Source organism: Burkholderia sp. WP9 (assembly GCF_900104795.1).
Classification (GTDB): domain Bacteria; phylum Pseudomonadota; class Gammaproteobacteria; order Burkholderiales; family Burkholderiaceae; genus Paraburkholderia.
This window is the reverse complement of sequence record NZ_FNTG01000001.1, coordinates 806575-863314: the sequence shown is the minus strand read 5'-3', so window position 1 is coordinate 863314 and position 56740 is coordinate 806575. Positions and strand designations below refer to the sequence as shown.

At 62.9% G+C, this 56740-nt stretch carries 49 protein-coding genes, 6 tRNA genes and 1 pseudogene; 21 read left to right on the top strand and 35 right to left on the bottom strand.

Going from position 1 to position 56740, the window contains the following annotated elements; all coding sequences use genetic code 11:
- Positions 1-89 precede the first annotated feature (89 nt).
- Both BLW71_RS03860 and BLW71_RS03855 read left to right on the top strand, forming a co-directional pair.
- Positions 90-2045 (top strand): ATP-binding cassette domain-containing protein, encoded by a 1956-nt coding sequence (locus tag BLW71_RS03860; protein ID WP_091793309.1) that lies wholly within the window; start codon positions 90-92, stop codon positions 2043-2045.
- A gap of 169 nt (positions 2046-2214) precedes the next feature.
- On the top strand, positions 2215-3273 hold the full coding sequence (locus BLW71_RS03855) for a CaiB/BaiF CoA transferase family protein (protein ID WP_091800364.1): 1059 nt from the start codon (positions 2215-2217) through the stop codon (positions 3271-3273).
- A gap of 28 nt (positions 3274-3301) precedes the next feature.
- Here BLW71_RS03855 and BLW71_RS03850 read toward each other — a convergent pair whose 3' ends face one another.
- The 3 genes from BLW71_RS03850 to alr all read right to left on the bottom strand — a co-directional run bounded on the left by BLW71_RS03850 (position 3302) and on the right by alr (position 6293).
- On the bottom strand, positions 3302-3580 hold the full coding sequence (locus BLW71_RS03850) for a DUF2866 domain-containing protein (protein WP_091793307.1): 279 nt from the start codon (positions 3578-3580) through the stop codon (positions 3302-3304).
- 142 nt (positions 3581-3722) lie between these two features.
- Positions 3723-5099 carry a DNA repair protein RadA gene (radA, locus tag BLW71_RS03845; RefSeq protein WP_091800361.1) on the bottom strand — a complete coding sequence of 459 codons (1377 nt, stop codon included), beginning with the start codon at positions 5097-5099 and terminating at the stop codon, positions 3723-3725.
- 123 nt (positions 5100-5222) lie between these two features.
- Positions 5223-6293: an alanine racemase gene (alr, locus tag BLW71_RS03840; RefSeq protein ID WP_091793305.1), complete on the bottom strand. Its 1071-nt coding sequence runs from the start codon at positions 6291-6293 to the stop codon at positions 5223-5225.
- A gap of 218 nt (positions 6294-6511) precedes the next feature.
- On the opposite strand from alr, the gene lplT (BLW71_RS03835) reads away from it, so the two are divergent.
- The gene (gene lplT / locus BLW71_RS03835; protein WP_091793303.1) at positions 6512-7819 is read left to right on the top strand and encodes a lysophospholipid transporter LplT; all 1308 of its coding nucleotides are present in this window, start codon (positions 6512-6514) and stop codon (positions 7817-7819) included.
- A gap of 59 nt (positions 7820-7878) precedes the next feature.
- Entirely contained in the window at positions 7879-8685 is an 807-nt protein-coding gene (gene thiD / locus BLW71_RS03830) for a bifunctional hydroxymethylpyrimidine kinase/phosphomethylpyrimidine kinase (protein ID WP_091793301.1), read from the top strand.
- A gap of 68 nt (positions 8686-8753) precedes the next feature.
- Here the strand turns inward: thiD and BLW71_RS03825 are convergent, their stop codons facing one another.
- From BLW71_RS03825 to tsaB, 4 genes are read right to left on the bottom strand one after another with little or no spacing between them, the layout of a single operon-like run.
- On the bottom strand, positions 8754-9845 hold the full coding sequence (locus BLW71_RS03825) for a DUF1853 family protein (RefSeq protein ID WP_502686813.1): 1092 nt from the start codon (positions 9843-9845) through the stop codon (positions 8754-8756).
- Positions 9842-11050, bottom strand: a complete 1209-nt coding sequence (locus BLW71_RS03820; protein ID WP_177204969.1) for a uracil-DNA glycosylase family protein — start codon at positions 11048-11050, stop codon at positions 9842-9844. Before BLW71_RS03820 ends, BLW71_RS03825 begins: the two co-directional genes overlap by 4 nt.
- On the bottom strand, positions 11037-11531 hold the full coding sequence (rimI, locus tag BLW71_RS03815) for a ribosomal protein S18-alanine N-acetyltransferase (RefSeq protein WP_091793299.1): 495 nt from the start codon (positions 11529-11531) through the stop codon (positions 11037-11039). The genes BLW71_RS03820 and rimI overlap by 14 nt, the downstream gene beginning before the upstream one ends.
- Complete coding sequence (gene tsaB / locus BLW71_RS03810) at positions 11528-12331, bottom strand: tRNA (adenosine(37)-N6)-threonylcarbamoyltransferase complex dimerization subunit type 1 TsaB (protein WP_091793297.1); 804 nt, start codon at positions 12329-12331, stop codon at positions 11528-11530. The genes rimI and tsaB overlap by 4 nt, the downstream gene beginning before the upstream one ends.
- A gap of 205 nt (positions 12332-12536) precedes the next feature.
- Between tsaB and BLW71_RS03805 the strand changes: the two genes are divergently transcribed.
- The 3 genes from BLW71_RS03805 to aceA all read left to right on the top strand — a co-directional run bounded on the left by BLW71_RS03805 (position 12537) and on the right by aceA (position 16736).
- The gene (locus BLW71_RS03805) at positions 12537-12806 is read left to right on the top strand and encodes an acyl-CoA-binding protein (RefSeq protein ID WP_091793294.1); all 270 of its coding nucleotides are present in this window, start codon (positions 12537-12539) and stop codon (positions 12804-12806) included.
- Between the two features lie 454 nt (positions 12807-13260).
- Complete coding sequence (locus BLW71_RS03800) at positions 13261-14898, top strand: DEAD/DEAH box helicase (RefSeq protein ID WP_091793292.1); 1638 nt, start codon at positions 13261-13263, stop codon at positions 14896-14898.
- 533 nt (positions 14899-15431) lie between these two features.
- On the top strand, positions 15432-16736 hold the full coding sequence (gene aceA, locus BLW71_RS03795; protein ID WP_091793290.1) for an isocitrate lyase: 1305 nt from the start codon (positions 15432-15434) through the stop codon (positions 16734-16736).
- 241 nt (positions 16737-16977) lie between these two features.
- Here aceA and BLW71_RS03790 read toward each other — a convergent pair whose 3' ends face one another.
- The gene (locus BLW71_RS03790) at positions 16978-17412 is read right to left on the bottom strand and encodes a universal stress protein (protein WP_091793288.1); all 435 of its coding nucleotides are present in this window, start codon (positions 17410-17412) and stop codon (positions 16978-16980) included.
- Positions 17413-17602: 190 nt separating this feature from the next.
- Positions 17603-18505, bottom strand: coding sequence for a LysR family transcriptional regulator (locus tag BLW71_RS03785; protein ID WP_091793287.1), 903 nt, complete (start codon positions 18503-18505; stop codon positions 17603-17605).
- 180 nt (positions 18506-18685) lie between these two features.
- Here BLW71_RS03785 and BLW71_RS03780 point away from each other — a divergent pair, with 180 nt between their 5' ends.
- Positions 18686-19510 (top strand): haloacid dehalogenase type II, encoded by an 825-nt coding sequence (locus BLW71_RS03780; RefSeq protein WP_091793285.1) that lies wholly within the window; start codon positions 18686-18688, stop codon positions 19508-19510.
- Positions 19511-19592: 82 nt separating this feature from the next.
- A complete protein-coding gene (gene aceB / locus BLW71_RS03775) occupies positions 19593-21203 on the top strand; it encodes a malate synthase A (protein ID WP_091793283.1) in 1611 nt (536 codons plus the stop codon).
- 216 nt (positions 21204-21419) lie between these two features.
- Here aceB and BLW71_RS03770 read toward each other — a convergent pair whose 3' ends face one another.
- Entirely contained in the window at positions 21420-21821 is a 402-nt protein-coding gene (locus BLW71_RS03770) for a gamma-glutamylcyclotransferase family protein (protein WP_091793281.1), read from the bottom strand.
- Between the two features lie 72 nt (positions 21822-21893).
- Positions 21894-22388 carry a ribonuclease E activity regulator RraA gene (gene rraA, locus BLW71_RS03765; RefSeq protein ID WP_091793280.1) on the bottom strand — a complete coding sequence of 165 codons (495 nt, stop codon included), beginning with the start codon at positions 22386-22388 and terminating at the stop codon, positions 21894-21896.
- 173 nt (positions 22389-22561) lie between these two features.
- On the opposite strand from rraA, the gene BLW71_RS03760 reads away from it, so the two are divergent.
- Positions 22562-23464, top strand: coding sequence for an AraC family transcriptional regulator (locus BLW71_RS03760; protein WP_091793279.1), 903 nt, complete (start codon positions 22562-22564; stop codon positions 23462-23464).
- Positions 23465-23543: 79 nt separating this feature from the next.
- On the opposite strand, the gene BLW71_RS03755 is transcribed toward BLW71_RS03760, so the two are convergent.
- From BLW71_RS03755 to gltX, 7 genes are all read right to left on the bottom strand, one after another.
- A complete protein-coding gene (locus BLW71_RS03755; RefSeq protein WP_091793277.1) occupies positions 23544-24008 on the bottom strand; it encodes a GNAT family N-acetyltransferase in 465 nt (154 codons plus the stop codon).
- Positions 24009-24150: 142 nt separating this feature from the next.
- A tRNA-Asp gene (locus tag BLW71_RS03750) sits at positions 24151-24227 on the bottom strand.
- 80 nt (positions 24228-24307) lie between these two features.
- A tRNA-Glu gene (locus BLW71_RS03745) sits at positions 24308-24383 on the bottom strand.
- A gap of 61 nt (positions 24384-24444) precedes the next feature.
- A tRNA-Asp gene (locus BLW71_RS03740) sits at positions 24445-24521 on the bottom strand.
- Positions 24522-24624: 103 nt separating this feature from the next.
- A tRNA-Glu gene (locus tag BLW71_RS03735) sits at positions 24625-24700 on the bottom strand.
- A 155-nt stretch (positions 24701-24855) separates the two neighbouring features.
- A tRNA-Ala gene (locus tag BLW71_RS03730) sits at positions 24856-24931 on the bottom strand.
- A 122-nt stretch (positions 24932-25053) separates the two neighbouring features.
- Positions 25054-26463 carry a glutamate--tRNA ligase gene (gltX, locus tag BLW71_RS03725; RefSeq protein WP_091793275.1) on the bottom strand — a complete coding sequence of 470 codons (1410 nt, stop codon included), beginning with the start codon at positions 26461-26463 and terminating at the stop codon, positions 25054-25056.
- A gap of 402 nt (positions 26464-26865) precedes the next feature.
- Between gltX and BLW71_RS03720 the strand changes: the two genes are divergently transcribed.
- Positions 26866-27822: a patatin-like phospholipase family protein gene (locus BLW71_RS03720; protein WP_091800352.1), complete on the top strand. Its 957-nt coding sequence runs from the start codon at positions 26866-26868 to the stop codon at positions 27820-27822.
- Between the two features lie 151 nt (positions 27823-27973).
- Here the strand turns inward: BLW71_RS03720 and BLW71_RS03715 are convergent, their stop codons facing one another.
- The 5 genes and pseudogenes from BLW71_RS03715 to BLW71_RS03695 all read right to left on the bottom strand — a co-directional run bounded on the left by BLW71_RS03715 (position 27974) and on the right by BLW71_RS03695 (position 34427).
- Entirely contained in the window at positions 27974-28639 is a 666-nt protein-coding gene (locus tag BLW71_RS03715; RefSeq protein WP_091793274.1) for a C40 family peptidase, read from the bottom strand.
- 136 nt (positions 28640-28775) lie between these two features.
- Positions 28776-30408, bottom strand: a pseudogene (locus BLW71_RS03710) (ABC transporter ATP-binding protein).
- Positions 30405-31511, bottom strand: a complete 1107-nt coding sequence (locus tag BLW71_RS03705) for an ABC transporter permease (RefSeq protein ID WP_091793272.1) — start codon at positions 31509-31511, stop codon at positions 30405-30407. Before BLW71_RS03705 ends, BLW71_RS03710 begins: the two are co-directional and overlap by 4 nt.
- Positions 31511-32548 carry a microcin C ABC transporter permease YejB gene (locus BLW71_RS03700; RefSeq protein ID WP_091793269.1) on the bottom strand — a complete coding sequence of 346 codons (1038 nt, stop codon included), beginning with the start codon at positions 32546-32548 and terminating at the stop codon, positions 31511-31513. Before BLW71_RS03700 ends, BLW71_RS03705 begins: the two co-directional genes overlap by 1 nt.
- 40 nt (positions 32549-32588) lie before the next feature.
- Complete coding sequence (locus tag BLW71_RS03695) at positions 32589-34427, bottom strand: extracellular solute-binding protein (protein WP_502686824.1); 1839 nt, start codon at positions 34425-34427, stop codon at positions 32589-32591.
- Positions 34428-34674: 247 nt separating this feature from the next.
- Here BLW71_RS03695 and fabI point away from each other — a divergent pair, with 247 nt between their 5' ends.
- Positions 34675-35466, top strand: coding sequence for an enoyl-ACP reductase FabI (fabI, locus tag BLW71_RS03690; RefSeq protein ID WP_091793265.1), 792 nt, complete (start codon positions 34675-34677; stop codon positions 35464-35466).
- A gap of 153 nt (positions 35467-35619) precedes the next feature.
- Here fabI and BLW71_RS03685 read toward each other — a convergent pair whose 3' ends face one another.
- The 3 genes from BLW71_RS03685 to BLW71_RS03675 form a co-directional block, all read right to left on the bottom strand.
- A complete protein-coding gene (locus BLW71_RS03685) occupies positions 35620-35967 on the bottom strand; it encodes a hypothetical protein (RefSeq protein ID WP_091793263.1) in 348 nt (115 codons plus the stop codon).
- Between the two features lie 528 nt (positions 35968-36495).
- Positions 36496-36589, bottom strand: a tRNA-Ser gene (locus tag BLW71_RS03680).
- A 181-nt stretch (positions 36590-36770) separates the two neighbouring features.
- Positions 36771-38021, bottom strand: coding sequence for an aspartate kinase (locus BLW71_RS03675; RefSeq protein WP_091793261.1), 1251 nt, complete (start codon positions 38019-38021; stop codon positions 36771-36773).
- 77 nt (positions 38022-38098) lie between these two features.
- On the opposite strand from BLW71_RS03675, the gene BLW71_RS40725 reads away from it, so the two are divergent.
- Positions 38099-38371: a hypothetical protein gene (locus BLW71_RS40725; RefSeq protein ID WP_143048297.1), complete on the top strand. Its 273-nt coding sequence runs from the start codon at positions 38099-38101 to the stop codon at positions 38369-38371.
- 25 nt (positions 38372-38396) lie between these two features.
- Here BLW71_RS40725 and tilS read toward each other — a convergent pair whose 3' ends face one another.
- From tilS to cysS, 4 genes are all read right to left on the bottom strand, one after another.
- Positions 38397-39827: a tRNA lysidine(34) synthetase TilS gene (gene tilS, locus BLW71_RS03670; protein ID WP_091793259.1), complete on the bottom strand. Its 1431-nt coding sequence runs from the start codon at positions 39825-39827 to the stop codon at positions 38397-38399.
- A gap of 48 nt (positions 39828-39875) precedes the next feature.
- Positions 39876-40847 carry an acetyl-CoA carboxylase carboxyltransferase subunit alpha gene (locus tag BLW71_RS03665; protein WP_007181378.1) on the bottom strand — a complete coding sequence of 324 codons (972 nt, stop codon included), beginning with the start codon at positions 40845-40847 and terminating at the stop codon, positions 39876-39878.
- Between the two features lie 124 nt (positions 40848-40971).
- A complete protein-coding gene (locus BLW71_RS03660) occupies positions 40972-42021 on the bottom strand; it encodes a DNA-3-methyladenine glycosylase family protein (RefSeq protein ID WP_091793257.1) in 1050 nt (349 codons plus the stop codon).
- A gap of 47 nt (positions 42022-42068) precedes the next feature.
- Entirely contained in the window at positions 42069-43466 is a 1398-nt protein-coding gene (gene cysS, locus BLW71_RS03655; RefSeq protein WP_091793255.1) for a cysteine--tRNA ligase, read from the bottom strand.
- Positions 43467-43697: 231 nt separating this feature from the next.
- Here cysS and BLW71_RS03650 point away from each other — a divergent pair, with 231 nt between their 5' ends.
- The 4 genes from BLW71_RS03650 to BLW71_RS03635 all read left to right on the top strand — a co-directional run bounded on the left by BLW71_RS03650 (position 43698) and on the right by BLW71_RS03635 (position 46646).
- The gene (locus BLW71_RS03650; protein WP_091793253.1) at positions 43698-44516 is read left to right on the top strand and encodes a tetratricopeptide repeat protein; all 819 of its coding nucleotides are present in this window, start codon (positions 43698-43700) and stop codon (positions 44514-44516) included.
- 68 nt (positions 44517-44584) lie between these two features.
- Positions 44585-45166 (top strand): peptidylprolyl isomerase, encoded by a 582-nt coding sequence (locus tag BLW71_RS03645; RefSeq protein WP_091793251.1) that lies wholly within the window; start codon positions 44585-44587, stop codon positions 45164-45166.
- Positions 45167-45306: 140 nt separating this feature from the next.
- Entirely contained in the window at positions 45307-45801 is a 495-nt protein-coding gene (locus BLW71_RS03640) for a peptidylprolyl isomerase (protein ID WP_007181373.1), read from the top strand.
- A 47-nt stretch (positions 45802-45848) separates the two neighbouring features.
- On the top strand, positions 45849-46646 hold the full coding sequence (locus BLW71_RS03635) for a UDP-2,3-diacylglucosamine diphosphatase (RefSeq protein WP_091793249.1): 798 nt from the start codon (positions 45849-45851) through the stop codon (positions 46644-46646).
- Positions 46647-46723: 77 nt separating this feature from the next.
- Here BLW71_RS03635 and BLW71_RS03630 read toward each other — a convergent pair whose 3' ends face one another.
- The 3 genes from BLW71_RS03630 to BLW71_RS03620 all read right to left on the bottom strand — a co-directional run bounded on the left by BLW71_RS03630 (position 46724) and on the right by BLW71_RS03620 (position 48812).
- The gene (locus BLW71_RS03630; protein WP_091793247.1) at positions 46724-46939 is read right to left on the bottom strand and encodes a hypothetical protein; all 216 of its coding nucleotides are present in this window, start codon (positions 46937-46939) and stop codon (positions 46724-46726) included.
- Positions 46936-47787 carry a serine O-acetyltransferase gene (gene cysE, locus BLW71_RS03625; protein WP_091793245.1) on the bottom strand — a complete coding sequence of 284 codons (852 nt, stop codon included), beginning with the start codon at positions 47785-47787 and terminating at the stop codon, positions 46936-46938. The genes BLW71_RS03630 and cysE overlap by 4 nt, the downstream gene beginning before the upstream one ends.
- Before the next feature lie 188 nt (positions 47788-47975).
- Positions 47976-48812, bottom strand: coding sequence for an RNA methyltransferase (locus BLW71_RS03620; protein WP_091800349.1), 837 nt, complete (start codon positions 48810-48812; stop codon positions 47976-47978).
- Positions 48813-49233: 421 nt separating this feature from the next.
- Between BLW71_RS03620 and BLW71_RS03615 the strand changes: the two genes are divergently transcribed.
- From BLW71_RS03615 to BLW71_RS03605, 3 genes are all read left to right on the top strand, one after another.
- Entirely contained in the window at positions 49234-50037 is an 804-nt protein-coding gene (locus BLW71_RS03615) for an inositol monophosphatase family protein (protein ID WP_091793243.1), read from the top strand.
- Between the two features lie 211 nt (positions 50038-50248).
- The gene (gene lplT, locus BLW71_RS03610; RefSeq protein WP_091793241.1) at positions 50249-51547 is read left to right on the top strand and encodes a lysophospholipid transporter LplT; all 1299 of its coding nucleotides are present in this window, start codon (positions 50249-50251) and stop codon (positions 51545-51547) included.
- 1191 nt (positions 51548-52738) lie between these two features.
- Positions 52739-53206, top strand: a complete 468-nt coding sequence (locus BLW71_RS03605; protein ID WP_091793239.1) for a hypothetical protein — start codon at positions 52739-52741, stop codon at positions 53204-53206.
- 21 nt (positions 53207-53227) lie between these two features.
- On the opposite strand, the gene BLW71_RS03600 is transcribed toward BLW71_RS03605, so the two are convergent.
- Positions 53228-54411 (bottom strand): IS3 family transposase gene (locus BLW71_RS03600; protein WP_091793237.1). Its coding sequence is split into 2 segments (ribosomal slippage): positions 53228-54147 and positions 54147-54411, totalling 1185 coding nucleotides; the frame shifts between segments, so codons are not numbered across the junction.
- 151 nt (positions 54412-54562) lie between these two features.
- Between BLW71_RS03600 and BLW71_RS03595 the strand changes: the two genes are divergently transcribed.
- The gene (locus BLW71_RS03595; protein WP_091793235.1) at positions 54563-56284 is read left to right on the top strand and encodes a hypothetical protein; all 1722 of its coding nucleotides are present in this window, start codon (positions 54563-54565) and stop codon (positions 56282-56284) included.
- A 79-nt stretch (positions 56285-56363) separates the two neighbouring features.
- On the opposite strand, the gene BLW71_RS40720 is transcribed toward BLW71_RS03595, so the two are convergent.
- Positions 56364-56561, bottom strand: coding sequence for a hypothetical protein (locus tag BLW71_RS40720; protein ID WP_143048296.1), 198 nt, complete (start codon positions 56559-56561; stop codon positions 56364-56366).
- Between the last annotated feature and the right edge of the window lie 179 nt (positions 56562-56740).

Sequence of the window (56740 nt, the reverse complement as noted above, 5' to 3'; positions counted from 1 at the left end):
GTACAGTCGGCCGAATGGACGATCCCGGCTGAGCGCCCGGTGTCAGCCCCGGCAGTCTAAAATAGCGGTTTTCTCCAGCCGGCCTCTTCGTGATCCGCTTTAACCAGTTCAGCCTAGCGCGCGGCACCAAGCCGCTCTTCGACAACACCACGTTCACCCTCAATCCCGGCGAAAAGGCCAGCCTGGTGGGGGCGAACGGCGCGGGCAAGTCAACGCTGTTCGCCGTACTGCGCGGCGAGCTGCATGCGGACGGCGGCGATTTTTCGATCCCGCCGACCTGGCAGATCGCGCACGTCGCGCAGGAAACGCCGGCCGCGGACAAAACCGCCCTCGCCTACACGCTGGATGGCGACGCCGCCTTACGCACGATCGAAGCGCGCATTGCCGCCGCCTCCGCCGCCCATGACGGCGCGGCCGAAGGCGAAGCGCACGCCGCATTCGCCGACGCCGACGGCTACACTGCGCCCGCGCGCGCCGAAGCCCTGCTGCTAGGGCTCGGCTTCACGCTCGACCAGACACGCGAACCGGTCAGCAGCTTTTCGGGCGGCTGGCGCATGCGGCTGAATCTCGCGCAGGCGCTGATGTGCCGCTCCGACCTGCTGCTGCTCGACGAACCGACCAACCACCTGGACCTCGACGCGATCGTCTGGCTGGAAGACTGGCTGGCCCGTTATCCGGGCACGCTGATCGTGATCTCGCACGACCGCGAATTCCTCGATTCGGTCTGCAACGTCACGCTGCATCTGGAGCAACAGCAGATCAAGCGCTACGGCGGCAATTACTCGCAATTCGAAGTGCTGCGCGCGCAGCAGATCGCGTTGCAGCAAAGCGCATACGAGAAACAGCAGCGCACGGTCGAGCATTTGCAGAGTTACATCAACCGCTTCAAGGCGCAGGCCACCAAGGCGCGCCAGGCGCAAAGCCGCGTCAAGGCGTTGGAAAAGATGGAGCTGATCGCGCCGGCGCATGCGGCCTCGCCGTTCACGTTCGAGTTCCGCACGCCCGATTCCGCGCCGAATCCGATGATGGTGATGGAAGACGTGCGCTGCGGCTATCGCAGCGAAGACCAACCCAGCATCGAGATTCCGATCGTCGATCACGTCATGCTGTCGATCCAGAACGGGCAGCGCATTGGTCTGCTTGGCGCGAACGGCCAGGGCAAGTCCACGCTGATCAAGACGCTCGCCGGCACGCTCGAGGCGCTCGGCGGCCACGTGCGGGAAGGCAAGGGGCTGCGCATCGGCTATTTCGCGCAGCATCAGCTCGAAACCCTGCGCCCCGACGACACGCCGTTGCAGCACCTCGCGCGCCTCGCCCCGGACACGCGCGAGCAGGAATTGCGCGACTTCCTCGGCAGCTTCAACTTTTCCGGCGAGATGGCGACCTCGAAGATCGCGCCCTTCTCAGGCGGCGAAAAGGCCCGCCTCGCGCTCGCGCTGATCATCTGGCAAAAGCCGAACCTGCTGCTGCTCGACGAACCGACCAATCACCTGGATCTCGAAACGCGTCACGCGCTGACCATGGCGCTCGCCCAGTTCGAAGGCACGCTGATTCTGGTGTCGCACGACCGGCACCTGCTGCGCGCCACCACGGATCAGTTCATGCTGGTCGCGAAACATCGCCTGCAGGAGTTCGACGGCGACCTCGACGACTACCGCGACTGGCTGCTTCAGCACGCGGCCGAACAGCGCGCGGCGCTCAAGGCGGGCACGGCGTCGAACGGCGGCAATGGCGCTGACGGCGGTGCGGACAACGGCGTCAACCGCAAGGAACAGCGGCGCCTCGAAGCCGAAACGCGTCAGAAGCTCGCACATCTGAAAAAACCGTTGCAAAGCCGGATCACCAAGATCGAAAAGGAAATGGACACGCTCAACGCGGAGAAAGCGACGCTCGATGCGTTCGTCGCCGATCCGGCGAGTTACGAGCCCGCCCATAAAAGCAAACTGACGGAGGCGATCCGCCGTCAGGCAGACGTGAACGCGCGCCTCGAGGCGCTCGAAGCCGAATGGCTCGAGACTCACGAGGAACTCGAACAAATCGGTTAGCGGCACGCTGTTTTAGGTCCGCGCCGGCATCGACGAGAGGTTGGCTTTGTCTTCTGCGACATCATCCGTCTCAACGGCCGCAACGATGGCCGGGGCATCGGCCGGCTCATCGGCCAAGTCATCGACCAACTCATCGGCCAACTCATCGGCCAGTCCCGCGCCGCCCGCGCTGCAAGGTCTGCGAGTGCTCGACCTGACTCGCCTGCTGCCGGGGCCGGTGGCCGCCTTGCGGCTGGCCGAGCTGGGCGCCGATGTGCTGAAGATCGAAGCGCCAGGCGCCGGCGACCCCACCCGCACGATGATGCAATCGTCGAGCGATCGCGTGGCGGGACGGCCCGGCGCGTTCTACCGGCTGGTGAATCGCGGCAAGCGCGAAACGCGCCTCGACCTCAAATCCGAGGCGGGGCGCAACGTGCTGTGCGCGCTCGCGGCCGAAGCGGATGTGCTGATCGAGAGTTTCCGGCCCGGCGTGATGGAGCGGCTCGGCATCGGCTACGACACGTTGCGCGCGGTCAATCCCCGGCTGGTCTATTGCGCGATCAGCGGCTACGGCGCGAGCGGTCCATTCGTCGATCACGCCGGTCACGATCTGAACTACATCGGCTACGCGGGTGTGCTCGACCAACTGGCGGGCCGTGACGGCGCGCCGATCCTGCCCAATTTTCAGATTGCCGATCTGCTCGGCGGTGCCTTGAGCGCAGTCACGCAGATTCTCGCGGCGTTATGGCAGGTGTCGCGCGGCGGCACAGGCCGCTTCGTCGACGTATCCATGACGCACGTCACCTACGCGCACAACGTCGTGGCGCAGGTCGCGCTCGCCAATGAAGGCGCGGCGCCGGCCGCAGGCGCCGGTCTGCTGAATGGCGGCGTGCCCTGCTACAACCTCTACCGCACACTCGATAACCGCTGGCTCGCGGTCGGCGCGCTCGAATTGAAGTTCTGGGAAACGCTCTGCATGGCGCTCGACCGGCCTGAATGGGCCACGCGCCACTGGAGTCTCGGCCAGGCCATTGGTGGCCCGGACGCAGCCGCACTCACGCATGAACTCGCCGAGGTGATCGGCCAGCGCCCGCTGGAAGAATGGGTGGTGATGCTGGAGGCGCTCGACTGCTGTGTCTCGCCAGTGCTGACAGCGGCCGAAGCCGCGCGCCATCCGCTGTTCAATCCGCAGGCTTACGATGCGGCGAACGTACGCGGCGAAGACGAGGAAGACCGGTTGGTCCAGTAACGCGCGGGGGCAGCCGCGCCGACCGCCCTCAACGCCGCGCGGCAGTCTGCCGCGGCAAAGTCTGACGCGGCGTCTTTTCGTCGTCGTACAGCATGTGCTTACGGCCTTCCACATGACGGTCGATCGTCGCGCGGACTTCGGCGGCCGTGGCGTGTTCGGCCACCACCCGCCGCGAAATCTGCCCCGCCGTATCGATCCACTCGACGATCCGGCAGGCGCCGCCCCATGGCTGGCGAATGGGCGCGGAGACGCGGCAACCGCGCACCTGTATCGGCCGCTCGGCTACGGTTTCATATGACTGTTTCAAGGCGCGATCCTTTTTCGGGCATCGGAAGGGATGCAAACCCTTGCAGCTTAGGAAAAAGGAATGTCCGGCAGGTTACAGCCAATATGGAGATATTTACCGGCCATTACGGAGCGGCGGGCGCCTGGAGGCGCACGAGCCCCGTCTATTCGAGCGTTCGGACCCGGTCGATGGCCTGTTCGATCCGCTCGACCGCAACGACCTGTAAGCCTTCTATCGGCTGCTTCGGCGCATTGGCCTTCGGAATCACCGCGACTGAGAAGCCCAGTTTGGCGGCCTCCTTCAGACGCTCCTGACCGCGCGGCGATGGCCGGATTTCACCGGCAAGACCCACTTCCCCGAACACCACCAGCCCCTTGGGCAACGGCTTGTTGCGCATGGACGAGTGGATCGCGAGCAGCACGGCCAGGTCGGCGGCGGGCTCGGTGATCTTCACACCACCCACGGCGTTCAGGAACACATCCTGGTCGAAACACGCGATGCCCGCATGCCGGTGCAGCACCGCCAGCAGCATCGCGAGCCGGTTCTGCTCCAGGCCGACCGCCAGGCGCCGCGGGTTCGGCGCGTTGGCGGCGTCAACGAGCGCCTGCACTTCGACCAGCAGCGGCCGCGTGCCTTCCTGCGTCACCAGCACGCAGGAACCCGGCACCGACTGCTCATGCTGCGACAGAAACAGCGCCGACGGATTGGCCACGCCGCGCAAGCCGCGCTCGGTCATGGCGAACACGCCGAGCTCATTCACCGCGCCGAAACGGTTCTTGATCGCGCGCACGAGACGATACGACGAATGCGTGTCGCCTTCGAAGTACAACACCGTATCGACAATGTGTTCCAGCACGCGCGGCCCCGCCAGCGCGCCTTCCTTGGTCACGTGGCCGACCATGATGATGGTGGTGCCCGACTGCTTGGCGATGCGCGTGAGTTGCGCCGCGCACTCGCGCACCTGGGCCACCGAGCCCGGCGCGGAGGTCAGCGCGTCGGAATAGACCGTCTGGATCGAGTCGATCACCGCGACATCGGGTCGCTGCTCGGCGATCGTCGCCTGAATTTTTTCGAGCTGGATTTCGGCCAGCAGTTGCAGTTCGCTTGCCTTCGAGCCCGGCTCCAGCAAAGAAAGTCGTTGCGCGCGCAACGCAATCTGCGCGGCGGATTCTTCGCCGCTGATGTAAAGCGCGCGTTTGTCAGCGGCGATTTCCGCGAGCGATTGCAGCAACAGCGTCGATTTGCCGATGCCCGGATCGCCGCCGATCAGCACCACGCCGCCCGGTACCAGACCACCGCCGAGCACGCGGTCGAACTCGCTCACGCCGGTGGAAAAGCGCGGCACGTCGGACGCTTCGATATCGGCGAGACGGCGCACCGGCGCGCTCTTCGCGAGCGACTGGAAGCGGTGCGTGGAAGGCGCTTCCGCCACCGACTCGACCAGCGTGTTCCATGCATTGCATGAGGGGCACTGGCCGGCCCATTTCGGCGATTGCCCGCCGCATTCACTACAGATGTACACCGTCTTGGGTTTAGCCACGCGCTTGTTGCCTGTGTTGCTGTTCTTTGGATTGGAACTTCCGCTGGGCGCGAGGCACCAGCCCGCGCCCATGTTCGACCTTTACTTCGCGACCTTTACTTCGCGACCTTTACTTGGCGACCTTTACTCCGCGCGCACCGGCACGCGCGGCGCCACGGCGCACATCAGCTCGTAGCCGATGGTGCCGCATGCCTGGGCGACGTCGTCGATCGGCAGCGCGTTACCCCACAGCTCGACGCGCGAGCCGACGTTGGCGGTCGGAATCGGCGTCAGGTCGACGGTGAGCATGTCCATCGACACGCGGCCGACGACCCGCGTGCGCACGCCGTCGACGATCACCGGCGTGCCTTCCGGCGCGACGCGCGGATAGCCGTCCGCGTAGCCGCAGGCCACCACGCCGATGCGCATCGGGCCGCGCGCCTTGAACGACGAACCGTAGCCGACCGTATGGCCTTCGCTGAGCGTTTGCACGGCGATCAGTTCCGAGGCGAGCGTCATGGCCGGCTGCAAGCCGGTGCCCTGAATCGCGGCATGGACGCCGGAGGGCGACGCGCCGTACATGATGATGCCCGGACGCACCCAATCGAAGTGCGTGGCCGGATGCCACAGCGTGGCCGCCGAATTCGCCAGGCTGCGCGCGCCGGCAATGCCCTGCGCGCCGCGCTCGAACGCCTCCACCTGATAGTCGACGCCACGATCGCCGTCGGCGTCCGAGAAATGGGTCATCAGGGTGATCTGGCCGACGCCCTGACAGGCGCGCGCGCGTTCCCACGCGGCACGGAACTTCTCCGGCGTGTAACCGAGGCGGTTCATGCCAGTGTTCATCTTCAGCTGGATGTTGACCGGTTTGGACAGCCGCGCCATTTCGAGCATGCGCAACTGTTCGTCCGAATGAAGCGCGGTGGTCAGGCTGTAACGGTCGATCACGTCGATGTCAGTCGGGCGAAAGAAGCCTTCGAGCAGAAGAATTGGCCCGGCCCAGCCCAATTCACGCAACTTCACGGCTTCTTCGAGGTCCAGCAACCCAAAGCCGTCGGTTGCGCGCAGGCCCGGGAAGACGCGCGCAAGGCCATGCCCGTAAGCATTGGCCTTGACGACAGCCCAGATTTTGGATTTCGGCGCGTGGCGCCGGGCGACGGCCAGGTTATTGGCGAGAGCGGAGGTATGAATCGTGGCTGAAAGGGGGCGCGGCATGGGATATTTTCGTAAAGACGCTTGCGAATCAGCGGCTTACAGGGCGTTTTCAGCGCTCGGCAGCCCGCTGGGCGGTGCGATCAAGGATTTTGCTAGTCCGAATCCAGCTATTTTCATGATATAAAGCCGTGCGCACAACCCATTTCGAACGGCATAAGCCCGGACGCTCAACCAGCGGCCGGGGCGGACAGACCGCAGCGAGGACAGCATCGCATCAGATGAAAAAAGGTTTTTACACCATCATGGCCGCGCAGTTTTTTTCGTCGCTGGCCGACAATGCGCTTCTGATCGCCGCTATCGCACTGCTGAAAGATCTTCACGCCCCGAACTGGATGACGCCGCTGCTCAAGTTGTTCTTTGTGCTGTCGTACGTCGTTCTCGCCGCCTTCGTGGGCGCCTTCGCCGATTCCCGTCCGAAAGGACGCGTGATGTTCGTCACCAACACGATCAAGGTGGTCGGCTGCATCACGATGCTGGTCGGCGCGCATCCGTTGATTGCGTATGGCATCGTGGGTTTCGGCGCGGCGGCCTATTCGCCCGCCAAATACGGCATTCTCACCGAACTGCTGCCGCCTGACCGGCTGGTCGCCGCGAACGGCTGGATCGAAGGCACGACGGTCGGCTCGATCATTCTCGGCACCGTGCTCGGCGGAGCGCTCATCAGCCCGCATATTGCCGCGCCGATCCTGCGGCATCACATTCCCACCGTCAACACGCCCGCCGAGGCGGCGATGCTGGTGATCATGGTCATCTACGTGATCGCCGCGCTGTTCAATCTGCGCATTCCCGACACCGGCGCGCGCTATCCGAAACAGGAGCGCGGCCCGATCAAGCTCGTCACCGATTTCGCCGACTGTTTTCTCGTGCTGTGGCGCGACAAGCTCGGGCAGATTTCGCTCGCCGTCACCACCCTGTTCTGGGGCGCCGGCGCGACGCTGCAATTCATCGTCCTGAAGTGGGCCGAAGTGTCGCTCAGCATGTCGCTCTCCGAGGCGGCCATCCTGCAGGCGGTGGTCGCCGTGGGCGTGGCGGCCGGCGCGATTTTCGCGGCCTCGCGCGTGCCGTTGAAAAAGTCGCTCTCGGTGTTGCCGGTCGGCATCATGATGGGCATCGCCGTGATGCTGATGGCGTTTTACACCCGCGATCTGTTCCCCGCCCATTGGGGCCTCTATTTCGGCCGCATGCATGTGCCGGGCTATCTGATCGTCGCGTATGTGTTCCTGATGATCGTCGGCGGCCTGTCGGGCTTTTTCGTGGTGCCGATGAACGCGTTGCTCCAGCATCGCGGCCACGTGCTGCTGTCGGCGGGTCACTCGATCGCCGTGCAGAACTTCAACGAAAACCTTTCCGTGCTCGTGATGCTGTGCCTCTACGCCGTGCTCGTCTGGCTCGACGTGCCGGTCACGGCGGTGATCGTGCTGTTCGGCACCTTCGTGTGCGTGATGATGTGGTTCGTCATGCGGCGCCATCAGGCCAACCAGCGCGCGTTCGACTCGGTCGCGCTGATCGGCGAAGCCAAGCACTGACCCGCGCCGGGTCGTCCGCTCACCTCGGGGCCCGCGCCTTCCTCCTTCCTCGCTTTGCCATGACTCAACCGATTCCCAATGTGCTGACGATCGCCGGTTCCGATTCCGGCGGCGGCGCCGGTATTCAGGCCGACCTGAAGGCTTTCTCGGCGCTCGGCGCGTATGGCGCGAGCGTGATCACCGCGCTCACCGCGCAGAACACGCGCGGCGTCACCGCGATTCACGCGCCGGACCCCGGTTTCATTACCGCGCAACTCGACGCGGTGTTCGACGACATCCGCATCGACGCCGTGAAAATCGGCATGCTGGCGAACGCGCCGATCGCGCGCGCCGTGGCCGACGCGCTGCGCCGGCACAAGCCGAAGCACATCGTGCTCGACACGGTGATGATTTCCAAGAGCAATCACGCGTTGCTGCTGCCCGACGCGGTCGCGGCGGTGCGCGACGAATTGCTGCCGCTCGCCGATCTGCTGACGCCGAATTTGCCGGAAGCCGCCGCGCTGCTCGGCGTGCCGGCCGCGACCGATGAAGCGGGCATGGTCGAGCAAGGCGAAGCGCTGCGCGCGCTCGGTGCGCGTGCGGTGCTGATGAAAGGCGGCCATCTGAGCGCGACGGATAGTCCGGACTGGCTGGTGCAGGAGAGCGGCACGCTGCGTCTGGGCGGCCCGCGCGTGCCGGTGAAGAATACACACGGGACGGGCTGCACGCTGTCGTCGGCGATCGCGGCGCTGATTCCGCAACGCGGCGATCTGGCGAGCGCCGTCGCCGACGCGAAGCAGTATCTGACCGGCGCGCTGCAGGCGAGCGATCGACTCGACGTCGGCAGCGGCGTCGGGCCGGTGCATCATTTTTATCGGTGGTGGTGAGGGGGGCGTGGGCGGGGCAGACCGGTTGGGTCGGCCGTGTGGGTTCGCCGTCTGCGTCTGCGGCCATATTACGCGCCGGTCTTTCCGCTTCCCCGCTGCTGCTCGCGCGCGTAGTTTTGTGCCTGCTCGGGCCACTCGTCCGGCACGATGAAGCCGCGCGAGCGCTCGATCAGGTTGCCCGCGCCGTCTTCGGTGAACGCGGCGACCATCGCCGGTCCATGCTGATGCGAAGTTTGCCCGGCGAGAGTGTGCGCATCGACAAAAACCAATCCTGCGGCCTGCGCCTCGTCAGCTGAATGACGCCGCGGCGCAAGCCATTCCAGCCGCGGCAAAGGCCGCCACTTTTGCGTGTTGCCTGCAGCGAAGGCCGGCCAATCGCTGCGCGTCACCCACCAGCCACGGCCATGCGCCGGATCGAGTTCGACGGGATCGAGCGGAGTTTCGCCGTGCCGGTAAAACAGCCAGCCTTTGATGAACATCTGCGGCGTCCACGGCCCCGGATAGCCGACCGATGCGAACTCCTCACGCGCGCTCAACGGCAACTGGTGATTCAGCACATGGGCGAGCTTGAGGTCGAAACGGTCTTTCAGATTCGGGCCAACGTAGTCGGATAACCGCGCGGGTGACTGTCTGGGTAACTGCGTGCGTGATTGCGCGGGTAACACCGCAGCCAACTCCGCGCGTGCTTCGCCGGCGTGCAGATAGCACTTCACGGCCAGTTCCCAATGCAGACGCGCGCCCCGCCGCGTCTGGACCAGAAAATCGCATTCACCGAGCGTGACGCCCGCGCGCCGCAAGGGCACGCCCGCGGCCACCAGTCGCGCCGCCGGCCCATGTTGCAGAAACCAGCCGAGCAGCCGTTCGGCATAGCGGCCGAGACGCGTGATGCGCGTCGCCGCGAGATCGCGATGCAAGGGTTCGGGCGCGTCGTCGAGCGCGCGCAGCCACGCGACGCTCGCCTGCGCTTCCTGCGGCGTATCGAAGGGATTCGCCAGGATGCCCACCGGTGGTTGCGGGCGCAACAGATCGGCGCTCAGCAATAACCAGGCGAGATCGCGCACGGCGGGATCATGCAAGGTGTCGAGCAGCGCAGCGCGGCTCGCGGCATCCATGCCGGGTGCGCCGGTGGAACCGGCCGCCGGCCCCTCGGCAGCCGTCACTTCGACGCGTTCGACGGCGCACCGCCCGCCGCACGCCACGTGTCGCGCGCGAGGCACAGGTCGGCCCAGGCTTTCGCCTTGTCGGGCAGGCTGCGCAGCAGATACGCGGGATGATAGGTGACGATCACGGGCACCCCTTCGTACTCGTGCACGCGGCCACGCAGCGACGAAATGCTCGCGTCGGTTTTCAGCAGACTTTGCGCCGCAAAGCGGCCCAGCGCGACGATCAGCTTCGGCTTGACCAGCCCCACCTGACGTTGCAAATACGGCTCGCAACGCGCGACTTCGTCCGGTTCGGGATTGCGGTTGCCAGGCGGCCGGCATTTGATCACGTTCGCGATGTACACGTTGGTGTCGCGCGCGAGCGTCAGCGAACGCAGCATGTTGTCGAGCAGCTTGCCGGCCTGGCCGACGAACGGCTCGCCCAGACGGTCTTCGTTCTCACCCGGCGCTTCGCCGATCAGCATCCAGTCAGCACCGCGGTCGCCGACGCCGAACACCGTATTCGTGCGCTTCTCGCATAGACGGCAAAGGCGGCAGGCGGCGACGCGCTCGCTTAGCGCGTCCCAGTCGAGCGTGTGGATTGCGGGAGGTGCGGGCGCCTCGCTACGGGCGTCCGCGGGCGCGTGGGTCGGCAGGTCGTCGAACCACGCGAAATCGTCGTCCGGTGGCGCGTCGAAAACCGGCGGCTCGGGCATGCGTGATGGCGGCGGCTGGGGTATTGGGTGACGCGTTTCAGCGGGCATTTGCGACCGCTCTTGCGCTGCCTGCGCTGCGTCTTGTGCGGGCCGCACGCGGTGTTCGCCGTGCGCGGCGTCGGCGCTTGCCGGCGCCCGTAGCATGGACGGTGCGGGTTCAGGCGCAGGCGACGCGAACGACGAGGTTTCCGGCGTTCCCGCTGCGGATGACGCGGTTTGCTGCGGACGCACGGCAGACGGTGCTGTTTGTTGGAAGCGCACGGCGGATGGCGCGGTTTCCGGCGCACGCACAGTCTCCAGAGGGCGCGTGACGGGAGCCGCGGCGGGCGGCAACCCGTGCGCATCGTCACGACGCGCGCCCGAGCCGGCCACGTCGCCAGTGCCCTGCCCCGCTAAGCCTTCGGCTTGCGCTTCAACAACAGCCGGTTGCTCGGCCGCCGCCATTCCGCGACGCACCCAAAGCGGCGCGAGTCCGAATTCTTCCAGTACCGATTCATGCAGCGCCATCTGCGCCCTCCGTGGCAAACGAGAAACGCATTACGATGGCGTCCTCCCGGCTGCGATGCCGCGCCGGATAATAATTTTTGCGCCGCCCAATCGAAGCAAACCCGAAGCGCTCATACAACCGGATCGCCCGATGATTCGACGGCCGCACTTCGAGCAGCAAGCCGTCGAGCTTTTCGGCGCGGGTGATCCGCACGGCTTCGCGCAGCAGCGCGAAGCCGGCGCCGGCGCCTTGCGCCGCGGGCGTCACGCATAGATTGAGCAGATGCATTTCGTCGACCACCGGCATCAACACGCAATAGCCAATCAAGGTGCCCGTGACATGGCGCAGACAGACGCCGAAGTAACCGTTGCGCAGCGAGTCGCCGAAATTGCCCCGGCTCCACGGAAACTCATAAGCGATCTTTTCGATGGCGGCGACCTCGTCGAGATCGCCCTCGGTCATCGGCGACATATAGCGGTCCGCGAGCAACACGCCACTCATTGCCGGCCCTCGCCGTGAGCCGCGTCGTGCGCGAGTCTGGCCGCCTTTTCAGCTTTTTCGGCGCCCCGCTCGGCCGTGGTCTGCGCAACCTTGTCGCGCACGTACTCCGGCGCGGCCTGATCGGCGGGCACCGTGCGGCCGGCGCGCAACGCGCGCAGCGCAGCGTGGGCGAGCGGCACGGCGTGCGGCAGCGCTTCGCCGTCGACGCTGCGCGCCGCCGCGAGCGCGGGCAGCCGCGCGCCGAAGGCCGCGGCGGCGTTGCCTGCCAGCGTGAACGGGACGTCGGGCAACACGAGCCGGTCCGGCGCGTCGAGCGAAGCGCTCTGCACGGTGCGCCATTCACCTTGCGCGTCGTCCCAGGCGTAGTCGGCCCAGTAGATCTCGTCCATGCGGGCGTCGAGCGCGGCGAGCACCCGCGCGGCCGACGGATCGCGCAGGCGGGCGCTTTCAGCGCAGACAAGCAGCGTGCTGATCGGCACGACCGGCAGGTTCAGGCCGAATGCAAGACCTTGGGCGACGCCGGTCGCCGTACGCAGACCAGTGAACGAGCCCGGACCGGAGCCGAAAGCGATAGCGTCGCAGTCCGCCAGTTTCAGGCCGGCTTCGTCGAACAGTTCGCGAATGGCGGGGAGCAGGCGCGTGCTGGAAACCGCGCCGGTTTGCTCGTGGCGCATCCAGACGCGCGGCTCGGCGCGGGTCTCTCCAGTTGCGGCGCCGGCAGCATGGCCGGCAACCGACAGAAGCGCTACCGAGCAGAATTCGGTCGAGGTATCGAGGGCGAGGAGCACAGTTTGAGTCATGGACCGTATTGTAATCGGCACTGCGCGCGCAAATGTGGTTTGGCTTGCGCCCCGGATTGAACCGGCTCGCGTCCTGGATGGTCCGCGCTTCGCGCCAAGCCCCGCGTCCTGTGTTTGGAATAAGCCCTCAGCCCCGCAGCGGCATGCAATTGCTATGATCGTCAGCCGACCTTCACCCCTGTCCCGCCCGGCGGGCAAAACGACCATGACCGACATCAATACGCAGTTCACCCAGGCTCAGGAAGATGTGAAACAACTGCCGGAGCGCCCGGGCAACCTCACGCTGCTGCGTCTGTACGCCCTCTTCAAACAGGCTAGCGAAGGCGATGTTCACGGCGACAAGCCGGGTTTCACCGACATCGTCGGCAAATACAAGTATGACGCGTGGGCCGCGCTCAAAGGCACGGCGGAGGAAGCCGCGAAGCAGCAATACGTCGAACTGGTCGTATCGCTGAAGAGCGGCGCCTCGGCCTGAGCTGGCGCCGAAGGCTTACCCGGCGGCCCGATTGGAGATGGCAGGCCATTCGTCCAGTCGGCCGCTGCAACTTTTCTGCCAGGAAAATTCCTAATAGTGGCGCAGTGCAGCAAAACCCTATACAATGCTGCCTGCGCTTCACTGCTTTGCCCGGCTTTCCTCTAGCGGCCTTTGCGGCGCAGCGCCTCGTAGCGTTTAGCTCCAATCCAGTTTAGAACCTGTCCCCTCCTGCCTAGCCCCCTACGGGCGATCATGTCCCAGGCTGGCGGCACGCCGTGTTGGCATGTCGCATCCGATACAGCTTCTAACGAAAAGCTCGCCTTCATTGCCGCGAGCTGCCCCCGTTTTTCGATTTGCTCGCTGCTTCTTTGCTCGCTGAATCCGACGACTTGGGTATGCCGATTGGCGCCGACGTTTTAATTCCGTGTGTACCAAGGATTTACCAAGGATTCTCATGACTTCGAGCAATACCCCCAGCAGCCCGTTGAACGCCATCGCCGACCAAGCCCTCGGTCTCGCCGACGCACCCGCTCAAGCCGCAGCCGTTGCTGCCGCTCCGGAAGCCGTCGCCGCTGAAGCCGCAGCACCGTCCGGCCCGTCGTTCGCGTCGCTCGGTCTGTCCCCGGACGTCGTCTCTGCCCTGACCGCCGCTGGTTATCAAACCCCGACGCCGGTTCAGCAACGTGCAATCCCCGCCGGCATCGCCGGCCGTGACCTGCTGGTCTCGAGCCCGACCGGTTCGGGCAAGACCGCCGCGTTCATGCTGCCCGCCATCGAGCGTTTCTCGCAATTGCAAAAGGCGCAAGCCAGCCAGCCGCGCGAGCCGCGTCCGGCCGACGGCGCCCGCACGCGCCGCCCGCAACCGGTTGCCCGTCCGACCATGCTGGTTCTGACGCCGACCCGCGAACTCGCGATGCAGGTCACCACCGCTGCCGCCACGTACGGCAAGCACCTGAAGCGTCTGCGCACCGTCAGCATTCTGGGCGGCGTCGCTTACGGCCAGCAATTGATGCTGCTCGCGAAGAACCCGGAAATCCTGGTCGCTACGCCGGGCCGTCTGATCGACCATCTGGAACGCGGCCGTATCGATCTGTCGCAACTGCAGATCCTCGTGCTCGACGAAGCTGACCGCATGCTCGACATGGGCTTCATCGAAGACATCGAAACGATCGTTGCCGCTACGCCGGCTACGCGTCAAACCATGTTGTTCTCGGCCACGCTCGACGGCAAGATCGGTTCGCTGACCGGCCGCCTGCTGAAGGATCCGGAGCGTATCGAGATCGTCCAGCGTCTGGAACAACGTACCAACATCGCGCAAACCGTTCATTACGTCGACGACCGCGATCACAAGGATCGTCTGCTCGACCATCTGCTGCGCGGCGAGGGCCTCGACCAGGCTATCGTCTTCACGGCAACCAAGATGGACGCCGACCAGCTGGCTGGCCGTCTGGCCGACGCCGGTTTCGAATCGGCCGCCCTGCACGGTGACCTGCCGCAAGGCGCGCGTAACCGCACGATCAAAGCCCTGCGCGAGCGCCGTGTGCGCGTGCTGGTGGCCACGGACGTCGCCGCTCGCGGTATCGACATCCCCGGCATCACGCACGTGTTCAACTACGACCTGCCGAAGTTCGCCGAAGACTACGTGCACCGTATCGGCCGTACCGGCCGTGCCGGCCGCTCGGGTATCGCGGTGAGCCTCGTGCATCACGCGGAACAAGGCGCGTTGAAGCGCATCGAGCGCTTCGTGCGCACCCCGCTGCCGGTCAATGTCGTCGAAGGCTTCGAGCCGCGCAAGTCGGCTCCGTCGGGTAACGGCCGTCCTGGCTTTGGCGGCCGCGGCCGTCCGGGCGGCGGCAACGGCGGTGGCCGTCGCTTCGGTAGCGGATCGGGCAAGCCGGCCGGTAACGGCGGCGGTGCGCGCAGCGGCAGCGGCAGCGGCAATGGCGGCGGCTGGGCCGGCAAGTCGGCTGGTGGTGGTTCGCGTGAAGGCGGCTTTGGCGGCGGTTCGCGTGAAGGCTACGGCGGTTCGCGCGACGGCGGCTACGGCGCACGCCGCAGCGACGGCCCGCGTACGGCGCGTCGCGGCAGCTAATTAGCCGCGAATTGGCCGCTCAGTACTGAGCAGGAGCGCACTCTGCTTCAGGGCACACAGCCCTTTGCGGCGCCCATGCGGTACGTTGCAGCCAGCTAAAAAAGACCCGGACGGCTTTACGCTGTCTGTGGGTCGGAAAAAACCGGTGCTTAGGCGCCGGTTTTTTTTCGCCTGTACGCCGCGGACCCCAAATTTCACGATGTGGAAAATTTTTTTGCGTCGTAAAAAATCGTGCTGCAAGGCACAAGACGACCTATTGCAAGATGGGAAAAGTCTTTTCTCAATGTGAAACAAAAACCGTAAGTGACTGATTATAAATAATAATAAATATCACAAAAACATGCTCAGACGGCTACTGCGCGACCTTCGACTTGCCTAGACTCTTATATAAGACTTCGCCAAGCAAAACGCCCGACCGGGCTGGCCGCTTTGGCGAAAATTGCAAGTTTCCTGTATCGGACCAGAACAAGCGCTCACGCGGCGACGCTGGTCGACAGAGTATTCAGCCATTGCAGGCAACCAAGGAGCAAATCATGTCCCGTCAAGAACAAGCCAGGCAACTTCAACAGCAATGGGAAACCGATCCGCGCTGGAAAGGCGTGAAGCGCAGCTACACGGCTGACGACGTGATCCGCCTGCGTGGCTCGGTGCAAGTCGAGCACACGCTCGCCAAGCGCGGTGCGCAAAAGCTGTGGGAAAGCGTGAACAACGAGCCGTTCGTCAACTCGCTCGGCGCGCTGACCGGCAACCAGGCCATGCAACAGGTCAAGGCCGGCCTCAAGGCGATCTATCTGTCGGGCTGGCAAGTCGCGGGCGATGCGAACGTCGCCGGTGAAATGTACCCGGACCAGTCACTGTACCCGGCGAACTCGGTGCCGCTCGTCGTGAAACGCATCAACAACACGCTCACCCGCGCTGACCAGATCCAGTGGTCGGAAGGCAAGAATCCGGGCGACGAAGGCTACGTGGACTACTTCCAGCCGATCGTGGCGGATGCGGAAGCCGGCTTCGGCGGCGTGCTGAACGCGTTCGAACTGATGAAGGCGATGATCGAAGCGGGCGCAGCGGGCGTGCACTTCGAAGACCAGTTGGCTTCGGTGAAGAAATGCGGCCACATGGGCGGCAAGGTGCTCGTGCCGACGCGCGAAAACATCGCCAAGCTGACAGCCGCGCGTCTGGCCGCCGACGTCTCCGGCACGCCGACCGTGCTGCTCGCTCGTACCGATGCGGAAGCCGCCGACCTGATTACGTCGGACATCGACGACAACGACAAGCCGTTCCTGACCGGCGAGCGCACGGTGGAAGGTTTCTACCGCACGAAGCCGGGTCTCGAACAGGCGATCTCGCGTGGCCTCGCCTACGCGCCGTACGCCGACATGATCTGGTGCGAAACCGGCAAGCCGGACCTCGAGTTCGCGAAGAAATTCGCTGACGCGATCCACAAGGAATACCCGGATCAACTGCTGTCGTACAACTGCTCGCCGTCGTTCAACTGGAAGAAGAACCTCGACGACGCGACGATCGCCAAGTTCCAGCGCGAACTCGGTGCGATGGGCTACAAGTTCCAGTTCATCACGCTGGCCGGCTTCCACGCGCTGAACTACTCGATGTTCAACCTCGCGCACGGCTATGCCCGCAACCAGATGACGGCCTTCGTCGAAATGCAGCAGGCTGAATTCGCTGCGGCCGAAAAGGGCTTCACCGCGGTCAAGCACCAGCGCGAAGTGGGCACGGGTTACTTCGACGCCGTGACGCAAACGGTCGAACGCGAAGCCTCGACGACCGCGCTGCACGGCTCGACGGAAGACGAACAGTTCTTCGACAAGCGGGTCGCGTAATTTACCCGCAGGCCGATCGCAGCAACAGGGCAACAGACGGACTACGGCTTTCGTCAGAGAGCCGCCGTCACAGGGAGGAGCAAGGCCGCCGGGCGCCGGGTCGTGAACGGTTAGCGCCGACGGCTTGAATCTGGGAGAGATCGCAGCAGTGCAGAGAAAGCCAGCGCAACAGATTGCGCGGCGAACACAGCGCGCGCCGGCCTCACCGCCGGCGCGTTTTTTGTGGGCTTCCGGTTTCGGCTCAGCGATACACGATGACCGGAATCTTGGTATGCGTGAGCACCCGCTGCGTTTCGCTGCCGATCAGCAGGCTGCCCAGACCACGGCGCCCATGCGACGCCATGAAGATCACGTCGCAGCCGCCCTGCTCCGCGGCTTCGATGATGCCGAGATACGGCGCCGGGTGCACGCTGGTCCGGCTGTCGACGGTCACGCCGACACGGCGCGCCGCCATTTCCACTTCTCGCAGATGCACCCGCGCTTCGCGCTCGCTGCGCTGCAGGAATTCGGAGGGCGGCTCGACCACCACGTCGGAGAACGGCGAGTAAGGATATTGCGGCAGACACGCGTAGGCGGTCACGCGCGCGTTGACGGCTTGGGCGAGATCGATGGCGCCGTCAATCGCCTTGCGTGACAGGTCTGAACCGTCGGTCGGAACCAGGATGTGCCTGAACATGATGCCCTCCGTCGCCGGCTTCGCGCAGCGCGGCGTGAGCGTCCAACGAGGCGCGGCGCGAAGGCCGCTTCAATCGATTGTAGGTCGCGGAATTGAGCGTATGAATCTGCCAAGGGTCTGTCCGCATATCGGAAACCCCGTATTGCCGGCGACGCAATCGCCGGGCGCGCCATCGCGAGCCTGGCCGGCGTCAGCCCCAGTAACCGGGATGCCCGTACGTATGCTTGAGAAAATCCAGGAACAGTCTCACCCGCAACGGCAAATGGCGGCGCTGCGGAAACACCGCATGAATGCCGATGGGTGGTGCGGCGAATTCGTCGAGCACGCTGACAAGCCGTCCGGCCGCGATATCCGTGCCGACCTCCCACCACGAGCGCCACGCGAGACCGTAGCCTTCGAGACACCACTCGTGCAGCACCGCGCCGTCCGAGCATTCCATCGTGCCGGACACCTTGATCGACACCACCTTGTCGCCCTGCTGGAACATCCAGCCGCGCTGCTGGTTGGCGCTCGCGCCGAGCGCGAGACAGTTGTGATGCGCGAGGTCGGCGAGGCTGTGGGGCGCGCCGCGCCGGCTCAGATACGACGGCGACGCCACGCAGACGCGGCGGTTCTCGCCGAGCTTGAGCGACACCAGCGACGAATCCGGCAATTCGCCGAGACGCACCGCGCAATCGAAACCCTCGTTGACCAGATCGACGAGGCGGTCGGACAGGTCGAGCGTGATCGACACGTCCGGATGGGCGACCGTGAACGACGGCACGAGCGGCGCGACGTGCCGGCGCCCGAAGCCCGCCGGCGCGGAGAGCCGCAGATGGCCGCTCGCCTTGACGCCGCCCGCCGACACGCTGGCTTCCGCGTTCTGCATGTCGTGAATGATGCGCTGGCAGTCTTCGAGAAAGGCCGAGCCTTCGAAGGTCAGCGTGAGCTTGCGCGTGGTGCGCACCAGCAATTTGACGCCGAGGCGCTCTTCGAGCGCGTCGATGCGGCGGCCGATGATAGCCGGCGCGACGCCTTCCGCCGTAGCCGCGGCAGACAGGCTGCCTTTGGCCGCGACGGTCACGAAAGTCTCGATCTGCTTGAAACGGTCCATAAGCGATTGAAGCCGCGCCGTCCCAGTACGGAAATTTCGTTGAGAAGCGACGCGCAATGGTGGTCGGTGCGCGTCAGATTAGGTGTATGAAAGTAAAAGATCAAGTGATGTTTAGCCTCTTTTTTAGCGCAGAGCATCACTAATACAATCCATCCTGACCTCTGATAGGAGCGCACGGCAATGTCGGCCACAACGACACACTCCCCTAAAGCAGTGATTTTCGACGCCTACGGCACGCTCTTCGACGTGCATTCGGTGATCGCTGCCGCGGAGCAGATGTTTCCGGGCCACGGCGATGCGCTCTCGCAACTGTGGCGCCAGAAACAGATCGAATACACGCAGCTGCGCACGCTTGCCGCTCCGGCTGCCGCACCCGGCGCGCACTACCGGCCGTTCTGGGACATCACGCTCGACGCGCTGCGTTTCGCCGCGAAAAAACTCCAGCTCACGCTCGGCCGCACGGCCGAAAAACGTTTGATGGACGAGTATGCGTGCCTGTCCGCTTTCCCCGACGCCGTGCCCGCGTTGCGCCTCTTGCGCCTGTCGCGCGGCGAGTCTTTGACCTCGCAGGCATCCGCCAGCGGCGAATCCGCTTCCCGTGCGCACCTCGCGATTCTCTCGAACGGCAATCCGCAAATGCTCGACGTCGCCGTGAAGAGCGCCGGCATGACGGGCCTGTTCGACCACGTGTTATCCGTCGACGCCGTGCGCGCCTACAAACCCTCGCCTGCCGCTTACGCGCTGGGCACGCAAACCTTCGACGCCGAACCGCGCGAGATCGTCTTCGTGTCGTCGAACGGTTGGGACGTGGCCGGCGCGGCGTGGTTCGGCTTCACGACTTTCTGGCTCAACCGGCAAAACGCACCAGCCGAAGAACTGGGCGTCACGCCGCATGGCGCGGGCGGAGGCATGACCGATCTGCTCGCTTTCCTGAAAACCCTCGCGTCGCCCGGCCGCACCAGCGGCTCCGGCGGCAGCCGCACACGCCACAGCCCTGGCGCGTAACGGCTACTACTGGACTACGCGACGCACACCAACCGCTTTTCAACATTTGCATCTTTGCAATCTGACCGACCAAGGAGAAAACATGGCGAACCCGCAGTCATCGCAATCGTCGCTGCAGCTGCCCCAAGGCATGGAAATCAAGGCTGAGATCAAGCCGGACTATGAAGCAATTCTCACGCGCGAAGCGCTCGAACTCGTCGCCGCGCTGCATCGCACTTTTGAGCCGCGCCGTCAGCAGTTGTTGCAGGCGCGCGCGGAACGCACCCGGCGCCTCGACGCCGGCGAGCGCCCCGACTTTCTCGCGGAAACGAAAAACGTGCGTGACGGCGACTGGAAAATCGCGCCGCTGCCGCAGGACCTGCAATGCCGCCGCGTGGAAATCACCGGGCCGGTCGAGCGCAAGATGATCATCAACGCGCTGAATTCAGGCGCGGATTCGTACATGACCGACTTCGAAGATTCGAATGCGCCGAGTTGGGATAACCAGATCACCGGCCATATCAATCTGAAGGACGCGGTGCGCCGCACGATTTCGCTGGAGCAGAACGGCAAGTCGTACACGCTGAACGACAAGGTCGCCACGCTGATCGTGCGTCCGCGCGGCTGGCACCTCGACGAGAAGCACGTGAAGGTGGACGGCAAGCGCGTGTCGGGTGGCATCTTCGACTTCGCGCTCTTCATGGTGCACAACGCGAAGGAGCTGGTCGCGCGCGGCTCCGGCCCGTACTTCTATTTGCCCAAGATGGAGAGCCATCTCGAAGCGCGTCTGTGGAACGATATTTTCGTCGCCGCGCAGGAAGCGGTCGGCGTGCCGCGCGGCACGATTCGCGCGACGGTGCTGATCGAAACGATCCTCGCCGCTTTCGAAATGGACGAGATCCTGTATGAACTGCGCGAACATAGCTCGGGCCTGAACGCCGGCCGCTGGGACTACATCTTCTCGGCGATCAAGAAGTTCAAGGCCGACCGTGACTTCTGCCTCGCCGACCGCTCGCAGATCACCATGACCTCGCCGTTCATGCGGGCCTACGCGCTGCTGCTGCTGAAGACCTGCCATCGCCGCAATGCGCCGGCAATTGGCGGCATGAGCGCGCTGATTCCGATCAAGAACGATCCGGCCGCGAACGAGAAGGCGATGGCCGGCGTGCGCTCGGACAAGGCACGCGATGCCGGCGACGGCTACGACGGCGGCTGGGTCGCGCATCCGGGCCTCGTGCCGATCGCGATGGAAGAGTTCGTCAAGGTGCTCGGCGACACGCCGAACCAGATCGGCAAGCAACGCGACGACGTGCTCGTCAAGGCAACCGACCTGACGGACTTCCGTCCGGAAGCGCCGATCACCGAAGCCGGTCTGCGCAACAACATCAACGTCGGCATCCACTACCTGGGCGCATGGCTCGCGGGCAATGGCTGCGTGCCGATTCACAACCTGATGGAAGATGCCGCCACGGCGGAAATCTCGCGTTCGCAGGTGTGGCAATGGATTCGCTCGCCGAAGGGCAAGCTCGAAGACGGCCGCAAGGTCACGGCCGAGCTGGTGCGCGAGTTGTCGGCACAGGAACTCGACAAGGTGAAGCAGGCCGTGGGCGGTGATACGAAGCCGTATGAGCGCGCCGCGCAGATCTTCGAGGAAATGTCGACCTCGGAACAGTTCACCGATTTCCTGACATTGCCGCTGTACGAAGAGATCTGAGGCCGGCAGCAGGCCTCACGCAGCAGATGCATCGATAACGGACGACGCAGTAGCAAGCCCGCCTTCGCGTGTCACGGACAGCGCGCGAAAGCGGCTTGAGTCGCAAGGCTGACCGACCGGGCGGCCCGACAGGCGTATGCTTGCCGGGCCGCTTTTTTTATGTGCGCGTGACGGGTTCAGTCGGCGCTGCGGGCAGCACTGCAGGCGGCACTTCAGTCAGCGCGTGCTGCGGTACTCGACCCAGTCACCCGATCGGATTTCGGGCAAGCCTTTCACCGCACCCGGCGCAACGGGATAGAAGCGGCAGTTCACGACATTGCCGTCGACTTTCACCATCACTTCGCGAGCGAGGAAACGATCCTCGACACCCGGATAGACCGCTTCGATTTCGTCGAGCACGGCGACCAGCTGATCGTCGATCTCATACACGTCGCCGATCACGTCGACGCCGGCTTCGTCGACCACGAGGCCCGGGTACAAGCCGAAATCGAAAAGATGGCCGCGGACCGTGGCCGTGCCGAGCAGATTGGGGGCGTCGATCTCGTTGCGCGCCGCCGCCTGGCTGATGTCGTTCACTTCACCGGCGCGCAATGTGCCGTATACAAAGACGGTCTGCATCGTCGTTTGTTCTCCTTGAATGGGGGTTCGGGTGGCCTGTGATTCCGTTCGAGCCTGAGTCCAGCCCGAGGTTCAGTTCAGCGCCGCGCTCGCCACGAGCACGCCGTCGATATCCGCGTAGATCCACTCACCGGGACGCACCAGCGCGCCGGGCAACTGTACCGCCACGTCACGCTCGCCGGTGCCGCGCTTCTGGCCACGCCGCGGGCAGGTTGCCAACGCCGCGATGCCGACGTTGACTTCATTCAGTTCCAGCGTATCGCGCACACAGCCGTTCAGCACGATGCCCGCCCAGCCATTCTGTTGCGCAATCTGCGCAAGGTTGCCGCCCACCAGCGCGCACCGCAGGCTGCCGCCGCCGTCGACCACCAGCACACGGCCCGCGCCCTGCTCTTCGAGCGTGGCCCGCACGAGTGCATTGTCTTCGAAGACCTTCAACGTCACCGCCTCACCGCTGAAACACTCGGCGCGGCTGAACAGGTGAAAGACCGGCTCGAGCACGCGCAACGTGCCGAGCGCCAACTGATCCTCGTGCGCGTCGCACAAGTCCGCGGTAGCAAAGCTCATGAAGTTCTCCTCGTGTCCGGGTAATCGGGACATTATGCAACGCCGGGTGCCACGCAACACCTACAATGAGAAGCCCGCGGCGGTTTGCCGTAGCGGGCTTCTCATTGCGGCGTCACCGGACTACTTTGCGGGTCCGCGCTTCTCGTGTTCCGTTATCGGGATCGATCTTCATCATGACTTCGTCCGTCGACTCAGACCTGTCGAGCTTCGTGCGCTTCGCCGACATTCCGCCCGAGTTCCAGCCGACCGAAACGCATCCCATCCGCGTACGCTCCCGGCAAATGCCGTCGGGCTGGCGCATCGCGCGTCACACCCACGCGTGGGCACAGGTGGCCTACGCGTCGCGCGGCGTGCTGCGGGTCGCGACCACCGGCACGACGTGGATGGTGCCGCCATCGCGCGCAATCTGGGTGCCGCCGCACGTGACGCACGAAGTGGTCGCCGTCGAAGACGCCTTCCTGCGCACCCTCTACATCACCGAAAGCACGGTGCCGGCCGGGCTCGATACACCGCGCGTGGTCGAAGTCTCGGACCTGCTGCGCGAAGTGATCGCCGCGCTCGACACGCCCGGCATCTCGGCCACCCGCGAGCAGTTGCTCGGCGCGCTCGCACTCGACGAATTGACACGCTCGGAGCCGTTGCCGCTCTCCGTGCCGATGCCCAACGAAAAGCGGCTGCGCGCTTTGTGCGAAGCGGTCATTGCGGATCCGACGCATGGTGAATCGCTCGAGCAATGGGCGTCCAGCGTGGGCGCGAGTACACGCACCATTGCGCGGCTGTTTCGTCAGGAGTTGGGGGTGAGTTTTTCGCAATGGCGCCAGCAAGCGATTCTGGCGCGTGCGATTCCGCTGTTGAGTCAGGGGCGGCCGCTCTCGCATGTCGCGTTGGAACTGGGCTATCAGAGTCAGAGCGCATTTTCCGCGATGTTCCGCCGCGCGTTCGGTGAAAGTCCGCGCGCGTTCATCGAGCGTGGCTCGGAACATCGGGTGGAGCATGGAGAGCATCGCGACGCGGAGACGGACAGCGAGACGGCGGCGCAGGACCGCGCGGATGCATCGCGCGATGCCGAACGCTGATTAAGTGAATAAAACGCGCGCCTCGAATCCGACCTTTGCCAACTGCGGCATCTGAGACCGTACGCCTCACAAGCGGCCACTAAACCCGTCGCGCCAGATGACGGATCGCGCCCAGTTGCGCAAGCCGCGGCCCGGTCAGCTTATAGCCTTTGCGTTGATAGAGCCGCGCGGCGGGGTTGTCGACGAACACGCGCAGTTGCAACTCGCGCAACCCACGCTCGCGCGCCCATTGATGCGAGACATCGAGCAGATAGGTGCCGGCGCCGAGCCGGCGATGGCCTTCGGCAATCTGCACGTCGCGGATATGCAGCGAATCGCCCTCTTGCGTGATGCGCAACACGCCGATCGGCGTGCCGTCCACTTCGAGAATGAAATTCTCCGATTCGCGCCAGCTACCGAGAAACAGATCGCCACGCCACACCAGATGGTGGCGACGATAGTAACCGCCCATGTTGTTGCGAGTCAGCGCCTCGGCGAACTCGAAATCGTCCATGCTGGCTTTGCGCAGATGAAACGGCAACGGAGCTTCGGTGGGATCGAACATGGCGGAGCGACGAAGATGAGTCGGGTCAACGGTAAAACAGGCGGTGCGCGCTGGCAATGGCTGTTTGTCCCGAGCATACCCAGGCGCAATGGAGAGCGGAATAAAAAAAGCCCACTTCTTTCGAAGTGGGCTTTCTCAAATCTGGCGGAGCGGACGGGACTCGAACCCGCGACCCCCGGCGTGACAGGCCGGTATTCTAACCAACTGAACTACCGCTCCAGATTTTGCACCGCAGCCTATGAGACCGGCTCAATGACCGCTGCATCGCTCAAACTTCCAACCGAACGACGCCGATATGCTGGCGTCCCCTAGGGGATTCGAACCCCTGTACTCACCGTGAAAGGGTGATGTCCTAGGCCTCTAGACGAAGGGGACAACGTACTGCTTACACCTTTAATGAAAAAGCCCGTTCAAGTTTGGATGAACGGGCTTTGTCTGGCGGAGTGGACGGGACTCGAACCCGCGACCCCCGGCGTGACAGGCCGGTATTCTAACCGACTGAACTACCACTCCAGTCTTTACACCCTGGCTTGCGAGCGTCGGTTATTTCTCTGCAAGCTGCGCTACCTTACTGCCAACCGAGCTGAACTCGGAACACTAAAGCGACGCTGATGTTTGGCGTCCCCTAGGGGATTCGAACCCCTGTACTCACCGTGAAAGGGTGATGTCCTAGGCCTCTAGACGAAGGGGACATAATCTTTTCAGATCTGTCTTTATCTTGCTGCTAATTTACGCTAACTTCTGTTTCATCAGCAGCAAAGACCGATATTCTAACTACGTTACAGCCGTTTGTGAAGTCTTTTTTGCTACAAGTTCCAGACTTCGGAACAACTTCACTCTGCTCTGATGGTGGAGGTAAGCGGGATCGAACCGCTGACCTCTTGCATGCCATGCAAGCGCTCTCCCAGCTGAGCTATACCCCCCTTGCAGAACAGAAACGAGATTCTAGAGGCCAATTTGCGCTTTGTAAATACCCTTTGAGCAATTGCATGCGACTTTTTTCACAAGTCGCATGCAAACCCGCTCAAGGCACGCGCGAGCGCAATTAGCCCAGCGCTTTTTCGATACGGCCAACGACAACATCACGCCCAAACAGCATCAGGACGCTGTCGATCGACGGTGTATGCGTGGTGCCCGCCACCAGCAGACGCACCGGCATGGCCAACTGCGGCATCTTCAGCTTGTGCGCGCCGAGCGTTGCCTTCAATGCCGCAGCGATCGCTTCCTTGGTCCACTCCACGCTCTTCAGCGCGGCGGCCAGATCGGCGAGCGCCGGACGCACGGCGTCGGTCACGTGTTGCGCGACGGACTCGGCATCAGGCGCCGGTGCGCGATAGAACATCGCGGCATTCTCTGCGATCTCCTTCACCGTGGATGCACGATCCTTCAGCAAGCCCACGACGGCTGTCAGATCGGCGCCCTGGGCGAGCGCGGCTTCGTCGATACCCAACTCGACGAAGAACGGCTTGGCCAGCTCCGCGAGGCGCGCGTTGTCGGCTTCCTTGATGTAGTGCGCGTTCAGCCAGTTCAGCTTGTCGTGGTCATACTGGGCCGGCGACTTGCCCAGATGCTCCAGATCGAACCACTCGACGAACTGTTCACGCGTGAAAATCTCCGCGTCGCCATGCGACCAGCCGAGGCGCGCCAGATAGTTGACCACCGCCTCCGGCAGGAAACCGGCGTCGCGATAACCCATCACGCTCATCGCGCCGTGGCGCTTGCTCATCTTCTCGCCCTGCTCGTTCAGCACGGTCGGCAAGTGCGCGTAGACCGGCGGCTCGCCACCGAGCGCGCGCAGAATGTTGATCTGGCGCGGCGTGTTGTTGACGTGATCGTCGCCGCGAATCACGTGCGTGATGCGCATGTCCAGATCGTCGACCACCACGCAGAAGTTGTAGGTCGGCGTGCCGTCCGGACGCGCGATCACGAGGTCGTCGAGCTCTTCGTTCGAGATCTCGATGCGGCCCTTCACCGCGTCGTCCCATGCCACCACGCCGGTGAGCGGGTTACGGAAGCGCAGTACCGGCTGCACGCCCGCCGGCGGCTGCGGCAGCACCTTGCCCGGTTCCGGACGCCACGTGCCGTCATAGCGCGGCTTCTCGCCGGCTTCGCGCTGACGCTCACGCAACGCGTCGAGCTCTTCCGTCGACATGTAGCACGGGTACACCAACCCGGCGTCCTGCATCTGCTTGAGCACTTCGCGGTAACGGTCCATGCGCTGCATCTGGTAGAACGGACCTTCGTCGAAATCGAGGCCGAGCCACGCCATACCTTCGAGAATGGCGTCGACGGATTCGGAAGTGGAACGCTCCACGTCGGTGTCCTCGATTCGCAGCACGAAGGTCCCTTTCATCTTGCGCGCGAACGCCCACGGGTAGAGCGCGGAGCGAATGTTGCCGAGGTGGATGAAGCCGGTGGGACTCGGTGCGAAACGGGTACGAACGGAGGTGGTCATTAGCGGTTACTCGGAAGACAGGCGCCGGCGCCCGGGCGGACATCACCCGTGAAGCGCGGCAGCGGAGCGCGCCCATGCGGCGAGCAGGCGCCGCGCATGGACACGAAGGAATTAAATACGAGAGGCGAATTATACCTTCCGCCGGAGGGTTGCCTGCCCTCGTCCGAACGGCCAATACGTCCTGCATGCCGCGCCTTGCGGGACCCGAGGGCTTCCTCTGCAACGTTTCATTACCACGCCGCCGCACGCGTTGAGCTTTGATTTATGATGTGCGCGCGCTGCGGCTGGAGTTGGATCCACAGCGCATGGAATCGCCGCCGGCGATTCTGTCGTCTGACTATCCGCCCGATCGCGGCCAGGGTGACGTTTTTCGCGTTGCCCGAGCCGTTGCTGGAGAACTCGTTGAAGCCCTCATCGCCCCGCCTCGCCCGCCGCCATTTTTCACTGGCCGCCGCATCCGCCGTGCTGGCCGCCTGCACCACGACCGGCAGTAAAACCGATCTCGCGCCTGTCGCCGCCACCCCTGCCACGCCCACCACGAATACGCCGCCGCTCGACAAGCCGCAGCGGCCGCTGCGCGTCGCGCTCGCCCTCGGCGGCGGCGCCGCGCGCGGCTTCGCGCACATCGGCGTGATCAAGGGCCTCGAGGCACGCAATATCCAGATCGATCTGGTGGCCGGCACGAGTGCCGGCTCGGTGGTCGGCGCGCTGTACGCGTCGGGCATGAACGGCTTTGCGCTGAACAAGCTCGCCTTGACTATGGACGAAGCGTCGATCAGCGACTGGGCCATGCCCTTTCGCACGCGCGGCTTCCTGCAAGGCGTCGCGCTGCAGAACTACCTGAACACGACGCTCAACAACCGTCCGATCGAGAAAATGGCCAAGCCGCTCGGCGTGGTCGCCACCGACCTGAAGAGCGGCCAGCCGATCCTGTTCCAGCGCGGCAACACCGGCGTCGCGGTACGCGCGTCATGCAGCGTGCCGTCGATTTTCGAGCCGGTAAAGATCGGCGGGCGGGAGTATGTGGACGGCGGCCTGGTGAGCCCGGTGCCGGCTTCCTTCGCGCGCAAGATGGGCGCGGATTTCGTGATTGCCGTGGATATCTCGCAGCGCCCGGAAAGCGGCCTGACGGCCAGCTCGTTCGATGTGCTGATGCAGACCTTCACGATCATGGGTCAGACGATCAAGGCCTACGAACTCGACAAATACGCGGACATCGTGATCCGGCCAAATCTGGCCGCCATGAGTGGCAGTGATTTCTCCCAGCGCAACGCCGCGATTCTGGCCGGCGAAGAAGCGGTGGCGAAGATGATGCCGGAACTACAACGCAAGTTGGCAGCGAGCCGCGCCGCGGTGTAAGCGGACCTGAACCGCGGACCTGCAAGGGCTTCCGAAGCGGAAGCAGCCCCGTCAGCCGCTCCGCTCAAATGCAAAAAAGCCTGCTTCGAACGAAGCAGGCTTTTTTACGCAGGAACGGCTGCGGCGCAGGCCGCGTGATCCGCACAATCCGTTACTGATTGCCGCCGATTGCCGCGTTCACGCGCTTGCGCAGATCCTGACCGTCCTGATAGGACGTCTCGATCCGGCGCGCGCCGGTGAAGCGCTTTTCCCAATACCCGCTATCCATGTCGTCGACGCGGATCGTGCTGCCCGTGGAAGGCGAATGCACGAACTTGTTGTCGCCGATGTAGATGCCAACGTGCGAGAACGTACGGCGCATGGTGTTGAAGAACACCAGATCGCCCGGCTTCAGATCGCTCACGCGAACCTTCTCGCCGACACGGCTCATTTCCTCGGCCCGGCGCGGCAGCGCCATACCGAGCGTGTCCTGGAACACGTAGCGGACGAAACCGCTGCAATCGAGCCCGGAATCCGGCGTGTTGCCGCCCCAGCGGTAACGCACGCCGATCATGTTCAGTGCACCGACGACCACGTCGCCCGCTTTTCCGGCCATGCCGGAGAGGAACGATTTGGCGCCGCTGTCGCTATCGGGAGCGGTGGCTTGCGAATTGGGAGTGGACAAAGAATTCGACCCGTTGAGGGTCGAATATGAGGCATTCTGATTGAAACTGCTTACTTCGTCGGCGAACGCGCCGGGAGCTGCTGCCATCAAGACGCCAATGAACATCCCGGCGACGACGCGCGTGCAAGCCTGGGTTAGGTTTCTATCCTGCATTGGTCGGTATTTTTTGCCTAAAAATCAGAGGGCTACGGAAAAAGTTTGGTCGATACTAGCCAGTAAGTATTCACGTGTCAAAACAAATAGAAAAATTCAATCGGGACACGCACCCAATTGGTGAAAGGGTGAAAAATCAATGGTCAAGGGCTGCTTTCAGTAGCTTTCGAGTGTAGGGGTGGGCGGGGGTCGCAAAAATCTTCTCAACCTCCCCCGTTTCCACGATCGAACCGTTTTGCATGACCGCGACACGGTGCGCCATTGCCCCGATCACAGCCAGATCGTGGCTGATGAAAACGAAGCCCAGGTTGTACTTGTGTTGCAACCCCGCGAGCAGTTTCAGCACTTGCTGCTGGATGGAAACATCGAGCGCGCTGGTCGGTTCGTCGAGGATCAGAATGCGCGGCTCCAGCACGAGCGCGCGCGCAATGGCGATCCGCTGACGCTGGCCGCCGGAGAACTCGTGCGGATAGCGTTGCAACACCGTGCGGTCGAGGCCGACTTCGCGCAACACCGCGATCACCTTGTCGCGCCGCGCTTGCGGCGTCATGTCCGGCCGGTGCAGCGCGAGCCCTTCACCGACGATCCGCTCGATGGTCTGGCGCGGCGAAAGCGAACTGAACGGGTCCTGAAAGACGACCTGCATGTTCGAGCGCAAGGCGGTCTGTTCGGCGCCGCGGTAGCTGCCGAGCGGCCTGCCCTGAAACTCGATCTCGCCATGCGTGGTGCGTTGCAGACCGAGCAACGCCATCGCCAGCGTCGATTTGCCCGAACCCGATTCGCCGACGATTCCCAACGTCTCACCCTGGCGCACGGACACATTCGCGTCCGCGACCGCGCGAAACCGCCCCGAGCGGAACCAGCCGCTAAAGCCTGGCAGCTTCGTTTTGAAATCGACCGAAATTTCGCGCGCTTCGAGCAGCACCGGCGAAATCGGCAGCACGGGCACGACCGTGCGTTCAGGGCGGCTCGCCAGCAAACGCTGCGTGTACGGATGTTGCGGCGCCCCGAACACCCGCTCGACCGGCCCGCTTTCCACCAGGACGCCCTTCTCCATCACCGCGATGCGTTGCGCGAAGTGGCGCACCAGATTCAGATCGTGCGTAATCAGCAGGACCGCCATGCCGCGTTTTTTCCGCTTCATCGCGTTGCAACTCCAGCAGCAGTTCGACGATCTGCGCGCGAATCGTCACGTCGAGCGCCGTGGTCGGCTCGTCGGCCAGCAGTAGACGCGGACGGCACGCCAGCGCCATCGCGATCATCGCGCGCTGGCGCTGGCCGCCGGAAAGCTGATGCGGATAGCTGTTCACGCGCTTGCCGGGCTCGGCGATGCCGGTGCGCCCCAGCAGCGCCACCGCGCGTTTGCGCGCCTCGTGTGCGCTCACCCCGTCGTGCACGACGATGGTTTCCGCGATCTGGTCGCCGACCGTATAGAGCGGATTGAGCGCGGTCATCGGCTCCTGGAAGATCATCGCGATGTCCGAGCCGCGCATGCCGCGCATTTCGCGCTCGCTCTTGGCAAGCAGGTCTTCGCCGTCGAAACGGATCGACCCGCTTACCTGCGCGTCGCTCAGGAGGCGCAGGATCGACAGCGCGGTCACGCTCTTGCCTGAACCTGATTCGCCGACCAGCGCGACCCGTTCGCCGCGCTGGATCGCAAGCGTGACGTCGCTCACCGCGACCGCATTGCCGAAGCTCACGTGCAGATGCTCAAGTTCGAGCAACGGCGTGGCGGCCTGTGGCGCTTCGTTCTGCAAGGCGGCGCTCATTGATTGCCTCCGGCGCGCATGGCATCAGAGATGCGCGTATCGAGCGCGTTGCGCAGCGCATCGCCCATGAAGGTCAGCAGCAGCAGCATCGCCACCAGCACGCCGAAGGTGGACAGCGAGATCCACCAGGCGTCGAGATTCGCCTTGCCTTGCGCGAGCAGTTCACCGAGGCTCGGTGTCGGCGACGGGACGCCCAGGCCGAGAAAGTCGAGGCTCGTCAGCGCGAGAATCGCGCCACTCATGCGAAACGGCAGGAACGTGATCACGGGCGTCAGGCTATTGGGCAGCACATGCCGCCACATGATCTGCCAGTTCGACAGCCCCATCGCGCGCGCCGCGCGCACATAGTCCTGATGGCGATTGCGCAGAAACTCCGCGCGCACGTAATCGGACAGGCCGATCCAGCCGAATAGCGAAAGCAGCACGATCAGCAGAATGAAGCCCGGCTCGAAGATCGACGAGAAGATGATCAGCAGATACAGCTCGGGCATCGCACTCCAGATTTCGATCAGGCGCTGCCCGATGATATCGGTACGTCCTCCGAAATAACCCTGCACGGCGCCCGCCGCGATACCGAGAATCGTACCGATCAGCGTGAGCACCAGCCCGAACTCCACCGAGACGCGAAAGCCGTACAGAAGACGCGCGAACAGGTCGCGCCCGCGGTCGTCGGTGCCGAGCCAGTTGTCGCGCGATGGTGGCGCCGGATTGGGCGCCTTCGAAAAGTAATTCAACGTGTCGTAGTAGTAGCGATTCGGCGGATACAGCGCGAAGTTGCCTGGCGTGTCGAAACGCTGCTTGACATACGGATCGAGATAATCGGCCGGCGTCGGGAAATCACCGCCGAACGTGGTCTCTGCGTACGTCTTGAACATCGGGAAATACAGGTTGCCGTCATAGCGCACCACGAGCGGCTTGTCGTTCGACCACAGCGGACCCGCGAGGCTCGCCGCAAACGCCACGACGAACACGATCAGGCTCCAGTAGCCCAGACGCTGCTGGCGAAAGCGCTGCCACACACGGCGCGCGGGCGAAGGCGAGACGAACGCGCGCGCGGTTTCGGCGCGCGCCGACGCATCGGCGGAAAGACGGGCTCGATTCATCAGCGCTCCAGTTGTTCGAATTGGATGCGGGGATCGACCCACACATAGCAAAGATCGGAAATCAGCTTGGTCGCAAGACCGATCAGCGTGAACAGATACAGCGTGCCGAGCACGACCGGATAGTCGCGCCGCACCACCGATTCGTACGACAGCAACCCGAGGCCGTCGAGCGAAAACAGTGTTTCGATCAGCAGACTGCCGGTAAAGAACGCGCCGATAAACGCGGCCGGAAAACCGACGATCAGCGGCAACAGCGCATTGCGGAACACGTGCTTCCACAGCACACGCTTTTCGGACAGACCTTTGGCGCGCGCGGTCAGCACGTATTGCTTGCGGATCTCGTCGAGAAAGGCGTTTTTCGTCAGCATGGTGACCACCGCGAAACTGCCCACGACCGAGGCCGTGATCGGCAACGCGATATGCCACAGATAGTCGAGCACCTTGCCGGCGACACTCAACTGCGCCCAGTTGTCCGACGTGAGATTGCGCAGCGGAAAGAGTTGGAGGAACGTGCCGCCGCCGAACAGCACGAGCAGCAACACGCCCAGCACGAAGCCCGGAATCGCGTAGCCGATCAGCACCACGAGGCTCGTGGCGACGTCGAAGCGCGAGCCATTGCGTATCGCCTTCGCAATGCCGAGCGGCACCGAGATCAGATACGTGAGAAAGAACGTCCATAAGCCGATGCTGATCGAGACCGGCAGCTTGGAGACGATCAGCGACCACACGCTTTGGTGGCGGAAATAGCTCTGGCCGAGATCGAACGTCGAGAAGCGCTTGAGCATCAGCGCATAGCGCTCCAGCGGCGGTTTGTCGAAGCCGTAGAGCGCTTTCAGTTGCGCGATCTGCTGCGCGTCGACGCCGCTATGCGCGCGCAGCCCGAACGGCGCGCCGTTCTCCGCGCCTTTGCGCAACTCGTGCTGCATCTGCTCGACCGGGCCACCGGGGACGAACTGGATCACGGCGAAGGTCAGCGTCAGCACGCCGAGCAAGGTCGGGATCATGAGCAGCAGACGTTTGAGGATGTAGCTCCACATGGCGGCGTTTCCGGTGCGAAGGCGATGAATGAATGATGCGTTAGCGCGGCTGGGCCTGGGCTTGCGGCTGCGGCTGCGCGAACCACCACATCGACGTGATCCAGCCTTCCGCTGAATAGTACAGGGGCAGTGTTTTCGGCCACGCAAGCCCGCGCTTGAACGCCACCCGATGCGTCGCGCTGTACCAGTGCGGCACGACATAGTAGCCATGCATCAGCACGCGGTCGAGCGCGTGCGTGGCGTCGATCAGTTGCTCGCGCGTCTGCGCGTGCACGAGCGCGCTCAGGATGGCATCGACGGCGGGCGACTTCAGGCCGATCATGTTGTCAGAACCTGGCGTAGCCGCCGCCTTGCTGCCGAAGCGCTCGATCTGCTCCGAACCCGGCACCTGCACGTCCGGCATGCGAATGGTGGTGGTGTCGAAATCGAAGCTATCCAGGCGCTTCTGATAGACCGCGAAATCGGACACACGGAACGTGGCCTCGATGCCGAGCTTCTGCAGATTGCGGATGAAGGTCGCGACGATCGGCTCCATCTGCGCGGACGAGCCGGAGTCGTCGAGAATCTCGAAGCGGAACGGCTCGCCTTTGGCGTTGCGCAATGCGCCGTCGCGGTAGGTCCAGCCGGCCTGTTGCAACAATGTGCGCGCCTGCAGCAGATTGGCGCGCAGCGAGCCGGGCGGATCGGTGTCCGGCTGCTTCGGCGGCAGGCCGAACACCGCCGGATCGAGCTTCGCGCGCCATGGTTCGAGCAACGCCAGCTCACCGGGCGTTGGCAGCCCCTTCGCCTGCAATTCCGTATTGGCGAAGAAACTGTCGATACGCGTGTACTGATTGAAGAACAACTGGCGATTGAGCCACTGAAAGTCGAGTGCGAGATCGAGCGCCTTGCGCACGCGAACGTCCTGAAACAACGGGCGCCGCGTGTTCAGCATGAAGCCCTGCATGCCGGTGCCGTTATGTTGCGGAAACACCTGCTTGATCAGCTCGCCGTTATCGAACTTCTTGCCGACGTCACGTCGCACCCAATTGCGTGCCACATACTCGACCAGCGCGTCGTATTCGCCGGCCTTGAAGGCCTCGAGTCGCGCGGTGCTGTCCGAATACAGCTTATAGACGATGCGATCGAAGTTATTCATGCCGACACGCACCGGCAGCCCCGCGCCCCAGTAATTGGGGTTGCGACGATACGTAATCGTGCGGCCGTTGTCGTACTGTTCGATCAGATAAGGACCGCTGCCAATCGGCTTCTCGAACGCGAGCTGGTCGAACGGAATCCGGCTGCCGTCCGGCTTCATCCCCCACTTACGCGAGAACACCGGCATGCCGCCCGCGAGTAGCGGCAGCTCGCGATTGCGCTGGTGAAACTCGAAGCGGATCGTGTGCGGGTCGACCACCACCGCGCGGGTGATCTCGCCGAAGATCGATGCGAACTGCGGCGCGGCCTGCGGGCTTTTCAGCGTATCGAGCGAAAACTTGACGTCGTCGGCGGTGACCGGATCGCCGTTCGAAAAACGCGCGCGCGGATTGATGTGGAACGTGACGGACAAGCCGTCCGGCGCGATGTCGATGTCGTCGGCAAGCAGCCCGTAGGCGGACGCCACCTCGTCGCTGCTGCCTGTGGTGAGGCTTTCGAACATGAGGTCCACACCGGGTGCGGTATTGCCGCGCAGTGTGAACGGATTGAATTTATCGAAGCTGGTAAGGCGGCTCGGATTGGCCAGCACCAGCGTGCCGCCCTTCGGTGCCTCCGGGTTCACGTAGTCGAAGTGCTTGAAATCCGCCGGATATTTCGGGTCGCCGTATTGCGCGATCGCATAGACCGCGTGCGCGCGCGGCGCCACAAGCAAACCGGCCAAGGCCAGCACGGTGCACATCATGGCGGCGCAGGTGGAGCGCCAGGACCGCGGCACGATCGCGAGGCCGGCGCGCGAGGGTCTGTGAATCACGCGGCACCGAGGTGCGCGAGGCGTTGGAACCCGTCGCGAGCCAGTTGTCATAAGGGCCTTGTTGGTCAGTGGGACAAGTGCAGTGTGAGAGAATTCTACCCAATAAACCCGCGCGATCCGCACGTACCTTGCACACAGCGTCGAGGTGCGCGGCGCGCCCATCCGATCAGGAGATACCATGGGCTTCCTCGCTGGCAAACGCATCCTGCTAACCGGCCTGTTGTCGAACCGCTCGATCGCCTACGGCATCGCGCAGGCCTGCAAGCGAGAAGGCGCCGAACTGGCGTTCACCTATGTCGGCGAGCGCTTCAAGGAGCGCATCACGGAGTTCGCCGGCGAGTTCGGCAGCGACCTGGTGTTCCCCTGCGACGTCGCCGACGACGCGCAGATCGACGCCCTCTTCGCCTCGCTCAGGCAACATTGGGACGGCCTCGACGGTCTCGTTCATTCGATCGGCTTTGCGCCGCGCGAAGCGATCGCCGGCGATTTCCTCGACGGCATGACGCGCGAAAATTTCCGCATCGCGCACGACATCTCCGCGTACAGCTTCCCCGCGCTCGCGAAGGCCGCGCAGCCCCTGTTCACGCCGGACGCGTCGTTGCTCACGCTCAGCTATCTCGGCGCCGAGCGCGCGATTCCGAATTACAACACCATGGGTCTCGCCAAGGCTTCGCTCGAAGCGAGCGTGCGCTATCTGGCGGTCTCGCTCGGCGCGAAAGGCGTGCGCGTCAACGGCATTTCGGCGGGTCCGATCAAGACGCTGGCTGCGAGCGGAATCAAGGGGTTCGGCAAAATTCTCGAGTTCGTCGAACAGAATGCGCCGCTCAAGCGCAACGTGACGATCGAACAGGTGGGCAATACAGCGGCTTTCCTGCTGTCGGATCTGGCGGCCGGTGTGACGGCGGAAATCGTGCACGTCGATAGCGGGTTTAGCGCGGTGGTGGGCGGTATGGCTGCTGTTGCGGAGTGAGCGCGTCTTTCGCGTGAGCGATGCGTGGCGTGGCTTGGCGCCGTTGTTCACGCCGCTACGTTTCACGGGCCTGTTGCAGAGGCCCAAAAGAAAACCGCCCTCACGGGCGGTTTTTCTTTGACTTTGCGCTTCGATCAATCGCGGTCTGAAGGCTTAGTGCCAGCCGCGGTGATTGTCGTAGTGGTCGCGGCCATAGTCGTAACGGCCCGGGGGATGATGACGGTACCAGTCATCGCGCGCCCAGTAGCGGCGGCCGTCCCAATAGCGGTCGCCATGCCAGCCGATCACGATCGCGGGGCCACCGTAGTACACAGGGGCCGGTTGATAGACGACCGGCGGCGGAGGCGGCGGAGGCGGTGCATAAACCGGTGCCGGCGCAACGTAAACCGGTGCGGGAATGCCGATGTTGACACCAATGTTGACGCCGCCGGCCATTGCTGCACCCGACGCGCCCAACGCGAAAACCCCGATCAGAAGCGGAACAAGACGAGCGGACTTCATCGATCACCCTTTGGAAGAATGTGTTGTTGGCGGAAATATAGCGCAAGGTGCCCTTCCGCGTATTTCAACTTTGTAATAACTGATGCATAAGATCGCGTTCACGAGGGACCGGTTACGTCTCGTTACATTGGACGAGGTTTTGGTGAAGAAGTGGGGGTGTTGTAATCGGCGCGTGCGGCCGTAGCAGCGCACGGTCCGCAGTGTGCGGCGCGATGCATGGAAACCTAGTTGCCTGCCCGTCCGGCCACCGGGTATCCGGCCGACGGCAATATAGACGGCCCGCAACGCATGGCACCAGACATCAACCATGCAGACTACGATATGCAGGATACCCAATCATTCTTTGGTTTCGATCCTGCTCTGTCAGCGCACGCAAATGCTCACGCTCGGACTGCGCTCTAACGAGATATCAGCAATAACGAAACCACCGGAAACCCATCCGACTTTGCCTGCCGGCGCAGCGAATAACGCGCCAAAAAACAAAAACCCCGCAGAGCCTAGACTCTGCGGGGTTCTCTCTACCACTTCTGGCGGAGACGGAGGGATTCGAACCCTCGATCCAGGTTTTGGCCCAGATGCTCCCTTAGCAGGGGAGTGCCTTCGACCTCTCGGCCACGTCTCCCAAACTTTCGGTCGCGCAGGGAGTCAGCGCGACGAAGCCAAGATAATAGCGGGCCGAACCACGAAGGTCAATGTCTGGCGAACATTTTTTGTGCCAGTTTTGTCATTGACGACGCAATTTATTCACATCGACCACGCAAAACAAACGGAGCGCTCTTGTACGCCCCGTTGTTCAAAGCAAATTACGCTTGATCCAGTTCGAACGCTTTATGCAGCGCGCGCACGGCGAGCTCCATATACTTCTCGTCGATCAACACCGAGATCTTGATTTCGGAGGTCGAGATCATCTGGATATTGATGCCCTCTTCCGACAGCGTGCGGAACATCGTGCTTGCGATACCGACGTGCGAGCGCATACCCACGCCGACCACCGACACCTTCGACACCTTCGGATCGCCCAGCACCTGCTCGGCCTGCACGTGGCCCTTCACCTGGCCCGTGAGGATGTCCATGGCGCGTTGATAGTCGCCGCGGCCAACCGTGAACGTGAACGCCGTTTTGCCTTCCACGCTCTGGTTCTGGATGATCATGTCGACGTCGATATTCGCGTCCGCCACCGGGCCGAGAATCTGGTACGCGATGCCCGGCTTGTCGGGCACACCCATCACGGCGATGCGAGCTTCGTCGCGCTGAAACGCGATGCCCGAGATGACTGCTTTTTCCATGGTCTCGTCTTCTTCAAAAGTAATCAGGGTGCCCGACTTCATTTCAGCGTCGAGCGGTATCAGCGGATCGGTCAGGCTCGACAGCACACGCGTCTTCACCTGATATTTGCCGGCGAATTCCACCGAGCGGATCTGCAGCACCTTCGAACCCAGGCTTGCCATTTCCAGCATTTCTTCGAACGTCACGCGATCGAGCCGGCGCGCTTCTTCCACCACGCGCGGGTCGGTCGTGTAGACACCGTCGACGTCCGTGTAGATCAGGCACTCATCGGCTTTCAACGCAGCCGCGACCGCGACCGCCGACGTATCCGAACCGCCACGGCCAAGCGTGGTGATATTGCCGTCAGGGTCGACGCCCTGGAAGCCGGTGATCACCACCACCTTGCCCGCGTCGAGATCGCGCAGCACGCGCTCGCCGTCGATTTCGCTGATACGCGCCTTCGTGAATGCGCTATCCGTTTTGACCGGCACTTGCCAGCCGGCGTAGCTGACCGCGTCGACGCCGGCTTCCTGCAGCGCGATGGCGAGCAGTCCCGAGCTGACCTGCTCGCCCGTAGCGGCGATCATGTCGAGTTCGCGCGGGCTCGGTTGAGCCGCGATGTCTTTCGCGAGACCGAGCAAGCGGTTGGTTTCGCCGGACATCGCCGACGGCACGACGACCATCTTGTGGCCAGCCTTGTGCCATTTCGCGACGCGCTTGGCGACATTCTTGATGCGCTCGACCGAGCCCATCGAGGTGCCGCCGTATTTGTGTACGATGAGTGCCATTGTCGTTCTGAACTGGAGGAGAAACCGCGCTGGCGCGCTGGAGACGACCGCACAAAAGCACAGGAGCGCAACGTCTTGTGAACGACGGCAAAATGTGTGGCGGCGTAAATGCAGCACGCGTGCAGCACGCGCGGATTTGCCCGGGAATGATCGCTGATGGCTTATCGGAAACGACGGATCACGATCGCAGACCGGTAAAAGCGACGGCAAAAGCGGGTCGGGCAAACAAGCTAAATTACCTGATCGAGCGTAAAAAGACAAGCCGCAAAGGCCATCGAAATGCGCTGAATAAGGGCCGCAAAGGCTTGTTTCAGGCCAATTTGCGCCCTGTTTGCGGAATCGCAGGTTAGCTAGCCCAAGTGTCCGACCGGCCGGTCAGGCGATCAGCAAATCGTCGCGCCATACGATCCTGACGTGGGATTCGCCCTCGCCGGCCTGCTCGGGCAACACCGAGCGATTCATTCCAAGCAAGGGCACGAACAGCAGATCTTGGCCGCTGTAGAGCAACGGCACGTCGCGTTTCCACGCGGGAATACAGCGCTCCTGGAACAGGTTTTTCAACGTGCGGCTCGGCGCACTGCGGGCCGCGCCCGTGCGCATCCGTTCGCCGCCGCTACGCGAGCGCGCGCTCAACACGGCGCGCCGCAGAACGCTGACGGGAATCGCGTCGGGGTCGCCCGCGGCTGCGTCGGCGAACACGAATGTGCCGCGCCATTGCGGCAAATGCCAGACCGGCTCGCCCTGCCATGCGAGTTCGCTGGGCGCGCGCGCGGCGAGTGCGGTTTCATCGGCGGGATCGCGGCTATCGCCCTTTTCCCAGTACACGAGGCCGCGATAGCTGCGCAATGCATGACCCGCGTGATCGACACGCAGAGCATGGCCCTCGCCCGCCGCGCCAATTTCGCGTAGTTGACGCAGCGCATCGCCAAGACGCGCGCTCGATGCGGCGACAAGGCCTAGCGTGCGCATCCAGTAGCGCATCAGATTGAGCGCGCGGTCGTCGTCGAGCGCGAGCAACGCATCATGCGAGAGCGCTCGTCCTTCGTCGCGTGACGCGGCTTCCATATCCATGCACGCGAGCGCGTCGAGCAAACGTTGTGCAGACGCCGCGTGCGCCGCCGTGCGAGCCAGCGCGTCGCGAAAGCCGGGAAAGTGGACAGCGAGCGCCGGCATCACGTCGTGGCGCAGCGCGTTGCGCGCATAACGCGTGTCCGCGTTCGATTCGTCGTCGATCCAGCGTAATGCATGCTCGCTCGCGTATTGTTCGAGCTGAACCCGCAGCAGATGAAGCAAAGGCCGCACGCGCGTGGCCGACGCGTTCGCGGGCAAATACTCCGGCGCCATCGCGGCGAGCCCGGCGAGGCCGGCGCCGCGCAGCAATTGCAGCAGCACGGTTTCCGCCTGATCGTCCGCATGTTGCGCGAGCCAGAGCGTGGCGATGCCGCGCGTCGCGCACATGTGGTCCAGCGCGCGATAACGCGCATCGCGCGCGGCGGCCTCGACGCTCACACCCGTCTCACGCGAAACCTCGACACGCTCCGCTGCGAATTCGACGCCACGCGCCTGCGCGAACGCCTCGCAATGCGTGAGCCAGGCATCCGCGTGAGGACTCAGGCCGTGATGCACATGCAGCGCCACGCAACGCGCCGCACCGGCGACGCGCAGCGCGGCATCGAGCAGCACACTCGAATCCACCCCGCCACTGAACGCGATCGCGATACGCGCGTCAGTGGCGAGTGCGGACAGCGAAACGCCGACCGCCTCGATAACGAGGCGGTCGGCGGGCGTTTCGGCGGTGGAAGTCACGTCGCTAGCGCGTGAAGCGCTGAAGGACGAAAGAGAACGCGCGCGGGCTTAGGCACCCGGCGTCGTTTCCTTGAACTTGCCGTACGACATCAGCCGTTCAAAACGGCGTTGACGCAGGTCGTTGATGCTCATGCCCTGGAACTGGCGCAGCGAATCGGCAAGCGCACGGCGCAGCATGGCGGCCATGCCCTTCGGATCGCGATGCGCGCCGCCGAGCGGCTCGTTGACGATCTTGTCGATCAGGCCGAGCGCCTTCAGCCGATGCGCGGTCAACCCGAGCGCTTCCGCGGCTTCCGGCGCTTTCGCGGCGCTCTTCCACAGAATGGATGCGCAGCCTTCCGGCGAAATCACCGAATAGGTCGAGAATTGCAGCATCAGCACGCTGTCGCCCACAGCAATCGCCAGCGCGCCGCCCGATCCGCCTTCACCGATAATCGTCGCAATCAGCGGCGTTTTCAGTTCCGCCATGACGTACAGATTGCGGCCGATCGCTTCCGATTGACCACGCTCTTCCGCGCCGATGCCCGGATAGGCGCCCGGCGTGTCGATGAACGTGAAAATCGGCAAGCCGAATTTTTCGGCGAGACGCATCAGACGTTCGGCCTTACGATAGCCTTCCGGACGCGGCATGCCGAAGTTGCGCAGCGCGCGCTCCTTCGTGTCGCGACCCTTCTGATGGCCGATCACCATACAGGCCTGGCCATTGAAACGCGCGAGGCCGCCGACAATCGACAGGTCGTCCGCATAGTTGCGGTCGCCGTGCAGTTCGTGGAAATCCGTGAACAGCTCGTTCACGTAGTCGAACGTGTACGGGCGTTGCGGATGACGGGCGATTTGCGAAACCTGCCACGGCGTGAGGTTCGCGTACAGATCTTTGGTGAGCTGTTGACTCTTCTTGGACAGCCGCTCGATCTCTTCCGAAATGTCGACGGCCGAATCGTCCTGCACGAAGCGCAATTCTTCGATCTTCGCTTCGAGTTCAGCGATCGGCTGTTCGAAATCCAGAAAGGTGGTCTTCATTGGTTGTAATCCTTGGACTTACCGGCAGCGCGTATTCTAACCGCGCTCGCCGATGTCAAAACCATCTCGCAACTATCAATCTTTAACAATCGATAGTTTTTGATCTGATCCCGTTTCTTGTTCTTCAGTAGTCGACCGGCAATGGGTCAAGACTACGCCACATATACCAGGTGGCGACGGTACGCCACGGCTCCCAGTTGGCGGCGACCTCGCGCGCTTCGCTTCGCGTGACGGGTTCGCCGCTGAAATAATTGACGCTGATCGCGCGGATCAGGCCGAGGTCGTCGAGCGGCAATACGTCCGGACGCGACAGATTGAAGATCAGGAACATCTCCGCGGTCCAGCGGCCGATGCCGCGAATCTGCGTGAGCTCGGCGATCACCGCCTCATCTTCCATCGACGTCCATTTGCCGACGTGCAGCGCACCCGAAACGAAATGCTGCGCGAGATCGAGCACGTATTCGGCCTTGCGTTTGGACAGCCCGCACGCGGTCAGTTTTTCCAGACCGAGCTTGATGAACTGCTGCGGCACGAGCTTCGGACAGGCGGCCTCGACTTTCGCCCAGACCGCTTGCGCGGACGCCACCGAAATCTGCTGCCCGACCACCGAGCGCGCGAGCGTGACGAACGGATCCCCGCGGCTCAGCAGATGCACCGGACCGAACTTCGGAATCAGTTTCTTCAGAATGCGATCGCGCTTGACGAGGTCGGCACACGCCTTGTCCCAATACGCGGGCCGCGTGACTTCAGGCGTGAGCCCGCCGATCTGCACCGGCGCCGCGGCTTCGTTCGCGCTCGACGCTTCGCCGCCCGCGGCGGTGGACGCGCGCGTCTTGCGCACGACTTCGCCTTCGTGGCCTTCGGCCGTCACGCGCGCGAGCTCCTGCACGTCGCCGGCCAGTTCAGCCGGCAAGGCGCCATTACCCTTCGTACGCGTCGCCTTCGCGCGCTTCACAACAGGCGCATGCGCCGACGCACCGTTGAGCGCGCGTTTGACCGCGGTCTTTTTCGCTGCGCCCGCTGCGGTCTTGGCCACCACCCCGGCGGCTTTCGACGATGCTTTCTTTACCACGCTGCTGCTCGCGCGAGCCGACGTGCGTGTCGACTTTCCCGCGGCTGCCGCGTTTGTTTGAGACGCGGCTCGTTTAGCCGGCGTCTTCGTGGCCGTTGCCATCCTGCCTCCTGCCTGGCGAGTCGATCAAAGGGACGGTCGAGGTGCGCTCACACGCGCCGCCACTCAGTCAACCCACCGGGTTTGTCTTCAAGTGCAACGCCGGCCTCGAGCAATTCGGACCGGATCCGGTCTGCTGCCGCAAAGTCCTTCGCCTGCTTGGCGGCCGTGCGCGCGGCAATCTTCGCTTCGATCGCGTCGGCCTCGAGCGCGCCAGCGGCGGCTGCCCCCGCTGCCTGCTGCAGGAAGGCGCGCGGCTCGCGGCCGAGCAGTCCGATCACAGCGCCAAGCGAGCGCAATTGACGGGCCAGCGCAGGATCGCGCGTGCGGTTCACTTCAGTTGCCAACTCGAACAACACCGATACGGCAACCGGCGTGTTGAAGTCGTCGTTCATTGCTGCCTGGAAACGCTGCGCATACGCTTCGTTCCAGTCGAGTTCCGCGCCATCAGGCGTGACGTCTTTCAGCGCGGTGTACAAACGCGTGAGGGCGTTGCGCGCGTCGTCGATATGCACGTCGCTGTAATTCAGCGGCGAGCGGTAATGCGCGCGCGCGATGAAAAACCGCACGACCTCGGCATCGTACTGCGCCAATACTTCGCGAATCGTAAAGAAGTTGTTCAACGACTTCGACATCTTCTCATTGTCGATCTGCACGTAGCCGTTGTGCATCCAGAAATTGACGAAGGTTTGACCGGTAGCGGCTTCACTTTGCGCAATCTCGTTTTCGTGGTGCGGAAACTGCAGGTCCTGCCCGCCGCCGTGAATGTCGAAATGGTCGCCGAGCAACGTGCAGCCCATGGCCGAGCATTCGATATGCCAGCCCGGACGGCCACGCCCGTACTTCGAATCCCAGCCGGTGTCGGCGGGCTCTTCCGGTTTGGCCTGCTTCCACAGCACGAAGTCGAGTGGGTCCTGCTTCGCGTCGTTCGCCGCGACGCGTTCGCCCGCGCGCAGATCTTCGAGCGACTTGCCCGAAAGCTTGCCGTAGTTCGCGAACTTGCGTACCGCGTAATTCACGTCGCCGTCGCTCGCCTGGTAGGCGTAGCCGTTTGCTTCGAGGCGCTCGATCATGCCGAGCATCTGCGGAATGAAATCGGTCGCGCGCGGCTCGACGTCGGGGCGCTGGATGCCGAGCGCGTCCGCGTCTTCATGCAGTGCCTTGATGAAGCGGTCGGTCAGCGATTTGATCGTTTCGCCGTTCTCCACTGCGCGCCGGATGATCTTGTCGTCGATATCCGTGATGTTGCGCACGTAGGTCACGTCGTAGCCGAGCGTGCGCAACCAGCGCTGCACGATGTCGAACACGACCATCACCCGCGCATGACCGACGTGACAATAGTCGTACACGGTCATCCCGCAGACGTACATCCGCACGACACCGTCTTGCAGCGGCACGAAGGTTTGCTTGTCACGCGCGAGCGTGTTGTAGATGCGCAGTGATTCCATAGAGAACGGTGCGTGGGCCGAAAGAAATCCGCAATGTGTTTCAAGCGCGCCGCGCCCAGCGAACAGACGGCGGGAGCGTCGCGTACAGCAAAACCGGTGCAACGGGTGCGGCGGTCAGGCTGCGATCAAGGCGGAGACGACCACGAGTGGCGAAAAGACAGTTTGCGGTTCGACGGAACGCGCAGACCTTTTGTTAGAATGGGTCGGAGTATAACATCCAGACCTGAGCCTATGAAACCTTCAAGCGGCCGCGCGCGCAGCGCTGCGACCCTCGCCGCGACGGCCTTCGGCGGTGTCGTGCGTGGCATGACGCACGGCGTGATCCGCGGCGTCGCTCTCAACGCCACGCGCGCCCTCACGTTGCGCGCGGCCGTCGCGGTCGCGCTCGCAGCCGTACCGGCTGCGGCCGCGTTTGCGCAGAAAACCGCCACGCTGCCGCAAGGCCCGGCCGTGCGCGACAACACGCCGGAAATCGACGCGTCGATCGCGCAGAAAAAGTGGGCGGCCTCATTGCCGCAGCTCGACGCGCGCATCGCCTCGAATCCGCGCGACGCTCAAGCGAAATTCAAGCGCGGCACGGTGCTCGCCCACCTGGGCCGCGACGACGAAGCGATCACCGCGTTCACCGAACTCACGCAGACCTACCCCGAGTTGCCCGAACCGTATAACAACCTTGCCGCGCTCTATGCGAAGCAAGGCCGTTATGCCGAAGCGCGCGCCGCGCTCGAAACGGCAACCAAGGTCAATCCGGGCTACAGCCTTGCATACGAAAATCTCGGCGACCTGTATCTGCGCATGGCCAACGAAGCCTATCGCCGCGCTCAGAGCCTGGGCAAGGTGAGCCCCACGACTACGCAGCGCCTCGCGGACATCCAGAAAGTCATCTCGCCGACCGCGGCCAAACCGCAATCTTCGGCGAGGCAAGCCGCCAGCGCGGAAGACGACTACACCGCCCGCGCCACGTCGAACATGACGCAGACGCCGAGCTTCCAGTACGGTGGCGCGAACGGCTCGCTCGCCATGCCGCCTTACATGGCGCCGTCGAAATAGCACCGCGACGCGCAGTTACGCGCAGTCAGGTTTACGCGCAACACGTTTTTCCAACCCTGAGGATCTTCATGAAATGGTTGATGTTGGCGCTCGGCAGCGCCGCCCTGATCGCAAACGCCCCCGCCTTTGCCCAGTCCGGTTCGCAAGCCGCGCATCCGTCCGTCCTCTTCAAGACATCGGAAGGCGACATCCGCGTCGAGTTGTATCCTGAGAAAGCGCCCAAGACGGTCGCCAACTTCCTCGACTACGTGAAGGCCGGCCAGTACAGCGGCACGATTTTCCATCGCGTGATTCGCGGCTTCATGATTCAGGGCGGCGGTTACACGCAGAGCTTCGCGGAGAAACCGACGCGCGCGCCGATTCCGCTCGAAAGCCGTAACGGTCTGAAGAACACGACCGGCACGCTCGCCATGGCGCGCACCAGCGATCCGAACTCGGCCACCGCGCAGTTCTTCATCAACACGGTGGACAATGCCGGCCTCGACTATCCGAATCCGGACGGCAACGGCTATGCGGTATTCGGCAAGGTCACGAGCGGCATGGACGTCGTGAAGAAGATCGAAAGCACCCCCACCACCTCGCGCGGCCCGATGGGCGACGTGCCGCAAAAGCCGATCGTGATCGAGTCGGCAACGGTGGTCGGCAAGTAATTGCAGCAAACGAGGCGCGCGACACATAGCGCGCCCGAAAAAAAGCGTCAGCGCTCAATCCACGCCCCGGCGCGGCCCGGCGTCAATTCACGACGACTCGCCGCGCCTTTTACCCACCCCGTTCATCAAAGGATTCCATCATGGTTGAACTGCATACGAACCACGGCGTCATCAAACTCGAACTGGACGCTGAAAAGGCGCCGAAGTCGGTTGAAAACTTCCTCAACTACGTGAAAGCCGGCCACTACGACAACACGGTGTTTCACCGCGTAATCGACGGCTTCATGATCCAGGGCGGCGGCTTCGAACCCGGCATGAAGCAGAAGCCGACGGCCGAGCCGATCACCAACGAAGCGAACAACGGCCTGAAGAATGTGAACGGCTCGATCGCCATGGCGCGTACGAACGACCCGCATTCGGCCACGGCGCAATTCTTCATCAACGTAAACGACAACGACTTCCTGAACCACTCGTCGCCGACGCCGCAGGGCTGGGGCTACGCCGTGTTCGGCAAGGTGGTCGAAGGCATGGACATCGTCGAGAAGATCAAGAAGGTCAAGACGGGTTCGAAGGGCTTCCATCAGGACGTGCCGGCGGACGACGTGGTGATCGAAAAGGCCGTGATCGTCGACTAAGCGCGAGCTAAAGGTCGACCCGTTCGAACTGATATCAGGCACCTTCAATGCTGCAAGAAACGCCGCTGCGAAGCGTCGCCGCGGGCGTGCCTGGCGAGGGCAAACGCCCGCACGCCGCACGCCCGTTTTTTTTCCTCTCCGATATTCACTTGAGCGAGGCGATCCCGCATACGGTCGCCGCGTTCGAGCATTTCATCCGCGTCACGGCCGAGCAGGCCGATTCGGTTTTCATTCTGGGCGATCTGTTCGAGTACTGGATCGGCGACGACATGCTCGTGGAGCCGTTCGTCGCACGCATGGCCGCGCTGCTGCACACCTTGTCCGAGCGCGGCATTGCGCTTTACATCATGCATGGCAACCGCGATTTTCTGCTGGGCAAGCGCTTCATGAAAGCGGCAGGCGCGATCTGGCTGCCCGATCCGTTCGTGATCACGGCCTTCGGCACGCGTATCGCGCTCGCTCACGGCGATGGCTTGTGCACGGCGGACCGCGGCTATCAGACGTTTCGAAGTTTTGCGCGCAGCCGTTTCGCGCAGATGCTGTTTCTCGCGTGGCCGTTGCGCTGGCGCCAGAAGCTCGCCGAGAACATGCGCTCGAAAAGCGACGAAGGCCGCTCGCGACCGGTTTCGCCGAAGTATGACGTGACGGCGGCGGCCGTGGCCGCGTTGTTCAAGTCGTCGAAGACAGCGACCATCATTCATGGGCACACGCACCGGCCGGCGCGGCATCGCGAGCCGGACGGCACGCGCTGGGTTCTGCCGGATTGGGATCTCGACCACGGCGAGCGCCGTGGCGGATATCTGCGTATCGATGCAGAGGGAATACGGGCGCTGCCGTTGGGTTGAATGCGGCGTTAGCGTTGGATGACAGCGCTGCCGCCGGGCCTCGTCAAGGTCTTCGCGCCGTGTGCGGCGTTGGTGGGCTAGCCTTTCCTCGTGCCGCGCAAAAGTGTCAGCGCCGACGCTGACTGCGCGCGATCTGCTTCGGCTTCGGCTTCGGCTTCGGCTTCGGCTTCGGCTTCGGCTTCGGCTTCGGCTTCGGCTTCGGCTTCGGCTTCGGCTTCGGCTTCGGCTTCGGCTTCGGCTTCGGCTTCGGCTTCGGCTTCGGCTTCGGCTTCGGCTTCCGCAAAATACCTCAACGCTCCGCCACCGCCCCATCCACCTTGCCTGCGATCGCGGCCGACAAACGCCGCAGATCGAGCAACGCCGCATCCGCGCCTTGCAGACCTTCGAGACTCGTACCCAGCCGCTCCAGCGCGTCGACGATTTCGTCGATGCGTTTTGCCTGCGTGGCGGCGTGATCGATCAGGCCATGAATTGCCAGCGAGACGGGATCGTCCGCATTCGGCGTGATGCCGTACGCGCAAAAGCCGCTGGTTACCGCAGATGCCGCAGAGCGTTTTGCATCGCGCGCGGCGCCGCCGGCACCGGAATTCGCAGCCACGGAAGCCTCTTCCGCTGCCACAGCCGCCGCCGGCACGATGATCCGCGCCGGATTGCCCACCGCCGTGCCACGCGCCGGCACGGGCTTGGTCACCACGGCATTCGAGCCGATCTTCGCGTCCGCGCCGATCGTGAAACTGCCGAGCACCTTCGCCCCCGCGCCCACGATCACGCCGCGCTCGAGCGTGGGATGCCGTTTCGCCCCGCGCGTGAGCGACGTGCCACCGAGCGTCACGCCCTGGTAGATCGTGCAGTCGTCGCCAATCTGCGCGGTCTCGCCGATCACCACACCCATGCCGTGATCGATGAACACGCGCCGCCCGAGCGTCGCGCCCGGATGGATTTCGATGCCGGTCATGAAGCGCGCCATCTGCGAGACAAACCGCGCGAGCCAGCGGCGCCTTGCGCGCCAGCATGCATGCGCGAGCCGGTGCAGCACGAGCGCGTGCAGACCCGGATAACACGTGAGCACTTCCCAGGCGCTGCGGGCAGCGGGGTCGCGCTCGCGGATCGTGGCGATGTCTTCGCGAAGTCTCGTGAACATGGCAGGGACTGTGTTGTGGGAGAAAGGGCGCACGCATGACCTGGCACGCATGACGGCGTGGCTTGCCGCTTAGCACGACGGCAGCTTTGCTTAGAACGTTTCGGGGATTGTAGGGCGATTGCGCGAAATGCGCCGGAAGCCCACGCTGCCCGCGGGGTCGTCGCGGGCAGCGTGGGCGGCGGAAACGCTCAGGAGGCGTCGCCGTCCTTGGGACCAGTCTTCAGCAGAATGTGTTTGGCGATGCCGCGCACGATATTCACTTCCTCACGCTCGAGACCGGAGCGCGCGAACAGGCGGCGCAAACGCGACATCAGCTTCTTCGGGTTGGCCGGATCGAGAAAGTCGAGCGCGACCAGCGCGCTTTCCAGATGCGAGAACATGCTTTCGATTTCATCGCTCGCGGCGCGTGCGCCGGCCGGCTCGCCCTGCCCCGCTGCCGCTGGAGGCGCGGCGTGCGCCGTGGTCGTTGCACTGTCGGTCGAGAGATACATGGTGCGCAACTCATACGCCAGCACCTGCACGGCCTGCGCGAGATTGAGCGAACTGTAGGCCGGATTGGCCGGAATATGCGCAAGTGCGCTGCACCGCTCGACATCCTCGTTCGACAAACCCGTTCGCTCGTTGCCGAACACCAGCGCGATTTCACCGTGCGCCGCCTGCTCGCGCGCCACGCCCGCCGCGGCACGCGGGGTCCACTGCGGCGGTCCGTATTCGCGCAGCCGCGCGGTCAGCGCGATCGACCAATGCACGCCGCTCAGCGCATCGGCGAGCGTCGGCACGACGTGCGCGGAGGCCAGTACGTCGTCGGCGCCGCTCGCCATGGCGATCGCCTCCGGATCGGTTTGCACCTGCGGCACGCGTGGCGACACCAGCACGAGCCGCGAGAAACCCATGGTTTTCAGCGCCCGCGCCGCGGCGCCGACGTTGCCCGGATGGCTCGGCTCGACAAGAATGAAGCGGGTCGAGGTGAAGCCGCCGCGCAACTCGGCGACGGCGGGATCGGAGGAATGGTGGGTGTGGTCCACGATGAAATTCGGCAACTAAAGACGCGTATGGTAGCGCCAACGCCGCAACCGGTCAGAATTGCGCGCGAATGCTCACGCACATGTGCATGTACGCGCACACGCAACCGCACGCACAAACGCGCGTGCGAATACCGGACCAGGCCGCATAAACACGCGCAAATGCCCTGCACAGCCCGCGGACTCTGCCGCGGCGCCCGGACTCAGGTAAAATACGAATATTCGCGCCCAGCTTTGCCGTCCAGCTTTGCATGAGCGCCTCGTTCTTATCCAATTCGTCTCCGTCGGCGGAATGCGCACCGGTCCTGTACCGGGCGGGCGTTCCGTGCTGTTTCCGCGCCTCGCAGAGGGCGCCCAATTAGCGCAGGTTAGCGCTCATTTACCGGCCAGCAGCCGTGCTGCCCCGGCACAAGGATCCAGTCTCATGCATCCCATGCTCAATATCGCTGTGAAGGCCGCGCGCCGCGCTTCACAGATCATCACCCGCGCATCGCTCGACCTCGATCTCGTCCAGGTCAGCAAGAAACAGCACAACGATTTCGTCACGGAGGTCGACAAAGCGTCTGAAGCGGCGATTATCGACACGCTGAAGACCGCCTACCCCGATCACGCGATCCTCGCCGAAGAATCCGGCGAGTCGGATAACGAGTCCGAATACCAGTGGATCATCGATCCGCTCGACGGCACCACCAATTTCATCCACGGCTTTCCGTACTACTGCGTGTCGATCGCGCTCGCGCACAAGGGCGTCGTGACGCAAGCCGTGGTCTACGACCCGACCCGCAACGACCTGTTCACCGCCTCGCGCGGCCGCGGCGCGTTCCTCAACGATCGCCGCATCCGCGTGGCCAAGCGCGACCGTCTGGCTGACGGCCTGATCGGCACCGGCTTCCCTTTCCGCGAAACGGACGGCCTCGAAGCCTACGGCCGCCAGTTCGCTGAAATGACCCAGGCCTGCGCCGGCCTGCGCCGTCCGGGCGCGGCCGCGCTGGATCTGGCCAACGTCGCCGCCGGCCGCATGGACGGCTTCTTCGAGCAAGGCCTGAATCCGTGGGACGTCGCTGCGGGCAGCCTGCTGATCACGGAAGCCGGCGGCCTCGTCGGCAACTACACGGGCGATTCGGATTTCCTGCACATCGGCGAAATCGTCGCGGGCAACCCGAAGGTCTACGCACAGATGATCCCGATCCTGTCGCGCTACAGCCGTACGCGCCAGCAATCGGCCTAAGCCCTGCGGTGTAGCGCCGGCTCCTGACCGGCATGCGGAATGCGAAAAAGCGGCTTCGGCCGCTTTTTCGTTGGCGCGCCTGCATGCCGCGGGCGTTCGTGCTACAAAGCGGGAAGCCGCGCCGGCGTGCTCGATGACCGGCTGCATTTCGCGCGTTATTCGCTGCGCCCCGCTTTGCGCCTGACTTCTCGCGCAGCTTCCGATCCGCTTCATGAAAAAAGGCTTCTACACAATCATCGCGGCGCAGTTTGTTTCGTCGCTTGCGGACAATGCACTGTTGATCGCGGCCATCGCGTTGCTCTCAGTGATTCGCTCGGCCGCCTGGGTCACGCCGCTGTTGCAGATTTTCTTCACGGTTTCCTACGTGCTGCTCGCGCCGTTCGTCGGCGCTTTCGCCGACTCGATGCAAAAGCGGCACGTCATGTTCGTCTCCAACGCGTTGAAAGCAAGCGGTTGCCTGATGATGATCGCGGGCGTTCATCCGATGATCGCCTACGGCGTGGTCGGCTTCGGCGCGGCCGCATATTCGCCGGCCAAGTACGGCATCCTCACCGAGCTGCTGCCCGCGGAAAAACTCGTCAAGGCAAATGCGTGGCTCGAATCGGCCACCGTCCTGTCGACCATTGTCGGCACGATGGTGGGCGGCGCGCTGATCAGCACCTTCGCGGACAAATTCGTCACCCATGCGCATCTGCCACTGATCCGCTCCTCCGCCGACCTCGCCATGTTCGCGACGATGGTGACTTACGCGATTGCCGCCGCGATCAATATCTTCATCCCCGACACCGGCGCGCGTTATGAAAACCGCCTGAAAGAACCGAAGAAGCTGGTCGGCGATTTCTATCATTGCTTTAACGTACTGTGGGCCGACAAACTCGCGCAGATCGCGCTGTGGGTGACGACGTTGATGTGGGGCGGCGCGGTGACGTTGCAGTTGCTGGTGCTCAAATGGGCTAACGTGAACCTCGGCTTGTCGCTCTCGAAAGCGGCGGTCATGCAGGGCGTCACGGGGCTTGGCATCGCGGTGGGCGCGGCGGGCGCTGCCGCGCTGATTCCGTTGCGCAAGTCGCTGCGGGTGTTGCCGGTCGGCATCCTGACCGGTGCGGTGGCGATCGCCATGGCGTTCTACAACAAGGATCTGTTTCCGCCGGGCTCCGGCATTCGCATCGGCTCCTACGTGCTGCCGTTTTACATTCTGCTCGCCTATCCGCTGATGATCCTGCTCGGCGCGCTGTCGGGCTTCTTTATCGTGCCGATGAACGCGATTCTTCAGCATCGCGGCGCGACGCTGCTCTCCGCGGGGCATTCGATCGCGGTGCAGAATTTCAACCAGAACCTCGCGGTGCTGCTCATGCTCGGCGCGTACGCGCTGCTGCTCACGGCGAAGATGCCGGCGCAATGGATCATCGTCGTATTCGGCACGTTCATCACCTTCATGATGTGGCTCGCAAAACGGCGCAGCGCGGTGAATGAACGCACGGTGGACATGTGGGCGATGGTGGAAGAATGAGGCCGTGATCGAGACTAAGCCGGCGCTGCGCGGGCCGCTGGCGGTTCGTCGCACCGGCTTGGGGTTCGCCGTGCGGATTGACCATTCGGCCAGGGTCCGTTCGCCCTGACGACAGGTTAAACTCACGCCCTGAACAGCTAACGCAAGAAGACACCGAGGATGGGCATTCAAACCGCAGCGGCCAACGACGTCGCACAACATACGCCAATGATGCAACAGTACCTCCTCCCCGCCAGATAAGCCTTTGCGCGGCGGCTTACGCCATAGCCCACGCTCGTCAATTTCCCATCGGACCGCTCTCGACCTGTTGCAGACCGTCGGGCTCGCCGCAAGCGGCCACTCAATTTACTCGACGGCGCCCAGCAGCGGCGCAGGCGGTCATCCACTCGGCGGCTTGCCATTACGCCAGCGGCGGTCATTGATTGCACTATGCGGCGCGTGCTGGTCGAGCCTCTGGCTCTAGGCAAGTCGTTCGGGGCTTAAGCGTTTCTTAAGCTATTCCGCATATAGTGCAAGCCTCTCAGGTTCTAGCTAACTCGGACGCTAGATCCTCTCAAGCCGGCTTCGCGCCGGCTTTTTTTTCGCGCCAAGTGTCCCCACAACGTGTCCTAGGTCACGTGCATTAGGTTTGGGTTTGCACCCTTGCTGTAGAAGATCTGTAGCACGCGAAATCTCCTCACTTAGCGCCGCAGCAGACCAACACATACCCGGCTGACTCAGTTCGTCCGACGACTATCGGCCAAGAGCGGCCGTTGCGAGTCTGCGTTAGGCAGTCATTCGAACGGTGGCTTGAGGACGGGCAGCGGACGTCCGTGAGCTGACGGTAAAACGGCGCATCAGCATCTGTGGTCCTTAACTGTGCGCGATCCTGAGTATCTGGGGTCGCAATTGGATGCATGTTCCGAAAACGTGGTCGATGCAAACCTTACGTCGCCGCTTCAAGGCGTCCGCAATCGATCGGGCCGTTGTACAACAATCGTTTCCGAGGCGAGCGGGCTAAGCCCGCGCTTCCTGCCTGTCACAGGAATGGTACGGAACACTGCCCCGACGCGCCACCGTGACCCGAGCCCGACGTACTAGACAACTAATAGCCAAAGCTGGATCATTGTTGGCATCGTGCGCAATACGGGGCATCTTGAGGGCACCTAGTTTCGAGCGTTTCGCAATCGGGATTGAAGAGTGGGCGCCAAGATGGACAAGAAGACGATCAAATACCAAGCGAAAATTAACGGGGCCGGAATGAGTAAGCGTTTGCAGTTTGCATTAAAGGAAACAGCGGACCACCAGTGGAAACTGTTCGAAGAGCTTGCATCTTCGTTTCTAGCCAAGGAATTCCCCAATCTTCGAACGATGGCGTCCCCCAGCGGCGATGGCGGGCGTGACGCGGAATTGTTTGCAGATCAAGAGGAGCCGTCCACTGTCCTACAGTATTCTGTTACCAAAAACTGGGATTCGAAAATTAAAGATACGGTTGCGCGGCTTAAAAAGACGAAACCTGACTTTAGCTATTTGATCTATGTGACCAACCAGATAATTGGTGCGAAGGGTGATGAGCTTAAGGCGAAGATAAGGAAGGAACACAAGGTTGCACTGGACGTGCGGGATGGGAACTGGTTCTCCGATAACGAAAATGACAAGACTGACCTTGCCCCCGTTTGACGAATCCCATAGCTGGGTGAATTATGCGGCTTCGCCTCTATGAGCCGCGAACCAGTTCTTTTCGAATGTCATGGGGCTGACGTAATCGAGCGTTGAATGTAACCGGCGCGCGTTGTAAAAACCCAGCCAGTCAATCACCTCATCCATTGCTGCCCGCCGGGTGGGGAAGTGTCGTCCGTGCATGCGTGCTACCTTCAGCGAACCCCATAGACTTTCCGTCGGCGAGTTATCCCAACAATTTCCACGTCGGCTCATCGACGAACGCATGCCGTAGGCCTTCAACGCGTCCTGAAACAGGCCGCTGCAATACTGGCTGCCCCTGTCGCTATGCACGATTACGCCGGCGTCAGGGCGACGCCGGAACCACGCCATTCGCAATGCGTCCGTGACCAGTTCAGCCTTCATGTGCGGCTGCATCGACCAGCCCACCACCTGCCTGCTGAACAGGTCGATGATGGCCGCGAGGTAGACCCAGCCTTCGGCTGTCGCCAGGTACGTGATGTCGGTCGTCCAGACCTGGTTCGGTGCGTTAGCGGTGAAGTCGCGCTCCAACAGATTCGGCGCCACCGGCAAATCGTGGTTCGAGTTCGTCGTCGCGATGTACTTGCGCTTGTGGCGGGCTCGAATGCCATGCTGCGCCATCAGTTTGCGAACCCGTTCTTTGCCCACGCGCACGCCTTGCGTGAGCAACTCCTTCCACATGCGAGGCCAGCCGTATTCGCCCTTGACCTGCATGTGAATCGCCTTGACTTGCGCGAGCAGCGCATCGTTGCTTACGCGGCTACGGTGCGGCTTGTCGTGCGCGGTGCGTTGCCGGCGCTGATGATATCCGCTGGGACTGACTTCCAGCACTTCGCATAGGACCGAGACTGGCCAGCGGCGTCGATTGTGCTCGATGAACGCGTACTTCACATCGATTCCTTCGCGAAGTACGCTGCGCACTTTTTTAATATGTCTCGCTCCATCTTCAGGCGCGCTACCTCCGCACGCAGCCGCGCCAGCTCCATCTGTTCCGGGCTCACAGGCTTCGTGCCTGCGCCCGCCAGCTTGCCTTCCCGGTCAGCCTTCACCCAGTTGTACAGCGTCTGTTCAACCACACCCAGTGTCGCCGCCACTGCTGCCATGCTTTGCCCGGCTTTGACCAGTCGTACCGCTTCCAGCTTGAACTCGAGCGTGTACTGTGCCCGCTTTGCCTTGCTTGTCATCGTTCTTCTCCTTGCTTGAGTTTACCTGCTCAGCAAGGGATTCGTTTTTCGGGGGCAAGCTCAGACTTTCATCGCAGTCCAAGAGTATTGCCACGCGATAGTTGACCCCATCTTAAGCAAGGAGGGGATCAATGTTGCGATTCGGCCTTCAATGTCATCTAGCGAAACGAAAGCGGCGCTGCTATTCGTTGAAATGCTTTGGCAGGATGAAAAGCGCGATAAAGGGCTAACGAAGCTGGGCTATGATGCTTTCGTGCGTGCGGCCTTGCGCGATACGAATAGCGACAAGCGGATGCAGAAGCAAGAGATCATTCAGTTCGTTAAGAACCAACTCCACTCCGTGGATGAGAAGCTGGTCGAGCGGAATTCAGACACTGCCATCTCGAGGCTGCTTGCACGTAAAGTGGTTCAGCACCACTCTAAGACTGATGACTATTGCCTATCCCATGAAGAGTCTCAGGCCTATGGGGCGAATCTGATAAAGATTCGAGAGTCTGAAGAGGCGTTAAATGAAGCAATCGATGCCAAGGTTACAGTGTTGTTTTCTGATGGTTCGTGGTCAAAACAGGCGAAGATCACTTCGGTAGAGTTTGCTAAATTTTGCCGAACGGTCATCGATAAATTCCTCTCTGATCGAGCGGCGGCGTTGGCTTCCGGCGTGCTGGCCGGCGAGGTATCCCAGATTACCTCCCAAGAGTTAGATCGGGTTGTGAGAAGTACTGTGACCAAGAACGGATCGCTTCGGTATGAAAACCAAGTTGTGCAAGGGGTCATGACTTGTTGCCGCGACCTACTCAGCATTCCCGACGAAAGAGTAAACCGCTATCTAGAAGCTATCTCAGATTCTTACACTTTATTCACGTTGTTTCAGCAGTCAGATGATGCACAAGCCATCACAAATAAGTTTTTCGTTGGCGGTTCAATTTGGCTGGATACCTCAATTGTATTGCCGCTAATTGGAGAGTCGCTTCAAGAGCCCGAGTTCAGAAGCGTAACTAACGTGTTGAACGCGGCGAAGAGCGCGGGTACCAAATTCTTCGTGACTGATGGAGTGATTGAAGAGGTGGAGCGTCACATCAATCGCTGCACGACTTACGTTTCGATCTCTGAAAGCAACGGGGGGCAACAATGGCGCGGAAACCGCCCGTATCTAGTGCAATCATACCTACTCCAAGGCCGGCGCTTAGGCGGCTTTAGAAATTGGACTGAAAAGTTTGTCGGCGAAGTAGATCAGCACAGAGACCTGAAGGACTATTTGGCAAATGTCCATTCAATAGTTGTTGCAAATCTGGAGGACGCTTGCAAGGCGGTTAGCGACGAGTTACGCGATGAAGTTACCGAATTCTGGAATCGAGTTCATGAAGACCGACGCTCACGCGATGACGAAGCATTTGACCACCTTGCAATCCAACGCTTGGCTCGACATGACGTTGAGAACTTTGTCGGCGTGCTAGCACGCCGAAAGAGCGCCCCCTCTGATACAGCGATTGGCTATCCCTACTGGTGGCTCACTTTCGACTCGGAAGCTTTTCAGGTACTTCGCAAGATCGCAAAGGACGTAGCGGATTATCCGAAGCACTCGCCAGTTATGAGCCCAGACTTCCTGCTGACGTATCTACGGTTTGGGCCTTCGCGGGAGAAAAATGAAGGGCGTCACTTACCTGTAATGATGGAATTTGCGAGCTATGTGGACCTTCCCCCCGATCTGATCGCGGCATTGCAGCAGATTCGAGAAAGTAATAGCGATTTCCCTGAATACGTGATTCAACGAAAAATGCGTGATCGGCTGGACGAACTGCGGGCGCGTCCGGGGGCTGCGGTCAGCGCAGGTCTCAACGGATTGACGCTCAACGGTAGTGCTAAGTCCAAGTAATTGACAAGTAGTCGTTGGTCGTTGGCTTTTCTGATCTAAGGGGCGGGATTTGTAACACAGCCGCCCAATTTTGCTACGCCTACTTGCGGCCACTTACGCCGCCCACGCCCGCGCGCACACACACGCCCCCGTAGGCGCGCCTGCGCGCGTCTTTCCAGCCAGCGAAGGTGCCACGGTGCGCGTCGATTGCCTGACGCACAAAGCTGCGCGCCGCGCTCGGCATGCACACACCGGCCTGCATCTGTCTCTGACACGCCAGTGCATACAGCCTGGACATCGGCGTCTATGTTGTTCAACAGACGACCGTATGCCGCGCGACTTCGCGCGGTAAATCGTGAGTGGCCGATGTTCCTCAAAAGCTGCCTTGGAGGTAAGTCAGCGTTAGGGGACTGCAATGGGTCGGCTTCTGCCTTTCACATACGCGCCTTGATCCACGAAGGATCAAGGCGTGCGAGG

Excerpts from the sequence above, each read along its gene's own strand:
- BLW71_RS03700 (WP_091793269.1), bottom strand. The coding sequence starts at position 32,548 with ATGTGGAGCTACATCCTCAAACGTCTGCTGCTCATGATCCCGACCTTG.
- BLW71_RS03640 (WP_007181373.1), top strand. The coding sequence starts at position 45,307 with ATGGTTGAACTGCATACGAACCACGGCGTCATCAAACTCGAACTGGAC.
- BLW71_RS03805 (WP_091793294.1), top strand. The coding sequence starts at position 12,537 with ATGACCGACATCAATACGCAGTTCACCCAGGCTCAGGAAGATGTGAAA.
- BLW71_RS03660 (WP_091793257.1), bottom strand. The coding sequence starts at position 42,021 with ATGGCAACGGCCACGAAGACGCCGGCTAAACGAGCCGCGTCTCAAACA.
- cysE (WP_091793245.1), bottom strand. The coding sequence starts at position 47,787 with ATGTTCACGAGACTTCGCGAAGACATCGCCACGATCCGCGAGCGCGAC.
- cysS (WP_091793255.1), bottom strand. The coding sequence starts at position 43,466 with ATGGAATCACTGCGCATCTACAACACGCTCGCGCGTGACAAGCAAACC.
- BLW71_RS03615 (WP_091793243.1), top strand. The coding sequence starts at position 49,234 with ATGCATCCCATGCTCAATATCGCTGTGAAGGCCGCGCGCCGCGCTTCA.
- BLW71_RS03770 (WP_091793281.1), bottom strand. The coding sequence starts at position 21,821 with ATGCAGACCGTCTTTGTATACGGCACATTGCGCGCCGGTGAAGTGAAC.
- BLW71_RS03705 (WP_091793272.1), bottom strand. The coding sequence starts at position 31,511 with ATGAATCGAGCCCGTCTTTCCGCCGATGCGTCGGCGCGCGCCGAAACC.
- BLW71_RS03645 (WP_091793251.1), top strand. The coding sequence starts at position 44,585 with ATGAAATGGTTGATGTTGGCGCTCGGCAGCGCCGCCCTGATCGCAAAC.
- BLW71_RS03760 (WP_091793279.1), top strand. The coding sequence starts at position 22,562 with ATGACTTCGTCCGTCGACTCAGACCTGTCGAGCTTCGTGCGCTTCGCC.
- BLW71_RS03780 (WP_091793285.1), top strand. The coding sequence starts at position 18,686 with ATGTCGGCCACAACGACACACTCCCCTAAAGCAGTGATTTTCGACGCC.
- BLW71_RS03755 (WP_091793277.1), bottom strand. The coding sequence starts at position 24,008 with ATGTTCGATCCCACCGAAGCTCCGTTGCCGTTTCATCTGCGCAAAGCC.
- BLW71_RS40720 (WP_143048296.1), bottom strand. The coding sequence starts at position 56,561 with ATGTCCAGGCTGTATGCACTGGCGTGTCAGAGACAGATGCAGGCCGGT.
- aceA (WP_091793290.1), top strand. The coding sequence starts at position 15,432 with ATGTCCCGTCAAGAACAAGCCAGGCAACTTCAACAGCAATGGGAAACC.
- BLW71_RS03605 (WP_091793239.1), top strand. The coding sequence starts at position 52,739 with ATGGACAAGAAGACGATCAAATACCAAGCGAAAATTAACGGGGCCGGA.
- BLW71_RS03675 (WP_091793261.1), bottom strand. The coding sequence starts at position 38,021 with ATGGCACTCATCGTACACAAATACGGCGGCACCTCGATGGGCTCGGTC.
- BLW71_RS03665 (WP_007181378.1), bottom strand. The coding sequence starts at position 40,847 with ATGAAGACCACCTTTCTGGATTTCGAACAGCCGATCGCTGAACTCGAA.
- BLW71_RS03820 (WP_177204969.1), bottom strand. The coding sequence starts at position 11,050 with ATGGCGCTGCATGAATCGGTACTGGAAGAATTCGGACTCGCGCCGCTT.
- lplT (WP_091793241.1), top strand. The coding sequence starts at position 50,249 with ATGAAAAAAGGCTTCTACACAATCATCGCGGCGCAGTTTGTTTCGTCG.
- tsaB (WP_091793297.1), bottom strand. The coding sequence starts at position 12,331 with ATGACTCAAACTGTGCTCCTCGCCCTCGATACCTCGACCGAATTCTGC.
- BLW71_RS03800 (WP_091793292.1), top strand. The coding sequence starts at position 13,261 with ATGACTTCGAGCAATACCCCCAGCAGCCCGTTGAACGCCATCGCCGAC.
- BLW71_RS03635 (WP_091793249.1), top strand. The coding sequence starts at position 45,849 with ATGCTGCAAGAAACGCCGCTGCGAAGCGTCGCCGCGGGCGTGCCTGGC.
- fabI (WP_091793265.1), top strand. The coding sequence starts at position 34,675 with ATGGGCTTCCTCGCTGGCAAACGCATCCTGCTAACCGGCCTGTTGTCG.
- lplT (WP_091793303.1), top strand. The coding sequence starts at position 6,512 with ATGAAAAAAGGTTTTTACACCATCATGGCCGCGCAGTTTTTTTCGTCG.
- aceB (WP_091793283.1), top strand. The coding sequence starts at position 19,593 with ATGGCGAACCCGCAGTCATCGCAATCGTCGCTGCAGCTGCCCCAAGGC.
- BLW71_RS03685 (WP_091793263.1), bottom strand. The coding sequence starts at position 35,967 with ATGAAGTCCGCTCGTCTTGTTCCGCTTCTGATCGGGGTTTTCGCGTTG.
- BLW71_RS03595 (WP_091793235.1), top strand. The coding sequence starts at position 54,563 with ATGTCATCTAGCGAAACGAAAGCGGCGCTGCTATTCGTTGAAATGCTT.
- alr (WP_091793305.1), bottom strand. The coding sequence starts at position 6,293 with ATGCCGCGCCCCCTTTCAGCCACGATTCATACCTCCGCTCTCGCCAAT.
- rimI (WP_091793299.1), bottom strand. The coding sequence starts at position 11,531 with ATGAGTGGCGTGTTGCTCGCGGACCGCTATATGTCGCCGATGACCGAG.
- BLW71_RS03790 (WP_091793288.1), bottom strand. The coding sequence starts at position 17,412 with ATGTTCAGGCACATCCTGGTTCCGACCGACGGTTCAGACCTGTCACGC.
- BLW71_RS03650 (WP_091793253.1), top strand. The coding sequence starts at position 43,698 with ATGAAACCTTCAAGCGGCCGCGCGCGCAGCGCTGCGACCCTCGCCGCG.
- BLW71_RS03695 (WP_502686824.1), bottom strand. The coding sequence starts at position 34,427 with ATGATGTGCACCGTGCTGGCCTTGGCCGGTTTGCTTGTGGCGCCGCGC.
- BLW71_RS03715 (WP_091793274.1), bottom strand. The coding sequence starts at position 28,639 with ATGCAGGATAGAAACCTAACCCAGGCTTGCACGCGCGTCGTCGCCGGG.
- BLW71_RS03785 (WP_091793287.1), bottom strand. The coding sequence starts at position 18,505 with ATGGACCGTTTCAAGCAGATCGAGACTTTCGTGACCGTCGCGGCCAAA.
- rraA (WP_091793280.1), bottom strand. The coding sequence starts at position 22,388 with ATGAGCTTTGCTACCGCGGACTTGTGCGACGCGCACGAGGATCAGTTG.
- gltX (WP_091793275.1), bottom strand. The coding sequence starts at position 26,463 with ATGACCACCTCCGTTCGTACCCGTTTCGCACCGAGTCCCACCGGCTTC.
- thiD (WP_091793301.1), top strand. The coding sequence starts at position 7,879 with ATGACTCAACCGATTCCCAATGTGCTGACGATCGCCGGTTCCGATTCC.